Raw genomic sequence first — 57,671 nt, forward strand, 5'->3', positions numbered from 1 at the left:
ACGGCCGATAAAACTTTAACTGGTGTTCAACCGGACGTCACAATCACCCCAACTGCTGATATCAAAAATGCTGGACAATATGACATTACAATTTCTTACCAAGCTGATAGTTCGGTTAATAAGAATTACATCATTACGACTGTGCCGGGTAAGTATACGATTAATGAGGCTATTGGTTCGGTTAAAATTGCGGATGCTAGCAAAGTTTATGATGGTAATGCAGCGACCGATGCTCAAATTTATCAGGTTACACTCGATGACGATGCAAAGAATGTTAACTGGGCAACTACCGACTTCAGTGTTGACAATTCAGAAGGTCAACATGTCGGTAGCAAGCATACAATTACGCTCAGCGCTGCTGGACTGGCTAAACTTAATACTGCCAACACTAATTACACTTATGATGTTTCCAGTGTGCATGTTGGCACTTTGACAATCTCTAAAGCAAAAGTTCAGATAGTCGGTCAATCCGTCTCTAAAGTCTATGATGGTAATGCATATGATCAGTCAAAGCTTGAGCAGGCGGTACAGGTAAATGGCCAACCAGTTCTTGGTGATAAAGTTATATACACTGTGGCTGATATGAGTCAAACCGTGGATGTCGGAAAAGATTACACAATCGGGATAACTGCTACAGCTGAAGATAATCCAAATTACGACATCACTGAAATAACTAATGGTACCTTAACAATCACGCCAAAACCGATTTCAGTTAACTTGTCGAGTGGTAGTACGACGTATGGTGATGATTATTTCGATGCCACCACGATGATACCAAGTATTAGTACTGGAGATACCTTAAATGTACCATCCGATTGGACGAACGTCGATTATGCCTTACCTGATTTAACAAGCAGTAACGTTGGTGACTACATGGTTACATTATCATCGGATGGTGTAGATGCTTTGAAGGCTGCTAATTCCAATTATGAGTTTGATAACGCATCCGGTACGCTAACAATTGATAAAAAACAAATCTCAGTTACTGCCATCTCTGGTACTAAAGTTTATGACGGAACAACACTCGCTGATCCCTCAACCATTAGTGTCACACTGTCAGATGGACTGGTGACACCACCATTAACGAGTAAAGATTTTGATATCAATATTGCGCCTGGTGGAGATGTCGGAAATTACGATATCACGTTGAATGCACAGGGAATCAAGGATTTAAACGCAATCTATCCTAACTACGACTTTAGTTCTGAACGCATGGTAACGGGCAGTTACGAAATTACAAAGGCTCCAATCACCATCACAGCGCCAAATGTCACAAAACAATACGATGGAAATGGCTATGATAAACCGTTAATTCCAACGTTTATTGGTCTACCGACTAGTGGTGTGACACCCGATTATGTGATTAACGGCAAGGATGCAGTTGATGCAGGACAACATGATCTGTTGGTTTCTGTTGACGCTAATTCGCATTCAAATTACACAATCACCACTAATCCAGGTAAATTGACGATTACCCAAAAGCCGGTTACTGCTGAAATGGGCACAAATTCTGTTGTCTATGGTACTTACGTAGATCAGGAACCAATTTTTCAGTTTACCGATTCAGGTGGTAATATTGTGGCTGCCAATACTCCTTTGTTGACAAGTGATGATATTCAAGTTGATGGCGGGGCCGATTTCGCCAAAACCGTCAACGTTGGCAAGTATGTCGTTCAACTGACTACCGCTGGTATCCAAAAGCTAAGGGATGCCAACCCGAACTACGACTTGACCATTATCGACGGTGGCTATTGGGTAACGCCAGCCACCAAACATTTAACGGTAATTGGTGGTACACGCCTCTACGATGGTACTTCAGGTGTGACTTCAGCAGATCATTTTACAATTCAGGCCTCAGACGGGGTTACTATTCCGAAATTTGACAGCAACGCCTTTGATACATCGCAAGTTGGTCAAGATGCTGGTCGATATAATGTTAAATTGACTGCGGTTGGCCTAGATGAATTGAACAAGGCTAACAAAAATTACCAGTTTACGTTAAGTGATATTGATGATGGCACTTACACGATCATACCAAAATCGGTTACCGTGACTGGACCAGATTATGAAGACCAAACTTATACAGGTGAACCAATCACAAGCGTCATGAATTCTACCATCAGTGGATTGGTACCAGGTGAGCAATTGACGATTACGGAACCTGATTTAAGCCAGGTCATTAACGTTGGCACATACACGCTAACGCCAATCGTGGGCACAAACCTTAATTACAACATTACTGTCGTACCAACGACTGTAACCATCAACAAGGCCAAAGTTCACGTAAGCTTCTCTGAATATGGGCTTGGTAAGTACTATGACGGTGATACCAGCATTGTGCCACAGACGTTTGTTTTAACCGCTGATAATCCAGATTTTACAATACCAGAAATGACGTCAACCGATTTTGACACAACTGGAATCACTAGCCAAAACGTTCATGACTACCCCGTCAAGCTGAGTACTGCTGGACTTGCCAAATTGACTTCAGCAAATCCAAATTACGAGGTGGATGCAAACGAAGGTCTGTTTGCCATTGTTAAAGCACCGGTCATTATTACGATGCCAAACATTGTGAAGCAGTATGATGGCCAGCCGGTTACTGATTTGACAGACCAAATTGATATTAGCGGTGTGCCGGCCAAAGGTGTTGCACTGGACTACACACCAACCGATGTCAGTCAAGTTACCGAGGTCAATACCGGTTCGCCGTTGACTTTAACGGCAAAATTCGACGAAAACACTAACTCAAACTACGACATTCAGGTCACGCCTGGCACACTGACCATCAATCGTGCTGATGGTTCGGCCAAAATTGAGGGTGGTACCCAGACGTATAACGGTACTTTGCCAACCGTCTTCACGGTGACATTGCCAACATCGATTGCCAGCCAAGCGTCAGTTAAATGGGAAGCTTCGGACTTTGTTGTAACGAGTTCGACAGGTTTAACTAATGGACAAGTTGGTGACTACACCGTTAACTTATCTGATGCTGGACTAGCAAAGCTCAATTCAACTTTCACCAACTATCAATTCAGTTCCGGTAGTATTCAACCCGGCACGTATCACGTGACGCCGGCAACGGGGAACATCACGATTGGAACAACACAAACGGTTTACGCCAAAGATGCCGACCTAAAGGCTGGTTTAGCCAGTCTGGTAACCGTAACTGATAAAACAGCGAAAATTGATTGGACGGATGATGACTTTGTGGTCACACCAGCCGAAGGTCAGGCTGACGGCTCAGTCGGGCGTCATAGCGTGACACTCAGTGATGCTGGTTTGGCTAAGTTAGCTGCTGCATCACCGAACTACCAGTATGGCCGAGATCACGAAACTGCCGGCACTTTAAACGTTACGGCTGCTCACGGAACGATTACACTCGGCACGGCTTCGAAAGTTTACGATGGTGAAAAGTATGTTGTTGGCGCAGTTCCGAGCGTAACGCTGCCAGATGGTGTCATTTTACCGACGACGTTAGCTCAGACACCTAACGATTTTGATTTCGATGCGATTCCAAGTCAAAACGTGGGGTCCTATGATTTGTCCTTGTCTCAAGCTGGTATTGACGCAATCAACGCTGCCAATCCCAACTACTTCTTCACACTAAGTGACGTTGTGGCAGGTAAGTACATGATCACCCGAGCACCAATTACCATTAATGCACCAACCATCACCAAAGTGTACGACGGGCTTTCATATGAGGGTGACGATGCCAATGCGATGGTTTACGGCATGCCCAACTATGGTGAGCCGTTACGAATCACCTTCACCGATATTAGCAATGATGTGAATGTCGGTGAGTACGACCTGGGGGTTAGTGCGCATGAGTATTTGAACCCTAATTATTCGTTTACGGTTAATCCTGGCAAATTAACCATCACCAAAGCGCTTGGGGTTGTCACTAGTATGACCACAACTAAGGTCTATGACGGCGACGCAACTACTGATCCAACCGTCCTGCAAGTCACTCTGCCAGAAGGTGAGGTAGCGCCTGAATGGACAGCCGAGGACTTTGATTTCAGCCACGTTGATAGTCAAAACGCTGGTCGTTACGAGGTTCAATTAACACAGGCGGGCGTGGCAGCGCTCAACGCGGTTAATCCAAATTACAATTTCACAACCGAAACTATTCTGCCAGGCACATTTACCATCACACCGGCAACGATCACGTTAAGTGTGCCAACCATGACGAAGACCTTTGATGGTACGCCGTACAGTGAACCAACTAAAGTTGTTGTAACTGGTTTGCCGGCAATGGGCGTAATACCGGTGGCTGAATTGTCAGATTACAGTCAATTGACTGCTGCCGGGACCTATCCCGTATCAGTGATTGCGAATGCGGCTGACAATCCTAACTACACGTTAAACTTGGTTGCGGGGAATTTGGTAATCAAGCAGGCCAACGGAACGGCAGTCATTTCTGACAGTGGTAAGACTTACGACCATGATGCGACTAAGTTGCCAACGGATTTAACCGTTAAACTGCCAGAGCTTGCGGTAGCACCGAAGTGGACACAAGCCGATTTTGATTTTAGCGGGATTACCGACCAATCTGTTGGCACGTATCCAATCAATTTAAGTCAACAAGGGTTGGCAAAATTAAACGCAGTTAACCCGAACTATGTCTTTGATGGGGCGGCAGGTAGCTACACGATTTCGCCTGCCGAAGCCAGCGTAACTGTGTCAGATGCGACTAAGCCTTACGATGGGAATGCAGATCATTTACCAACTGGTCTTAGTGTGACATTGCCTGATGGCCTTGATACACCGGTGCTGGATAGTAGCGACTTTGATTACACTGGCATTACGTCGCAAAACGTTGGCCATTATCAGTTGACGCTGAGTGAAGCCGGAATTGACAAGTTAAATCAGGCTAATCCAAACTACCACTTTGACTTAAACAACGTTACGCCTGGTGATTACGCGATTACACCGGCTAAACTGAAGGTTGGCGATGTTAGCTTAACGGTTTCAGATAAGCAATATGACGGCCACGGCTTGACGGACTTACCAAAGGTTTACTTGTTCAAAGAACAGGTCTTAGCAGCGTGGACAACTGAAGATTTCACAACCACTGCTAATCCGGATGTTGGGACGTACACTGTCACCTTAAGTCAATCCGGCCTGGATAAGCTGAGTGCACAGTATCCAAATTACGTCTTCAACGTCAACGCTGTCACTGCCGGCCGTTATCAAATCACACCTAAACCTGTGATCGATCAGATTTTTGTGGGTGACGGTAGCAAAGCTTACGATGGTACGACCCAACTGAGCAAGCCAGTACAAGTCACATTGCCGACTGGCTGGGTATCACCCGACTGGTCGACCGAAGATTTTACAACGTTGAGCAGCAGTCATGTGGGCGATAGCGAGATTGGGTTGAGTCAAGCTGGGTTAACTCAGCTAGCACAGCTGAACCCGAACTACGATGTGACGCAAGCCAGTGTCGTCAAAGGCATTTACCACGTCACGCCGGCAATTGCGACGATTGTTGTTAATAATCAAACTCGGGCTGAAGATGCCAGTGATGGGCCACTGTCAGCTAGTGTAACGGGTGTCGTAACTGGGGATGTTTTAAATTATCAAATAACCCGTCAGGCAGGTCAGACTGTTGGTCAATATCCAATTAGTGTTGTGTTAGGTGACAATCCGGACTACCACGTTCTCGTAGTACCTGGGGTCTTAACGATTACGACCACAGCTACTTCGAATAACGAAGGCGGTAGTGGAACACAACAGCCGACTGGCAAGCAAACGACAGGTAACCAGACTGGTGGTAATGATCAGTCCAACCCAACGAAACCTGGCAATGGTCATACGACCAAACCAGGAGACATTGGCGGCACGACTCATAAACCAGCACACATTAAAGCTGAAAAGCCTCAAGCACAGTTGCATCCGGCAACTAAACAGGCCTCTGGTCAACGATCAAAGCAGGGTGCTGCTAATGGTGAACTCACATCGACTAGCAGAATGCCTAAGGGTAACAGTTGGTCAACGACCCCGGCCCAACCGTTTGTTCATCAGCACCATGACGCGATTCAACAAGCGGCTGAGGATCAAGCTACAGGTAAGCAGGCCATATTACCGCAGACCGATGAAACTAAGGACAGCCCGCTGGTCTTCATTGGTTCGTTGCTCCTCAGTCTGCTTGGACTGAGTGGGGTACGACGGAAAAAGAAACAAGATTAAAAGTACAGATACGTTAATCTAGTGATACAAAAGGCGACACCATTCATATTCGGAATGGTGTCGCCTTTTTGTATTTTGATTTGAAAGTCATGAATTGCCATGACCGAAATTAAGTGCAAAAAAAGACGACCGATTTGGTCGTCTTTTGTGTTACTTTACTTTGATGACTTAGAAGAACTGCTTGTGGTCAAGTAGTCTGCTAAGACGTTTTGTAATTGACTATCCTTGATTGAGACGTTACCCTTCTTGAGCACTTTTGAAACCACGCTCTTCAAAGTAGCACTGTCGTTCATCCGGTTGTCATAAATTTGGCTCTTAAGTTCTGATTCGTGTTGCTTGTAAGTACCCTTACCTGGGTTGTTGTCCATCTTGATGATGTGGTAACCATAAGAGGTCTTTACCGGGGTAGTGGTGTATTGACCGGTCTTTAACTTGAAGGCAGCCTTCTTAAAGGTTGAGTCAAGTGAAGTATCGGTGTTATCAAAGGCGTCTAACTTACCGCCCTTGTTCTTAGTTGCTGAATCAGTGGAGTACTTCTTAGCAAGTGAGGCGAAGCTCTTACCAGCCTTGAGTTCCTTGATAACTTTTTCAGCGGTTGACTTCTTAGAAACTAAGATGTGAGATACGGTAACCTTTGGTTGGTAACTCTTAAATTGCTTCTTAAGTTGGGCAGTTGTCACTGTGGTATCAGCTTTAACGGCTTCTTTAAGAAGTAAGTTACTGCGAATCTGTTCTTTCAATTGTGAAGCGGTCATCCCACTTTGAGAAAGGACACTGCTAAATGATGAACCGTATTGCTTCTTGTAAGCATTGTATTGCTTCGTTACTTCAGACTTCTTAACCTTGTCACCAAATTGCTTTTCTAGCACTTTGTTCAAGATCATCTGTTGTAAGACTTGCTTACCACTTGAGGTGTTCTTCAAGCTACTGTAAAATTGACTTTCAGTAATTTTACCGCCTGAAGTGGTGGCAACTGTTTTGCTACCACACGCAGCAAGTGTCAAACTTAACATGACACCAGCAAGAGCAATGAACCATTTTTTCATTCCGAAAACACATCCATTTCTTTGATTTTGGATTCATCCCATTGGGACATCTTACTTAATATAACATAAACCTTTAATAAATATCACTGGTTAAGGGAACTTAATAAAAATTGAAAAGGTTGTTCACAAATTATTCATGAGATAAATTGTTATTTTCCAGTGATGCAAGGCGGTCGTTAATGAGATCAAAATGTGGTTTGATTTTAAACTCAAATTCATTAGCCGCTATTTGCAAACTATCGATAGCTGGCTGTGCCTTATCCAGTTCCGCTTGCAACTGATTCAATCGGTCTGAAACGACCTGTTCTTGACGAACAACTTCTGAAAGTTGTTCTTTCTTGGCTTTGGCAGTCTGCCAAGTTTCGGTCGCAAAATCAACGGGTGATTGTCGCTTGTTGATTAGGTGCATGGTCAGCATGGCACCACCAGTTAGTAATATACTCGTAAGGAATCGTTTCATAATAAGTCACTCCAAGTTTCAGAATTGGGCCTTAATGTCATTTTGAATCTTAGTGTAACTGGCCTCGTCATAGTTGCCACTGTTGTCTTTGAAAATCATGGCGAAATCATCGTGGTCAGTGTAACGTGGCACTAAGTGAATGTGTGAGTGGAACACTGACTGATAAGCAACGGTACCATTATTGTTGAGGATGTTCATGCCTTTAATGGCAGGATTAGAGGCTTTGACTGCGTTGGCGATAGCTGGAATCTTACTGAACACTGTCGCAGCCAAGTCTGCATCGTAGGCAAAAATATCTGGGATGTGAGTCTTGGGAATAACCAAGGTGTGGCCCGGTGTGCCTTGAGAGATGTCCAAAAAGGCCTTTACATCGTCATCTTCGTAGACGGTGTAGCTTGGAATGTCGCCCTTAATAATTTTGCAGAAAATACAATCATCATCGTAATTATGAATCATAGTGGTTCCTCCTTTGACAGCTATAAAGTTGCCTTAAGTATACCGCAAACTGGTGCAATTTCGTACACCTTGCCGTATGATATAATGAAAACTAAAAGTCTTAAATCAAAGAGAAATGAAGGGATGTTCATGACACTTCAGGTCACGAAGGTTGTTGGTGGCTATTCGCAGATTCCGGTGTTAAAAGATGTGACGTTTGACGTTCAAAATGGTGAACTTGTCGGGCTAATTGGGCTGAACGGGGCCGGTAAATCGACGACGATTAATCATATTATCGGCTTGTTAACGCCGTTTAAGGGCGAAATCAAGATTAATGATGTCACCTTAAAGCAGGATAAGGCTGCGTACAAAAAACAAATTGCGTACATTCCTGAAACGCCAATTTTATATCAAGAACTGACGCTTAAAGAACACTTGGAAATGACCATGATGGCGTATGACTTAGATACCACACAAGCATGGCAACGAGCAGAGCACTTGTTAAAAATTTTCCGGTTAGATAATAAGTTAGATTGGTTCCCGGCTAACTTTTCTAAGGGGATGAAGCAAAAGGTCATGATTGTTTGTGCATTCATTACTGATGCGCCGCTGTTCATTATTGATGAACCTTTCTTAGGCCTAGATCCCTTAGCCGTCCACGATCTGCTTGATTTAATCGATGAACAAAAAAAGCGCGGTGCCAGTGTGCTCATGTCGACCCACGTGCTTGATACAGCCGAGAAGTACTGTGATCGATTCGTGTTACTTCACGATGGCACGGTCAAAACGGAAGGCACGCTGCCAGAATTGCGGGCAGCGTTGCCAGATGCCGGTGAATCATTGGATGACATCTACATGTCAATGACGAAGGCGGATCAACATGAATAAGTTATTTCAATCACGACTATCGAGCCATTTAAAAGAAATGTTTAAGTACCTGCGGCTGGTCTTTAACGATCACTTTGTGTTTGCGCTGTTAATTTTAATTGGTGGGTTAGGGTTAGGTTATTCAAATAGCCTCAAGCAGCTCTCAGCTGGCGTTTGGTGGAGCAAACCCGTGATTATTTTGGCACTCCTCATTTTTCTTCAACTGGGGCAACTCGCAACGTTTTTAAAGGACGCGGATGTGGTATTTTTGCTACCACGAGAGGCTAACATTGCGCGGTATCTAACGGGTGCCAGACGGTATAGCGAAGGATTAGCGATGGTTTACCAGCTGCTGGGAATGTTTGTCTTGTTACCGTTTATCCAAGTGACCAATCGTTTAAGCGTTGCTGATTTGGTCGTGGTGGCGGTGACACAACTACTATTGAAGGACGGCCTTTTCAGTGGTGCGGTTATGAATCGCTATCAAAATCATTACCTGATGTTGAAACGGCCAGTTTGGTTAAACGTGATTTATCCGCTAGTGATGTTGGTGATTTTAATTTATACGCAGCCAATCATTGGTCTTGTTTTGGCATTACTCGGTACTGTCGCACTGCGGGTGATGACGCAACGCATACAAGCCGCACCGTTTGATTGGTGGCAAGCAATTAACCTTGAAAACAATCGAATGTTGCGAATTTACCGGTTCTTTAACCTCTTCACCACGGTGCCAATGTTAAAGGGTGTCGCTAAGCGTCGCCGTTACCTGGACTGGTTATTGAACTTTGTCAAACCAACTACCGGTCACACTTATTTATACTTGTACAGTCGTGGTATCGTCCGCAGTGGTGAATTTAGTGGCTTGTACGCACGCCTCACCATATTGGGAATGCTGTTACTGTACTTTGTGCGTGGGACTTGGTTGCCAATCGTACTAGGTGTATTATTCCTGTATCTAATTGGTTTCCAGCTGATTCCGTTTTTCTGGCAGTTCGATGACATTGTCTTCACACACTTGTATCCAATTGAACGTCAGCAACAGGTGGCTAATTTCAAACAACTGATGACTTGGTTACTCACACTAACCGCCATTTTATTCTTAATTGTATTGAGCTTTGCCAATCTTTCATGGCAGATCAGCGCAATCATGCTGCTGGTCGAATTAGTGGAGATTTGGTTTATGGTTTACTATTATTTACCTCTTCGATTAAAGAAAAAACAGTAGCAGCCATCAAAATCAACTGCAACACCGTCATTAACCGGATTTTGCTTGACTAAGTTAGGCGGGTTGCATAAAATGAACAGTAACTCAAAACGACGAGCTTGTTGAAGTTCGTCGTTTTAATTTGGAACTGGAGGCTCATCATGCGGGTACGAAAAAAACCTTGGGCGGAACAATATATTAAGGATCACAGCGATTTAATCGTGACGGCGCCAGAGCAGCAATTAGGTCACTGGCAAGAACGTTTTTCCAAGCCACAACCGATTCAAGTTGAAATTGGGATTGGTAAGGGTCAATTCATTATTGAGATGGCACGTCAAAATCCTGACATCAACTTCTTAGGAATTGAAATTCAAGAATCTGTCATCGCAACTGCGCTTCGAAAGTTGGTTGAGAGTGAACTGACCAATGTTCAATTGGTTGAAACAGATGGTGCGAACGTGGATACGCTATTTGCCGCCAATGAAGTTGATAAACTTTACCTGAATTTTTCAGATCCATGGCCAAAGACGCGTCATGCTAAACGCCGCTTAACTTCACCTAACTTTTTGGTGCATTACCAACAAGTGTTAAAGTCCGAGGGCAAAATTCAATTTAAGACTGATAACCGTGGGCTCTTCGAATATTCTTTAGCAAGTTTTAACAATTTTGGTTTGATATTCGACGAAGTATGGCTAGATTTGCATCATTCAGATGGCAATGAGGGCAACGTTCAAACCGAATATGAAGAAAAGTTTAGTCAGAAGGGCCCAATTTATAAACTAGTCGCCCACTTTAAAGCTGAAGACAAAAAAAGAGGCTAGACAGGGTGACTGTCCAACCTCATTAAGCTTATAATCGGTTAATTTTCAAAATACTGCCGGTTTTCGCGTCAGCCATAAACTCATACTGCACGAGTTGGCCATCCTCATACCGTGAAAGGCCACCGGTGTAAACCATGGTGTGAATGGCAAATTGGGCATGTCTTTTGGGCCGTTGATTGATCCACGCACCTTCGATGGTGGCTTCACGGCGAAAGGCTTGCTTTACGCTGGCTAAAATGGCATCAGCAGTTAAATATTCACGATGCTGGACTGATTTACCCATTAGAAAGCCAAACAGTAGGCTGAGGCTGGATAGCAGACTAAGCTGCTGATAGTTTTTAAAGTTTAATTCCATTGCGTTTCCTCCAAGGTTGTTTCCGTCTATCGTAGCTCAATTTTTAGTGAAGTACCACATTTATGTCTATTTTCTGAAAAACGTGTATAATGAATCACTGAATAAAAGTAAGTAAGGAGTGATTGTTGTGGAAGCATTACCTCAAGTAACCCATGAACAACTCAATGATAAGATTAAAACTGGTAAGTACATGTTGTACTTTTCAGCAACTTGGTGCCCAGATTGTGCCTTTATTAAACCTGCAATGCCAGAAATCGAAGCGGAATATCCCGATTACCACTTCTTAGCCGTTGATCGTGACGAAAACACCGATTTGGCTATTGACTTAAACGTGTTAGGCATTCCCAGCTTTATTGCGTATAATAATGGGGAAGAGATCGGTCGCTTCGTCAACAAAGACCGCAAAACAAAAAAGCAGGTTGAAGATTTTATTGATGCACTTTAATCCCATCCTGTATCGAAAGGATGCACCATGTTAATTTCTAGTTATAACCAAGCAGCACTTGGCGACGTCATGATTATTTACCTCGCACCAGATACTAAGGAACAGTCAATCGAAACCAAAGGTGCCTTTACCCGTATCTTTGACCCTGAAACCGATCAAACGTTAGGGTATAACGTTGACCAAGTTTCAGCCATTTTAGGTGAACTGAACGAGAATGGTCAGGTGTTTTTAACCGAAGCCCAGGTTGCCAAGCTAAATGACGGCTTATCAGAAGCTGGCTTTGAACCTGAGTTAAAAGCTGACCTTGAGTCTAAGTTCATCGTTGGCTACGTTGAGTCAGCGGAACCTCACCCAGATTCGAATCACATGTTGGTGACAAAGACTCGGGTTCAAAATGATCAGACAGTCCAGATTGTATCAGGTTCGCCGAACATGCAAGCTGATATCAAGGTCGTCGTGGCTGAAGTTGGCGCAATGATGCCAAATGGGCAGATTATTTGGCCTGGTAAATTGCGCGGCGTTGAAAGTGATGGTATGATTTCATCAGGAAGAGAATTACAGATTCCGGGTGCACCCGATCGGCCGGGCGCGTTGATTTTACCTGATGATTACGAAGTTGGAACGCCATTTGATTTTGATAAGGCACAAACTTTATTCAGTTAGATGAACGACGTGAAAAGGGGCCTCGGCCTCTTTTTTGTTTGCCTTGGCTTCTGAACTCGACATAATTTGAAACGTACTAATTCAATGATTGAATGGATGATTAAATAATGAAACACTATGATGGACCTGCTTTTTTTAGAAAGTATCGCCAACCGAAGTCAGCGGATAACCAACCGCAATTGAATGAGTCAAAAGCAGCTGAAGTACCGTTTAATCAACGACGTGAGCAACGTCAACTCAGTCAGCCAACTCGACACACACAGTTGCCTAAGCGACCTCAATCAGCTGTTAAACCGAACTCAAAACCAAATCCACATCGGGTACTGCCGACGAAAAATGACTGGCAATCGTCAGCACCGTTTCGGCCATCTGCAGTCCCCACCCAGCTTAAGCGGCATCAACCGGCAGTGAAGATCAACTTTCAGCGTTTGATTGAGCGCTACTTTCAAAAGCCGGATCGTGATGTTTTGATTACGACCCAACAGCCAGAAGATGAGACGACGAGTGTACTATCAAATACACAGAATGATCAAGCACCAGTTTCAACAACGTTGGATACACCATCAGTGGCATCTGATGACCTGACTGATTCACAACAGAATAGTCAATTGGAATCGTTACCCTCAAAAACCGCGACTACCAACGTAATCAAACACCCTGAATCACAGGAGACGTCACAATCTGAGCAAGCATTCGCTACCAAGGAATCTGATAAAGTCGCACAAAGTGTTTCAAAGGCAACGGTAATCCCAGACGAGCCAACCTCACCAGTAGCCTCCGTAGATTCTGAATCAACGCAATTGACAGAAAATGATCAGTCTGAATCTGGCACTCAATCTGATCAACCTCAATTCGACGCAACGCAGGTTACGGATGAACAACCGGTGACTAATTCGCCAGAGCCCGCGCCAGTTATTGATGTATCAGGTGACCACCAACATTCCGAATTGGCCGGTGATAGCGAAGAACCACTTGAGGTACCTGAAGACCCTTCTGAAGTGGCTGAAACTACTGAACAAGCTGATTTTGTTCACGAAAGTAGTCAGCATTCAACCACACAATCAAATGATCAAATAGAGGGCGAATCAGTTAGTTACAGTGATGAAGTTGACTCAGACCAAATCAAAACTGACTCAGCACCAGTTGTAACAGCCAGCGATCGACTAACACCACGATTTGATAAACCAGTCAAAAACACCGTCGTACCGGATGAACGCACTGAAAAGAATCAAGAGACTGTTTCAACAGCAACAGTAACAACAACGCAACCGCAATCCGATCACGGGCTTGGACATTCGCTAGGAGATATTTTAAGTGAAGAAAACACGAGTTCACAACTCAATGAACTGGCGCTATTCCATGACAAGCCAGACGCGGTTTCAACTCAAGTCGAGCGAGGTTATCAATTCCCATCAACTGACCTATTGACGCCACCCGTTATTCCTGACGAAAATGAATTGGATGAGTGGATCGAACATCAAGGGGAAGTTTTAGATGAGACTCTGCAGGCCTTTCACGTCGACGCGCACGTTGTTGACTGGACGATTGGACCTACCGTTACGCAGTTCCAAGTCCACTTATCACTTGGCGTGAAGGTTAACAAAATTACTAATTTAACGGATGATTTGAAATTGGCATTAGCCGCAAAGGATATTCGAATTGAAGCACCGATTCCAGGTAAAACCACCGTTGGAATCGAAATTCCAAATCCTAAGACCAGACCGGTGATGTTATCGGAAGTGCTTGAATCAAAGGCCTTCACGAATAGTAAATCACCGTTAACCGTGGCTTTAGGGGTCGACTTGTTCGGTCAGCCTCAAGTGACGGACTTACGCAAAATGCCGCATGGTTTAATTGCGGGGGCAACTGGCTCCGGCAAATCAGTCTTTATCAATAGCTTATTGATTTCACTACTATATAAAGCCACGCCTGCACAATTACGACTCTTACTGATTGATCCAAAAGCGGTTGAACTAGCACCTTACGATCAGCTGCCGCATTTACTGTCACCCGTAATTTCAGATCCTAAAGCTGCGGCCGCTGCCTTAAAGTGGGCCGTGACTGAAATGGATGACCGTTACGAACGCTTAGCTGCGGCTGGTGTTCGTAATATCGAACAGTATAATGAGCGTGCCGAGTTAACGGAAGAATACGGACTTAAACTGCCTTACATTGTGATCGTCATTGATGAGTTAGCTGACTTAATGATGATGGCTTCAAGCGAAGTGCAGGATTACATCGTTCGAATTACTCAAAAGGCCCGGGCCGCCGGTATTCACTTGTTAATTGCCACTCAACGACCAAGTGTAGATATCGTCACTGGAACGATTAAAAACAATATCCCAACCCGAGTGGCCTTTATGGTGTCCTCACAAGTGGATTCACGCACGATTATTGATACCTCTGGTGCTGAACGCCTGCTAGGGAAGGGGGACATGCTCTTCCTTGGCAATGGTGCTTCCCAACCGCTACGATTGCAAGGCACCTTCGTTGATGACGAAGTTGACCGGATTACCGACTTTGTGAGAACGCAGGGCAAGCCCCATTATGCTTTTGATCCGGATGGGTTACTCGAAAAACAGCAGGTTCAAGATAACCAAGATGAATTGATGCCTGAAGTGCTGGATTACATTGTTCAAGAAAAAACGGTGTCAACTTCAAAGCTACAACGGGTATTTTCAATCGGTTATAATCGGGCAGCCAATTTAATCGATACACTTGAAAACAAACAGTATATTTCCGCTCAAAATGGTTCCAAACCACGCGACGTCTTTCTGACTGAAAAACAACTAGCCGAAATGCGCGCACCCCGGACTGACTAAAGTATGAAGCTCAGACTTGAATAGGTGAAATACCGTCATCTTATCTTGACGAATCCGCATTTAACGGAACTTGTTTCAGCTTTCATGCTCTGCTAGAATATTGATATGTACCAACCACCGTTGACTAACCGGCAATAGTCAACTTAAATTAAATCATTGAAGCGATGAAAAGAGGATTTTGATGGACAACTCAACGACGTACTATTTTGTTGGAATCAAAGGATCAGGAATGAGCTCACTTGCGCTCATTTTACATGATAAAGGGCTTAAGGTAGCGGGATCAGATATTACCCAGTATACGTTCACACAGCGTGGACTCGAACAGGCGAAGATTCCAGTATACCCATTTGACGCGGAGAACATCCATGAAGGGCTCACAGTGATTGCGGGTAACTCATTTACTGATGATCATCCAGAAATCAAAAAAGCCCGGGAACTGAATTTGCCGGTCTATCGTTATCACGAATTTTTAGGAAAACTAATTGAAGGTTATACCAGTATTGGGGTAGCCGGTGCCCATGGTAAGACCAGCACGACTGGCTTACTTTCACACGTATTGTCAGGTATTGCCCCAACCAGTTATTTAATTGGTGATGGGACGGGCAAAGGGACACCTAACGCACGTTTCTTCGTTTATGAAGCAGATGAGTATCGACGTCACTTCTTGGCTACTAAGCCTGATTACGCCATTATGACCAACATTGATTTTGATCATCCTGATTACTACCAAGACATTGACGACGTGTTCAGTGCTTTCCAGAGTTTCGCAGATCAAGTCAGCAAGGGTATTTTTGCCTGGGGTGATGATGAAAACCTGCGTCGTCTGAAGACTGATGTGCCCGTTTACTACTACGGCACGAGCGAAAAGGACGATTTTCAAGCCCGCAATATCAAACGCACGACCAAGGGGTCACAATTCGATGTTTACTATCACGATGAATTCTTAGGCAACTATCATGTGCCATTGTTTGGCGAACACAACGTCTTAAACAGTCTGGCTGTCATTGCTGTGGCTTACTTTGAAGAAGTCGACTTAGATGCCATCAAGGACGAACTCTTGAGCTTCAAGGGTGTTAAACGCCGCTTTGCCGAACGTCAAATCGCTGACATGACCATTATCGACGATTATGCGCACCATCCATCAGAGATTCGAGCTACGTTGGATGCTGCTCGTCAAAAGTATCCTGATAAAGAAGTGATTGCCGTCTTCCAACCACATACGTTCACGCGTGTAATTGCCCTGATGGATGATTTTGCTAAGGCTTTGAACAACGCCGACAAGGTTTACTTAACTGATATCTTCAGTTCTGCTCGTGAAACCAACGGGAAGGTATCAAGTGAAGATTTGGCCAAGAAGATTAATAAAGGCGGCGAAATCTTGAAGTTAGACAACATGTCACCACTTTTGGATTATCACAATGCTGTCGTCGTATTCATGGGTGCTGGCGACGTTCAGAAGTATGAACGCGCCTACGAAGATCTGTTGAGCCATTTGTCATTAAAAGACAACTAATTTCTTATGAATTGTTAAAGAGATAATCTAAAAATGATTGTTTGAATCATTTTTGATTGCAATTTTTAGTAGAATTGATACAATTGCTTGATAAGTAGGATTCTATTAAGGAGGCACCTCAATGAACAATTTTGATGAACAACCCCGGCGAGTGATTAACGCTGACGTTGGCTTAAACCGTTTCTTGACCAAAATGTATGGGTGGATGGCCTTAGCCGTTCTTATATCCGCGGTAGCAGCGATGTTTGCTAGCACTACCCCTGAATTGATGGGGCTCTTTGCTGGTCATTACGCATTTTTACCCCTGATCATCTGGTTTGCTTTTCCATTTATTGTCACGAGCCAAGCCATGAAACGGCCTAGCTTAAGTTTCGTATTACTGATGGTATACGCACTTTTGACCGGTGGCATTTTATCAATGTATGCCCTTGTTTACACGGGGACAACCATTGCGTCTGCCTTTGTTTCTAGTGCAACGGTTTTCATCGTAATGGCGGCTTATGGTGCTATTACCAAACGTGACTTAAGTCGAGTGGGTGCCCAAGCAACGGCGGCCTTGATTGCTTTAGTGGTTGCCATGGTCATCAACATCTTCTTACACAGTAGCCTCATTGCCTACGTTTTCTCATTTGTTGGTGTGATTATCTTTACGGCATTAACCGCTTCAGATAGCCAAAAGATGAAGAAAATTTACCTTCAAAGTGATGGTAGCAGTACTTCAACCACAGGATTAGCCATTATCGGCGCAATGCAGTTGTACCTTGACTTTGTTAACCTGTTCTTGTTCATGCTCCGGATCTTTGGCGGTGCAGGTAATCGTGATTAAGATTAAACTTTCAAATCGGTTTGGGTTGTTGACCCAAACCGATTTTTATTTCCCCAAAACTTTGGTAAACTAGTGATGAGATCAAGAGTGGAGGATATCCAATGACAGAATCAAAACGTTTACTATTAATTGACGGTAACAGTGTGGCCTTTCGTGCTTTCTTCGCGCTGTATACCTCGCTAAACAGCTTCACGAATGCAGATGGCCTCCATACGAACGCCATTTTTGGCTTTAACAAAATGCTTGATATTATGTTGGCGCAAGTCAAGCCAACGGATGCACTGGTTGCCTTTGACGCTGGTAAGGTGACTTTTCGGACTAAAAAATATGCCGACTATAAGGGTGGCCGTTCAAAAACACCGCCAGAGCTTTCAGAACAAATGCCGGAGATTCGCCGACTATTAACAGCACGTGGTATTAAATCATATGATTTACCTAATTTTGAGGCTGATGACATTATCGGAACCATGGCTAAACAAGCTGAACAGGCTGGCTACACGACCACTATTTTTACTGGTGACCGTGATTTAACCCAGTTAACATCAGCTACCACCTCAGTGGCGGTTTCTAAGAAAGGGGTTAGTGAAGTTGAGACCTATACCCCAGCGCACGTTGAAGAAAAACTAGGTGTTCGACCAGACCAAATTATCGAAATTAAGGGTCTCCAAGGCGATACGTCAGATAACTATCCTGGCGTTACCGGTGTTGGTCCTAAGACGGCGGTTAATCTGATTCAAAAATATGGCACGATTGATGGCGTGTATGATCACATTGATGAAATTACTGCTAAAAAAATGAAGGAACATTTAGTTGAAGATAAAGACAGTGCGTTTTCATCTCGTGACTTGGCGACCATCCGTCGAGATGCTCCCGTTGAAATCTCGCTGGCTGACTTAACCTATCTGGGCGATCAACAAGAAGAACTCGTCGCGTATTACCAACAAATGAACTTTCAATCATTTTTAAATCAGATGTCTGCCGATGCGGACGGCGATGACATTTTAGGCTTAAAACCCGTGTCGTTTACAGTCTTAACTGATCAAAATGTAGCTGAAGTTAACAAGTTGTCTGGTAGCGTGTCGTTTTACCTCGAAATGCCTGAGGCAAACTACCACACGTCACCATTTGTGGGCTTTGTGATTGGCCAAGATGATAATTGGTACGTGTCTCGGGATGTTGAATTACTTCAGACGCCGGCCTTAAAACAATTATTGTCGAGTCAAAAAATCAAAAAAGACGTTTTTGATGCTAAACGCACTTACGTTGGCTTGAACCGGTTAAACGTTTCACTCGATAACGTTGATTTTGATTTATTACTCGCTTCGTATTTATTAGATACCAACGAAAATAGTAATGATCTCGGACGTTTAGCTTTTCAACATGGCTATCATGATATTCAGTCCGATGAAGAAGTATATGGTAAAGGTGCTAAACGGGCAATTCCAGATGATGATCAGTTATTATTTGAACACCTCACCAGAAAAGGTATCGCCATTGCTGCTTTAAAACCATCGCTGTTTGATCAACTCGAAACTAATGAACAGAGTGATCTTTATCGTAATCTTGAACTACCAATGGCGTTTGTGTTAGCGCACATGGAGATTGCCGGTATTACCGTTGATACTGATCGACTCTCTGAAATGCAGAGTCAGTTCACCGAGTTACTGGCACAAACCCAACAAACGATTTTTCAAGAAGCTGGCGAAGAATTTAACATTGGCTCGCCAAAACAATTAGGCCATATTCTGTTCGAAAAACTGGGATTGACACCGTTGAAAAAAACCAAAACGGGTTATTCAACATCGGTGGATGTCCTTGAAAAGCTAGCTGCGGAAGCGCCAATTGTTGAAAATATTTTAAAGTACCGGCAAATTGCCAAAATTCAATCGACCTATGTCGAGGGGTTACTTAAAGTCGTTCACAGTATTGATCAAAAAGTGCACACCCGCTATATTCAGACCTTGACTCAGACTGGTCGGTTATCCTCAGTTGATCCTAACTTACAAAACATCCCGATTAGAACTGAAGAAGGTCGACGAATTCGTCAAGCTTTTATTCCAAGTCATGAGGATTGGCAGATTTTTTCATCTGATTACTCTCAAATTGAACTGCGCGTTTTGGCACACATTACGCACGATCAAAACTTGCAGGCTGCTTTTAAGGATAATGAAGATATTCATGCGTCGACTGCTCGCCGTATTTTCCGGTTAGCACCTGACGCGGAAGTCACACCAAACATGCGGCGTCAAGCTAAGGCCGTTAACTTTGGTATCGTGTACGGGATCAGCGATTTTGGTCTTTCTCAAAATATTGGAATTACTAGAAAACAAGCACGAACTTTTATCGATACTTACTTTGAAGAGTACCCAGGTGTCAAGCAATACATGGAAGATATCGTGGCCTCTGCCAAGGAAAAAGGATACGTTGAAACGATTGCCCATCGTCGCCGGTACTTGCCAGACATTAACGCTCGAAACTTCAATCAGCGATCATTTGCCGAACGAACTGCGATGAATACACCGATTCAAGGTAGTGCGGCTGACATTATTAAGATTGCAATGATTAAGATGGAAGACGCTATCAAGGACATGCAAGCAACCATGCTGCTGCAAGTTCATGATGAATTGATTTTTGAAGCACCCGCACAAGAGATTGCAACGCTTGAAAAGTTGGTGCCAAGTGTGATGGACTCTGCTGTAAAACTCGAAATTCCGTTGAAAGTGGAGAGTCACTATGGCAACACTTGGTACGAAGCAAAATAATCATGGAATGGGAGGCATACAATGCCTGAATTACCTGAAGTTGAAACTGTCCGTAAGGGGTTGACCAGACTAGTTGAGGGCGCCACCATTAAAACGGTGGATGTGTTATATGAAAAAATGGTATCCCCACGGTCTTCAACCTTTCAACAACAGCTTGCGGGTAAAAAAATTGAGCGAATCGATCGGCGCGGTAAGTACCTATTGTTTCGATTCAATGACAAGTTAACCATGGTGTCACACCTTCGAATGGAAGGTAAGTACGACGTGCAACCCACAGGTACGCCATTAACCAAGCACACGCACGTGGTTTTTCATTTAACTGATGGCCGTGATTTACGGTATACCGATACCCGTAAATTTGGTCGAATGCAATTACTCGAAACCGGAACTGAAACTCAACTCGTACCCGGATTGACAAAGATGGGGCCGGAACCAACCGAGGACACCTTAACGTTTGACTATATGAAACAGATTTTTGCCAAGAGTAAAAAGGCAATCAAGCCGCTGCTTTTAGATCAAAATGAAATTGCGGGGCTCGGTAATATTTACGTCGATGAGACCCTTTGGATGAGTCGGATTCATCCACTGCAACCGGCAAATAGTATCCCGGATTATCAAATTCGCCAGTTACGTAGTAATATCATTAAAGAAATTAATCGGGCAATTGAAGGGCATGGTACTACGGTACACTCATTTTCGACAGCGTTTGGTGAAGCTGGTGAATTCCAAAATCACTTGAACGTGTATGGTCGTAAAGGTGAGCCCTGTGTCAGGTGTGATACGCCAATTGAAAAAATCAAAGTTGCCCAACGTGGGACGCACTTTTGTCCAGCTTGCCAAGTGTTACGATCAAAGCCGAGTCAAACCATGGTTCTGGGCTTGACTGGTGGGATTGCCACAGGCAAATCCACTGTCAGCCAACTTTTACAGGATTATCAAATTCCGATTATTGATGCGGATAAGGTGGCCAGAGAAGTTGTTGAACCTGGCACTGATGGCTTGAAGCAGATTCAATCGACGTTCGGCTGGCAAATGATTCAACCGGATGGCACTTTGGACCGGCATGCACTTGGAACTTTAGTATTTGCACAGCATGATAAATTAGATCAGTTGAATCAAATCATGGGACCGTTGATCAAAGCGGCCGTCTCGGCAAAATTAAAGCGGCTCCGGCGACAACACCAACCGTTGATTATCTATGATGCACCAACATTGTTTGAGGCACACGGTGCTGCTGGCGTGAGTGCGATTATGGTGGTGAGCGTGCCCGAAGACGTTCAATTAAAGCGATTAATGACTCGTGATAAGTTAAGTCAATCCGAAGCTTTAAATCGAATTGCATCTCAAATGCCACTAGCTGACAAAATTGCCCGCGCTGATGTGGTGATCGATAACGCTGGTTCAGTTGATAAAACAAAAGCGCAAGTGGTAAAATGGCTCAATGAAGCAGGATTCAGTTCATTAATGAGTGAAGATTAAACAATAACGAGAGATATCAAAAAGAGGTGAGAATATGCACTGTCCACATTGTCATCATAACGGCTCACGAGTCGTCGACAGTCGACCAACGGATGAGGGACGTGTCATTCGTCGTCGCCGTGAATGCGAAAATTGCGGTTTTCGTTTTACGACGTTTGAACGAATTGAGGTCACACCTTTGCTGGTCATTAAGAAAAATGGCACGCGTGAAGAATTTAACCGCGAAAAGGTGCTACGAGGCATCATCCGTTCAGCCGAAAAGCGACCGGTGGGTATGGATGTTATGACCAACTTGGTTGACGAAGTTGAAAATGAAATCCGGGCACTAGGTGAAAACGAAGTGTCCAGTCAATTGATTGGCGAATACGTCATGAAGCGCTTGGCGGATATTGACGAGATTTCATACATTCGGTTTGCCAGCGTTTACCGTCAGTTTAAGGATATGAGCGTGTTCTTGGAAGAACTTAAAGACGTTATGAAAAAAGATAAACAAAAGGAATCTAAAGAACCTAAATGAATCGAGGCAACTTTATGGCAGCAACACAACGACCACTGACTACCCAAACGACAGCGGCAGTTTTAGCGTCCACGCCACTGAGTGAAGCGGGTCGACAGGTGCTAGATCAGTTGTACCAACCAATTTTAGGTGTGACCGCCTATAGCTTGGTGACTACACTTTGGAGTCAGGTGCGGTTGGGCTCAGACTTCAAACTAGAATTGACACATGCCGATCTTTTGAAGCGACTAAATGTTGGGTTGCAGGATCTGATTACTGCTCGTAAGCGACTTGAGGGTGCTGGCTTGCTCAAAACGTATCTCAACCAGCCTGATCATTTACCAGAATTGATGTATGAACTTCAACAACCGGTAAGTGGTGCCTTATTTTTTAAAGATGATCTGCTGAGTTTATTGTTGTTAGAAGTTGTCGGCGAGCGCCAATTTAACCAACTCAAACAGGTTTTTTTGCCGCGACAGATCAACCGAGACGGCTGGCAAGAGATTAGTCAGTCGTTTTTGGACGTTTTTTCGGTGGATAATCGCCTAATTGCCAACCCGCCTCAGATTATTGAGTCAACTAAGGCAGAATTCAACGAGTCGGCCAATACAACAATTGGGCTCACGGGAGAACCACTGGCAAATGACTTTGATTTTGAATTGCTGGTTGAGATTGCCAAGCGTTCTTACTTGAATTTAGCCGATATTCAACAGTATCGCCAACTGATCGTTAATGAGCATATGTTATATGGCATCAACGAAACTGACATGGCCCGCTTGTTGGGGCAGGCAACGAATTTGGCAACCAATCAATTGGATGAAGCGCAGTTTAAACGATTAGTCGCCAAAGATTATCAGGCTCAAACACAGGGTGCAATGTCCGTGAAACCAGTTCAACAGACTACGGCTCAGGACAAGCCTGACAATCGGCCACGGGTATCTGAGCAAGAGGCCGCAATCATTGATGCAGCTAAGTCCTATGAACCCATGAATTTTTTGGCGACCTTGCATCAACAAAAGGGCGGTTTCGTGACCAATTTTGAACGAATTCGCATTGAAAACCTCGCTAAGGCGCAAGTTTTACCCGCTGCGGTCATTAATATGCTGATCTATCACATTTTAATTGATTTGGATCGACCAACCGTGGACCAAAATCGCGTTGATGAGATTGCTAATATGTGGGCGCAAAAGGGTGTGAAAACACCGGAAGCGGCGATTGAGGAAATTCATCGTTATGCTGATACCAAGCGCAAAAAGGGCCAAACGCGAGCTGGCAATCGTCGCCAACCTGTGAAAAATGTCAAAGAAACTCTGCCAGACTGGGCTAAAGAGGACTATCAGCCGAAACCTAAGGCGGAATTAACCCAGGCCGAAAAGGATCAATTTAACGCGCAAATGGCCGAGTTAAAGAAACTACGAAATGGAGGTGAATCGAATGGACAACATTAGTGAGTCAATGAAACGGTATATGGATCAGCACCAACTGAATGCTAATTATCAAAAACTAATGGCTGCAGTATACCGTGATCCCGCTGTTTCGGCATTTTTATCAGAACATGAAGAACAGCTCAACGCTGAGCAGATCGATCGTTCTTCGGCCAATTTATACGAATTTGTGAACGTTCGTCATCAATTGGCTGAAGGAAAGCGGACCTTTGCACCTGGTTATGAACCCAAGCTGGTCTTAAACGACCACTTGATCGAAGTGACCTACGAACCGACTGCTCAGCAGCAAGCCAAATTAAAGCAACAAGCGGTCAAACGTCGAGTTAGTGCAATTATGATGCCTAAATTAATTCGCAATGCCTCATTTGAGCAATTCATTTTGGATAAGGACCGGCTTGAGGCTTCCAAATTAGCCACTGAATTTATTAAGGGGTACTCGCAAGACCGCAATCATTTCCACCAAGGGTTGTACCTCTACGGTAGTATGGGTGTGGGTAAAACGTACCTTTTAGGTGCAATTGCTAATCAATTAGCAGATATGAATGTAAAGTCCACTCTTGTTCACTTTCCAAGTTTTGCGGTTGATATGAAAAACGCGATTGGCAAAAACCAAGTTGCAGAAAAGCTCGATGTCGTAAAAAAAGCGCCCATCCTGATGATTGACGATATTGGCGCGGATGCAATGTCAGCATGGGTTCGCGATGAGATTCTTGGCGTTATCCTGGAATATCGAATGCAAAATGAACTGGCCACGTTCTTTTCCTCCAACTTTTCGATGAAACAGTTGGAGACTGAGCATTTGGCTGAGACGCAACGTGGTGACGTGGAACCGTTAAAGGCTAAACGGCTGATGGAACGCATTCGCTTTTTATCAAAAGAAGTCGAGATGATTGGCGAGAATCGCCGGCCAAAATAATAAGTTCAGGTTGACACAACTTGGGTGACGTGGTTTAATGTGGTTTGTAATCATAATTTAAGAATTTAAATGTTTGAAAGACATGACTTGTATGAACTTTCCAAGAGAGAAGCACCTATTCTGGAAGTGCTTTGTCAGTGACTATGAGTTACCACTTTCTCGAAAGTGCGGTGGATAATACCGCGCCGGTAGTTCCGTTATCACCGAATGAAGGTCTGGACCGTTTTTTGATTCAGATGAATTTCGGGTGGAACCGCGTAGAGACGTCCCGGTATGTACAGTTTGTGCATACCGGGATTTTTTTATAGGTTGCGGATTTCGGCATTTGATAGATTAAAAGGAGAAGAGTAGAATGGCAGAAATTTCATTACAGTTTCCAGATGGTAAACAAAAGCAATTTGATGAAAACGCATCAGCCAAAGATGTTGCGCAATCAATTGCAATCAGTCTTGCAAAAAAAGCCGTTGCTGGTAAGTTAGACGGCAAGTTAGTTGACTTGAACGCACCATTGAAACATGATGGCAAAATTGAAATCGTAACGGCAGATAGCGAAGATGGGTTAAACGTTTTGCGTCAATCCGTTGCATTGTTAGTTAAGGTTGCTTTGAAGGAAAGCTACCCAGAAATTCAATTTGGCGAAGAAGTTGGCGATGAAGATGGCTTTTACATCGACACCGACAAACAAGATGGCCAAGTGAGTGCTGATTCTTTGCCTGCATTATCAGACAAGGTTCAGGCTTTAATCAACCAAAAACTTGCCGTTAAGCACGTTCGTGTGAACAAAGCTGACGCATTGAAGAAGTTAGCTGGTACGACTTATGAAGCTAAGCTCGTTGAAGATAGTGATGCTGATGAATTCGCCTTTTACGAAATTGATGGCGTTTCAGTGCTTGCAAGTGGCGTAAGCTTTGACAACACCGGTGCCATTAAATTCTTCCGCTTATTATCAGTCGCTGGTGCTTACTTTGAAGGTAAGTCATCAAACCCAATGTTACAACGGATTTACGGGACTGCCTTCTTCAAGCAAGCTGACTTGGATGCTGATCTCCAAGCTCGTCAAGAAGCCCGTGAACGTGATCACCGGGTTATTGGTAACGACTTAGATTTATTCTTCGTTGATCCTAAAGTTGGCGCTGGGTTACCATATTGGATGCCAAATGGTGCCACTATTCGTCGGACGATTGAACGCTATATCATCGACAAGGAATTAGGTGATGGCTACGAACACGTCTACACACCAGTTTTGGCTAACCTAGATCTTTACAAGACTTCTGGTCACTGGCAACACTACCGTGACGACATGTTCCCACCAATGGACATGGGCGACGGCGAAATGCTTGAATTACGGCCAATGAACTGCCCAAGCCATATTCAAGTTTACAAGCACCACATCCGTTCATACCGTGAATTACCACTCCGGATCGCTGAACTTGGCATGATGCACCGTTATGAAAAATCAGGTGCCTTGAGTGGCCTCCAACGGGTTCGTGAAATGACCTTGAACGATGGTCACACATTCGTTGCTTTGGAACAAGTTCAAGATGAATTCAAGAAGATTTTGCAATTGATCATGGACGTTTACAAAGACTTTAACATCAACGATTACACGTTCCGTTTGTCATACCGTGACCCTAAGAACACTGAGAAGTACTTCGATGATGATGAAATGTGGAACCGGAGCCAAAGCATGTTGAAGGGTGCCATGGACGACCTTGGCTTAGATTATTACGAAGCTGAAGGGGAAGCCGCCTTCTACGGTCCTAAGTTGGATATTCAAACTAAGACCGCACTTGGTAATGACGAAACCATGTCAACCATTCAATTAGACTTCATGTTACCAGATCAATTTGATTTGAGCTACGTGGGTGCTGATGGTCAAGACCATCGTCCAGTTATGATCCACCGTGGGATCGTGGGTACGATGGAACGCTTCATCGCTTACTTGACTGAAATCTACAAGGGTGCCTTCCCAACTTGGCTTGCACCTAAGCAAGTAACCATCATCCCAGTTAGTGATGACAAGCATGGTGAATACGCTGAAAGCTTACGTAAGCAATTATTGAAGGCTGGCGTACGTGCCGATGTTGATCACCGTGGTGAAAAGATGAACTACTTGATCCGTGATGCACAAACCCACAAGATTCCATACACGTTAGTTGTTGGTGATCAAGAAGTTGCTGATCAAGCCGTTAGTGTTCGTAAGTACGGCGAACAAAACAGTGAATCTATGAGTGCCGCTGATTTCGAAACTGCTGTTCTTAAAGACATTGCTAACTATAGTAATAACTAATTAAAATTTGCCAATTGGATTTTTAGAAATCCCAGCGGTGGTAAATGACCGAGCCATTCTTGAAAGAGAATGACGCGGTCATTTTGTTTTGGCTGCTTTTAAATTGAAACAAGATAATTTTAAAGTTGTTCGCTAAATAGGGGTCGACAAATGTAATACTTTGAGCTATACTTTTATCTCGTGAGCTTTAAAAGTAATGACTGTTGACAGGCCATAGGATACATGGTATTCTAGTCTGGTTGATAAATGTAAGTAGAAGCACCCGCTTCTCGCCTCGTGGTATGTGCTGCCTGGCTGATACGTAAATAAACTAAGCCAGTTTGGCTTAGCTATTTAGCGGGGTGCGCATTGCGTTCCCCGCTATTTATTTGTGTAGGACTTACGTTTGATTGTTTTTTCAAACTCACTCGGAGGTGAATGACCATAGCAAACGATATGATGGTTAACGAAGGAATCCGCGCTCGTGAAGTTCGGTTGATTGCTGCAGACGGCGAACAGCTTGGCATTAAGAGTAAGCGGGATGCGCTTCAACTAGCTGAAGATGCTAACTTGGATCTTGTTTTGGTTGCCGCAAAGGCAAAACCACCGGTAGCCCGGATCATGGATTACGGGAAGTACCGGTTCGAGATGCAAAAGAAGCAACGTGAAGCCCGTAAGAAGCAAAAGGTCGTTAGCGTTAAGGAAGTTCGCTTAAGTCCATCAATTGATACGAACGATTTCAACACAAAGTTGAAGAACGCATTGAAGTTCTTGGCTAAGGGCGAAAAAGTTCGTGTCTCAATTCGATTCAAAGGTCGTGCCATTACCCATAAGGAAATTGGTCGCGAAGTGTTGAACCGGATGGCAGAGGAAACAAGTGAAGTTGCAACCGTTGAACAACGTCCTAAGATGGACGGACGGAGCATGTTTTTGATGCTAGCACCAAAAAACGAAAACTAGTTGTATAGTATTTGAGGAGGATTTTCGATTATGCCAAAGATGAAGACAAACCGCGCTGCTGCCAAGCGTTTTAAAGTTTCTGCCAAGGGCGGTATCAAGAGTGCGAATGCTTACACGAGTCACCGTTTCCACGGTAAGACCAAGAAGCAACGTCGTCAATTACGTGGGACTTCCATGATGGAATCAAACACGATTAAGAAAACATACCGTCAATTACTACAAAAGTAATTCGGATAGTTCAAAACCAGAACGATTAATCGTTTTTTAACGATGATGACCGTAAGTATTAGGAGGAATTCAATATGCCACGAGTAAAAGGTGGAACAGTTACACGCGCACGTCACAAGAAAGTTCTTAAGTTAGCTAAGGGTTACCGTGGTTCAAAGCACCGTTTGTTTAAGGTTGCTAAGGACCAAGTTATGAAGGGTTACCAATACGCCTACCGTGATCGGAAGGCTAACAAACGTAACTTCCGTCGTCTTTGGATCGCTCGGATCAACGCCGCAGCACGTTTAAACGGTTTAAGCTACAGCAAGATGATGTTTGGCTTGAAGCAAGCTAACATCGAAGTTAACCGTAAGATGCTCGCTGACTTGGCAGTTAACGATGCCGACGCATTCAAGGCATTGGCTGACGAAGCTAAAAAAGCATTATAATTTTTAAACTGTTTGAAGCGAGGCTGGAGGTCAATTTCCAACCTCGCTTTTTTGATAGCAATCATTAACGGTATTTAATGGCTTATTACTGGAAAATCTCGTATAATGAACTGTCAGAACAGGATACGGAGGACCGTAAATGTTAGCACGATTTACCCCAACATGGATGATTGATGCGACCTACGACATTGCCCCGAAGGAACTTAAACAACTGGGCATCAGAGTTGTATTAACGGATTTGGATAACACTTTAATTGCCTGGAATAATCCCTACGGCACTGAAGAATTACGCGAGTGGATGACGGCATTAGCAAGGGAAAACATTCGATTGGTCGTCGTCTCGAATAATTCGCATCAGCGGATTAAAAAGGCGGTTGCGTCCCTACAACTCCCATATATTTCAAGAGCACTCAAACCACTGTCACTTGGTATTCGCCGAGCTCTAAAGCAATATCAGGTTGAGGCTTCTGAAGCGGTTATGGTTGGTGATCAGCTATTGACCGATGTTGCAGCTGCGAACGGCAGTGGCGTTAAGAGCATCTTAGTTCGACCGATTTTGCCAAGTGATGCTTGGACCACCAAGTTTAATCGCTTTGCTGAAAAGTTCGTGATGCGCGCAATTCGACATCAACATCCTGAACTCAACTTTCGAAAGGATTTAATGAATGAACGAGATTGATAAAAATGAAGTACTAGTCGATGGCGAACCAGTTTTGTGTATCGGCTGTGGCGCTAGAATCCAGATGGCTGATAAAACGCAACCCGGGTATACGCCAAAATCAGCTCTGGAAAAAGGGCTAGAAACTGGTGAACTATACTGTCAACGTTGTTTCCGACTTCGTCACTATAATGAGATCGTGCCGGTTGGCTTAACAGATGATGATTTCTTGAGACTGTTAACTCAGATTCGTGACGCCAATGCCTTGATTGTATACGTCGTTGACATCTTTGACTTCAATGGTTCTGTCATTCCTGGCTTACATCGCTTCGTTGGTGATAATCCCATTTTACTGGTTGGTAATAAAGAAGATTTATTACCAAGCTCATTAAAACGGTCGAAGCTCAAAGACTGGTTGCGACAACGGGCAAACGAACAGGGAATTCGACCAATCGATGTTTCCCTGTTATCCGCTAAAACGAATCACTCTGTTGATCAATTTTTAACTAAGGTTGATAAATATCGTGAGGGTCGTGATGTCTACATCGTCGGGGTGACCAATGTCGGTAAGTCAACATTGATTAACCAAATCATCCGGCAAAAGACCGGTGAAAAAGAAGTTATCACGACTTCGCGATTCCCAGGGACTACCCTAGATCGAATTGAAATTCCCTTGGATGAGGATCACGTTTTAGTCGATACACCAGGGATCATTCATCAATCTCAAATGGCACACTTCTTATCTGGTAAAGATTTGAAGATCGTGTCACCACAAAAACAAATCAAGCCTAAGGTATATCAACTCAACGACCAGCAAACGATTTTTCTAGCTGGTGTCGCCAGATTTGATTATATTTCAGGTGAACGACACGGCTTTACGGTGTACGTCGAAAATAACTTACCGTTACACCGCACAAAGCTAGTCAACGCAGATGCATTTTACGACAAGCACGTCGGTGACCTACTCACACCACCAGACAGTGCTGAGAATAACTTGCCACCTTTAACTAGACATGAATTTAAAATCACCGAAAAAAGTGACTTAGTCTTTGAAGGCTTAGGTTGGATTTCAGTACCTGCAGACACAGTGGTGGCAGGCTATGCGCCGGAGGGCGTTGGCGTTGTTGTTAGAAAAGCTATGATATAAGGAGCGTTATTTTGAAGTTAAAAGGTAAACAAAAACGATTTTTACGGGCCCAAGCCCATCACTTACACCCAATATTTTCAGTTGGGAAAAACGGTTTAAATCAAACTTGGCTGGCGCAGTTAGACGGTGCATTACAAAAGCGTGAACTCATCAAAGTTAACCTCCAACAAAGTGCGGACGAGACCGTTGAACAGGTTCAAGCCTACATCGAAGACAACACTAAGATTCAAGTTGTTCAAACAATTGGGCGAGTTTTGGTCCTATTTCAACCAGCAAGTGAAGAGAAGTATCAGGATGTCTCTTTACGGGTTCAAACTTTAGCATAATTTAGTAAGGGGTAATCACAATGGTCAAGGTAGTTGAACGAACCGCCACCAAGGTTATTGAACAGTTAGCTGCGAGCGTCCACAAAAAACGCATTGGGATATTGGGTGGTACCTTTAACCCACCACACTTAGGTCATCTGATCATGGCTGATCAAGTTATGGCACAATTAGGGTTAGATCGGGTATTGTTTATGCCTGATGCTAATCCACCTCATGTTGATCGTAAGTTTGCGATTGATGCCAATGACAGAGTCAAGATGGTTTCAGCTACCATTGCTGGTAATCCTAACTTTGGCTTGGAACTAGCTGAAGTTCAACGGGGCGGTATTAGTTATACGTATGATACGATGCTGTCGCTCAAACAAAAGCACCCAGAAAATGACTATTATTTTATCATCGGTGGCGACATGGTGGCTTATTTACCAAAATGGCACCGGATTGATGATCTCGTCAAACTCGTTCAATTTGTGGGCGTTCGACGAGACGATTACCCAGTTACATCTAAATACCCCGTTTTGTGGGTGGATATACCGCGAATTGATATCAGTTCCACGATGATTCGCAGTAAAATCAAGCAGGGACAGTCAATCAAGTACTTCGTTACCGACGGCGTTGCGAAGTATATTAAGGAGCATCAATTATACCGTGAGTGAAGTCATAACTTATTCAGGTCGTTATACGACTTTAAGCCGAGACCAGTTGTTAGAAAAACTTGAGCAGCAACTTAAGCCGAGCCGATTTGAACACGTGAAACGTGTTGAACAAACGGCGATTACTTTAGCTCGCCAATATGGTGTTGACGTTGAAAAAGCGTCAATCGCTGGTTTAGTTCATGATTATGCCAAGCAGCGCCCAGACGATGATTTTAAGGCTGCTATTCAAAAGTATCAATTGGATGCAGACCTTTTGAACTGGAACAACGCCATTTGGCATGGTGTGGTTGGGGCAGAGCTGATCAAGGCTGAGCTGAAAATTTACGATGAAGAGATTCTAGACGCTGTTCGTTATCATACGACGGGGAATCGTTATATGACGACGTTGGCACAAATTATCTATATGGCCGATTATATCGAACCCGCCCGTGATTTTGACGGTGTTGCCCAAGCGCGGCTATTAACGAAACAAGATCTCAGCTTAGCTGTAGCATATCAAACACAGCACACACTAGCTTATTTATTAGCTAATAACCAACGAATTTATCCCAAAACCATTGAAACCTATAATGCATGGGTACCTGACAGTCAACTTAACAAAAATGGAGTGATTAAATGACAAGTAAAGAAATGTTAGAAATTGTAGTCAAAGCTGCTTCAGACAAGCGCGCAGAAGATACAGTTGCCTTAGACATGCAAAATGTCAGTTTAATTACGGATTATTTCGTGATTACCGACGCTACTTCTGGCCGACAAGTTCAAGCCATTACCGATAATATTCAAGAAGCCGTTGAAAAGGCGGGGATCACCGTCAAACGAATTGAAGGCCGTGACGCTGCACGTTGGGTTTTAATTGATCTAGGTGACGTTATGGTTCACGTTTTCCAAAAGGAAGAACGGAGCCATTACAATCTTGAAAAACTGTGGTCAGATGCACCACTGGTTAACCTCGGCGACTGGGTTGAGGCATGATTTACCAGACGTTTGCCAAACTATATGATGAGCTGTTTGATGCAGAACTCTATCAAGAATGGCGAGATTTCGTTGAACGCAATGTTGACGACCACAACGCGCCCTTGTTAGAGCTCGCCTGCGGTGCAGGGCAATTAGCGATTTTACTCAAGCAAGCGGGGTATGACGTTACAGGGTTTGATCTATCAGAAGAGATGTTAAGTTTAGCAGATCAGCACGCACGAGAAGCAGATGTGGCCTTACCCTTGATCCAGGGCAATATGCTGGATTTAAGTGAACTCGGTCAATACCAGACTGTGACTTGTTTTGCTGATTCACTGTGTTATTTACCCGATGAAGCGGCCTTGCTTCAAACTTTTAAGCAAGTGGCCGAGCACTTATCCAATCAGGGGCAGTTCCTGTTTGATGTGATCACGCCTTACCAAACTGATACAGTCTATCCAGGCTATATGTACAATTATCGCGATGAAGATCGCGCATTTTTGTGGTCAAGCGAATCAGATGAGTGGCCACATTCGGTTGTGCATGACTTAACTTTCTTCATCTACAATGATCGCAAAGCGGCATACGACGAAGTGGCAGAGTTACACCACGAACGGACCTATGAGTTATCAACGTACAACTCATTATTGGCAAAGGCGGGTTTTAAAACCGTCAATGTGACGGCTGACTTTGGGCAAGCTCAACCAGATTCTAAAACCACCCGTTGGTTCTTCGTATGTTCACTTTAAGGAGCGGATCGCATGTCGAATGTTTTGGGTATCGTTGCCGAGTATAATCCTTTCCATAATGGGCATCGTTATCAACTTCAAGCTGCCAAACAGCAGGCTGGTGCCGAACTCACCGTAGTTGTGATGAGCGGTAACTGGGTTCAGCGCGGTGAACCCAGTATACTGGATAAGTGGCAACGAACTAACTTGGCGCTAGCTGAGGGTGTTGATCTAGTGGTAGAATTGCCGTTCTTGTTTGCCGTACAACCGGCGCATCTTTTTGCTCAGGGCGCCATTGAGCTACTTCATCAATTAGGCGCAACGACCGTCGCTTTTGGTGCTGAGCATCCAGAACTAGATTTTGAACGCTTAGCAGCAAATCAACCAACCCATGAAAAAGCCCATTTTAAGCAGTTTGACGAAACTTACCCGACGTTATTCAATGATTATTTGCAGGCCCAAACAGGTATCAATTTACGATCTTCAAATGATATTTTGGGTTTTAGTTACGTGACGGCCAATAACGCACTTGGTCAACCAATGCGTATGATGCCCATTCAACGAAAGGGCAGTTCGCACCAATCATTGCAAGTGGCGTCAGGCAGTGTAGCAAGTGGCGCTAGTATTCGTGAAGCCTTAAATCATCAAGATTGGACTACTGTCCACCGAGTTGTGCCCGAGGCCACTTATCATACGTTAAAGCAAGCGCAGCTGGTGAACTGGTCTCAATACTGGCCATTTTTGAAGTATCAGTTGTTGACTCAACCAATCTCACAACTTCAAACCATTTACCAAATGAGCGAGGGCATTGAATATAGATTAAAAGAAGCAGCGAAAATTGCGACTGATTTTGACAGCTTTCTAAAGTATGCCAAAACGAAGCGTTTTACCTATACCAGGTTGCAGCGTCTTTGTGTTTACATTCTTTTACAGGTTGATCAATTAAGACAACCTGCCAGCGTTCGATACGGCCGTGTATTGGGCTTTAATGATAAGGGACGCGAGCATTTATCCCAAATCAAGAAAACGGCCACCGTACCATTGATTACGCGGGTTTCGCAAGATTGGATAACTGGTCCATACGAAATGGATTATCAAGCGGGCAGTTTACGCCAAATGATTTCCGGTGAAGAGCAAGACCAACTTCGACATCCTGTCATCTGGTCGGCACCAAAAACACCCCGTCAATAAATGGATTGCAAGCTGTCATGTAAATTCCCTTGACAAGCCATAACAGCATCGTTATAATAATAAAGTTGCGTTAGGAGGATATTGAATTGAAATTGTCGTTAACCGAGCTTCAAAAAGACTATCGGCACGAACCACTCAAATTCGATGACACCCTTGAGCTCGCAGAAGCTTTGAAGGAACGTTATCCTGATGAAGTTCTTGACGTAACCCCAGTTCACATCAAAGGTATGGCTAGTGTTGATCAGAATGGTGATGCATTACTTTACGCGCACATCACTGCAACGCTCACGGTACCTTCCACTCGGTCATTAGCGCCCGTTGAATTGCCAACTAACTTTGATATTAACGAGTTTTACGTTGCCACTCAGGCAGCATTGAACCGTTATGAGAAGACGGATGTAGTTCTCGTCGTTGAAGATGATACGATTGATGTTGATAAAGCAGTTGCTGACAATTTGCTGTTGCAAATTCCGATGCAAGTTTTGACGAAAGCTGAACGGGCTGATCAACCGTTACCAGAAGGTAAGGGATGGTCGGTATCATTAGAAGGTTCAGACGAGTCGTCAGATTCTAAATCAGTTGATCCACGTCTTGCGAAGTTAGCGAACTTCTTTGACCAATCCTCAGAGAAGGGCGATTCGTAGGACTTTTAAATATTTCACTAGTGGATAATTTATTTTAAAGGAGGTGTTTACCTTGGCAGTTCCAGCACGTAAAACGTCTAAGACGAAGAAGCGTATGCGTCGAGGAAACATTAAGTTGCAAGTACCTAATTTAAGTGCTTGCCCAAACTGTGGTGAATTACGTCAATCACACGTTGTTTGCCCAAATTGCGGCTTCTACGATGGCCGTCAGGTTGTTAAGACTAACAACTAATTCAATTTAAAAGAAGTAATCAAGAGAACCGCGGTCTCTGATTACTTCTTTTTTTGTGCACTTTTTAGGTCCGGCGACAATCGATTGAAGGTACAAGTGGTTTACCTGGTGTGTCACCAAAATGATCAAGGTAGGCTCACTGCCTCTGCCGGATCGATTGAAATTGTCTGAACCAAAAAAGTCCCACGGGGGATAACCTCTGCGGGACTCATCTTGATTAAATGAGTTAAACTTTTAAATCAGTGTTGAGATTAAAGGGTTTCTTTAGTAAAGTCAACAACCATCCGGCCGACGATTTTACCTTCCTTCATTTCGTCAATAATATCGTTGATTTCACTTAAACGACGAGTTTGAACGATTGGGTGGACTAAGCCTTCTGCACCAAATTGGAAGGTTTCAGCAAGGTCTTGACGAGTCCCAACCAATGAACCAGCAACTTGAATCCCATCCAGAACAGTTTTAGCAATGTTTAATTCCATGTTACCTTGTGGTAGCGCAACGGCAACCAAGCGACCATCTGGACGAAGGGCGTTGACAGATTGCGTAAAGGCAGCTTTATTAACGGCGGTAACTTGGGCATTGTTAACACCACCGACTTGTTTTTGAATTTCTTCGGCAACGTCTTGTGTGTGGCGGTTAATTAAGATGTCAGCACCGTTTTCCTTAGCGGCTTTAAGCTTATCTTCGTTACCATCAACAGCGACGACGTGGGCGCCAAAGACGTGCTTAGCATATTGAATGGCCAAGTTACCAAGACCACCAGCACCAACAACTTCAACCCATTGACCAGGCTTAGTTTCACCAACTTTTAACGCCTTGTACATCGTAACACCGGCACAAGTTAAACTAGTGGCTTCAACTGGGTCCAAACCTTCTGGCACCTTAACCGCGTAGTTAGCATCCACGATAACTTGTTGGGCCATGGCACCGTCAACAGTGAAACCAGAGTTTTGCACGTTTCGGCAAAGCGTCTCACGACCAGTTAAGCAATATTCACAATGGCCACAGCCTTTGAAGAACCATGCAATGGAAACACGATCGCCGACTTTAAGGTTTTCAACGTCATCAGCAACTTGTGAAACAATTCCGACACCTTCGTGACCAATGATCCGGCCAGGGAATTTACCAAAGTCACCTGCAGCAACGTGTAAATCAGTGTGACATAAACCACAATACTCCACGTCTACCAATGCTTCACCGTGACGAATTGGACGGAGAGTAACATCTTTAATATCGACATAACCATCTACTGAATCTCGAACAACTGCTGCTTTCATAATTAAATAACCTCTTTCGTTTATGATTTCACAATGTCATTTAACCACAGGTTTACTAAAAATACAAGTGATATTTTGAGCAATCATATTAATTTTCAAAAACTTTTAACTTTTAGAAAACGGTTACTTTCCAATTCTAATCAATTTCTTGCCACCTTTAATCAAATTTTGAAATATTAACTTCAATTTCACAAATAAATTGAATATTTTTGGTTACTTGTTCGCTAATTTTGTCGAGATATAGTATGATTAGAAGCGTAATAATGCTGATTATATGGTACACTGTAAGGCAGTGTGTCAGAAGTCATACAAACTGTTTTATACAAAAAAAGAATAAGAGGAGTTCGTTAAAGATGAGTCGAATTTTAATTATTGAAGATGAAAAAAACTTAGCTCGTTTCGTCGAGCTAGAACTAAAACACGAAGGTTACGAAACCGAAGTGCAATTTAATGGTCGAACTGGTCTCGAGGCCGCTTTGGCAAATGATTTTGATGTTATTCTGCTTGACTTAATGTTACCCGAATTAAATGGGATCGATGTTGCTCGTCGGATTCGCGAAGTTAAGAGCACCCCAATTATTATGATGACCGCTCGTGATTCAGTGATTGACCGTGTTTCCGGCTTCGATCATGGTGCCGATGATTATATCGTTAAGCCATTTGCCATTGAAGAATTACTGGCACGGGTTCGGGCGTTGCTACGTCGGATTCACATTGAAAGCGAACAAAAAGACTTTAAGCAGACCACAGTGACCTATAAAGACCTGACGATTGAAAAGGAAAACCGAGTTGTGCGTCGCGGTGACGAAGTCATCAACTTAACTAAGCGCGAGTATGAACTTCTATTAACTTTAATGGAAAACGTGAATGTTGTTTTGGCCCGTGACGTCCTTTTAAACAAGGTCTGGGGTTACGAATCAGAAGTCGAAACCAACGTGGTTGATGTTTACGTGCGTTACTTACGTAATAAGATTGATCGCCCAGGTGAAAAGAGCTACATCCAAACTGTACGTGGAACTGGGTACGTGATGCGTTCATGAGTGAAACAACGATTAATGACACAACCGTCAAAAAACGACACCGCTTGTCGGTCAAGTGGAAGTGGGCGCTGGGCAGTGCAGTCGGCGTTTTTCTTATCTTCTTAGCATTTTCAATTTTACTATTTAAAGGCATGTCAGGGGTGCTTTTGCAACAAGAACGCACCCACGTGAATAATACAGTTGACACTGTAATCAGCCGCGTTGATAATCTACAAGGCCATTTCAATAGCGATTCGGTTAGTGATGCGTTGCAACCGTCACTTAGCCAACCAAGTGGTTCAATATCGGATAACGCTAATATTTATCAAAATTCACTGATTACTGATCTTTCACGGGACAGCACTGGTGTCACCGTGTACAATGCCAAAAAAGAAATTGTTTTCAAATCGCGTAAAAATCAATTAGACGCTAAACATCTTAAAAACAAGCGTGAAGTTCGCGTGATGTCAACCAACTCGTTCGACGGCCTAGTGGGACAAGCGCCAATCTATGCAGGCCAAAGTCACAAACTATTAGGTTACGTGCAAGTTACAAATTCCATGTCTGAATATAAGTCAGCGCTTAATCGGTTCATTTTGATCTTGATTGTGCTGGTCATTTCGGCCATGTTTGTGGCATCAATCTTTAGTTACGTGCTGGCAGATATCCTATTGAAGCCCATCATTGGTCTTAATCAAACCATGCGAGCTGTCCGTGAAGACCCACAATCGGATGAACGGGTGACTGTCACAAGGCGCAATGATGAACTTTCTGATTTAAGTGAACTATTTAACGATATGCTTGATCAGATGCAGCGCTATATTGATCAACAACAGCAATTCGTTGGCGACGTTTCTCACGAATTGAGAACGCCGGTTGCAGTAATTCAAGGCCACATCGAACTGTTACAACGATGGGGCAAAGATGATCCAGAGGTTCTCGACGAATCTCTGACAGCTGCAATGCAAGAAACCAAGCGCATGCAAAGCTTGGTCACTGAAATGCTGGATTTGACCCGTGCTGAACAAATTGAAATCACAATGAATCACGAAACGTCCGATGTAAAAGAAGTGGTCAATCAAGTCTTTAATGACTTCAAAATGATCCATCCTGATTTTACGTTCATTTTGGATGACGATGTCCGTGGTCATGCTTACTCACAGATTTACCGTAATCATCTGGAACAAGTTTTGATTATTTTGCTGGACAACGCCGTCAAGTACTCCGTGAAGCGTAAGGAAATTCACCTCTCGCTGTCATCTAGCGGGCATGTTGCTCAAATTGCTGTCCAAGATTTTGGTGAAGGGATTTCACAAGAAAACATGGACCGGGTCTTTAACCGCTTCTATCGAGTGGATAAGGCACGTAGCCGCAACAAAGGTGGCAACGGCCTGGGCCTTTCCATCGCTAAGCGGTTAGTAGAAGCCTACCACGGTAAGATTGGCATCGAAAGTGCACTTGGGCATGGTTCGATTTTCCAAATTGAACTGCCATTGATTTCAGAGGCGCTCAAGATCCAACTTGATCATGCCAAAGAAGAAGACGAGGAAGAACGCACTGTCACCGAGCCTTTATCCACCAACTTAGGTGCAAACCCAACTTCATCATCAACCAGTATTCCGGGTGTGTATCGTGCTACGGATGACCCGTCAGCAACACCGACTGAGTCAACCCATGATGATGATAAACCACTGGAATAATGCAATCGATTCAAAAAGCTCGCCAAACTGTGGCCAATCACGTTTGACGGGTTTTTTTATTACTTAATTCTTTATTTTATTAACAATTCTCTTAATTTTCACTAGAATCACAGCACAGAATCGATTTAGTGCGTATAGTAGTATCAGTTTCATAGACCTATTCGTAGATCGGAGTGACAAACATGGACAGTATGATTTGCCCAAACTGTGGCCATACAATTCCAAATAATGTAACATTTTGCCCAGACTGTGGGGTAGATTTAACACAGTCAATGACCGATACCCTGGGTGATTTTACTTCCCGAGATCAACAGCGCGAGAATCAAGATAGCCAACCCGGTCGTACTCAAAGTCGGCAACAACGGTTAAGCGATAGCTGGCAACATCGTTTAATACCCAATTTAGCCCATCTCAAACAGGTTTGGCAATTCATCTTGAATAATACCATCGTTCTTTTAGCGGTGTATCTCGTTTCGTTAATTTTTAGCAATTGGCGCTGGGCGATTTTGGTCTTATTCTTGATTACCAGTTATCTATTTCCACTGTTAACCGGCCGAACGGCTTTTTTCGGCCACGGTCCGATAGCGCAACCGTCAAGGACACCACTAGTCGGACCTCAAGAAGAGAGGCAACCCGCTAACTTCCAATCAGAAGCGCATCCAGCAGGACAGCCAATCCCAACACCTAAGCAGCATCGAAGTCGTCGAATATTTTCTAACAGCGAGTTTAAGATTGGTAGTGTCATCCTGATTCCAAGCCTGATTGGTTATCTTGTGGCTAAACAGGTGATTGGGACAACCACTCAGTCAATTTTTAACCGAAGTGGCCTTGGGATGACTGCCAACGTGTATATTATCTGCTTAGGCGGTTTAGGTATCGCGGTTGCGATGGTTCTCGGTGGCTTTTTAAAGGGTCTGATTGGGCATCCGCGTGGTGGCCAACGTTTCAAACGCTGGGGATTAGGTGTTGCAATTTTGACTATTCTGTTAGGGCTTGCGCTCTATCAAAATGCCAATACAGGCAACTTATCCACTTCTGCCTCACTGGTTGACACGATTGGTAAACCATTAGTGACCTGGTTACCATGGGGCGCAGGTATCGCATACGTTGTGGGGATTTTTAAAAACTTGATCACACCCCAGAGTATCGCAAGGTAATGATATCTTTTCAATTCAAAAAAGGCGTCTCACATTCAAGTGAGTCGCCTTTTAATATATTCGATAGAAAATCGATTAATGGTGTCTTTGTTTACCAGCATTTCGATTCCGGTTATGGTTTGAACTTGGTTGATCAGTTGCTGGCGTGTCAGCAGGTGTCACAGTGGCTGCGACTGGTTTAGGTGCAGCTGGAATCTTGGGTGGGTTCTTTTTCATTTCGGCCTCAATTTCGCGACGAATTCGTGGACGATACATGTTAATAATCAGTGTTTGGATACATGCAAAAATACCACCGATAAAGAAGTAAAGCCCAAGCCCAGCAGGTGTCGAGATCGTGAAGAATAAGATCATGACCGGGCTAATGACCATTGTGATCCGCATTTGCTTACGTTGTTCGGCTGGCATACCAATCATTGATAGGTAGCCTTGGAGTAAGTAAGACAAGAACGACAAGATTGCCAGTAAGATTGATGACTTACCAAGCGGAATGCCCATGAATGAAGATGAGGCCAATTCTGGTGAGTATTGAATGGCGGCATAGAGGGCAGCAAAGATTGGCATTTGAATCAGTAATGGTAAACAACCAATCCCGCCAGTCATACTAATACCATTCTCACGGTATAATTGCATCATTTGCTGACCGGCAGCAGCTTGTTCTTCCTGAGTAGTCGCCGCTTTTTGCCGTTTTTGGATTTCAGTTAAATGAGGCTTAATAGCCGCCATTTTTTCTTGTTGGACCGTTGAGTTACGTAGTTGCTTGACCATCACTGGCAGCAAGACCATCCGCACGACCACGGTGACCACAATAATTGCCCAACCATATGAATGCCCTAATAAATTAGCTAGCCATTCCATAACGTGTTGGCCGGGAACAGCCAAATAGTCATAGACAAGGCCGTACGGTTTGCCACTCTTAGTTCGTTGGACACACCCACTTAAAAGTAGTAACAGGGCGCTGAGTGCTAGGCCCAATTGAATCGGTTTCTTGGATTTCATTACGCTTTATTCAATTCCCTTCTAAAATCGTCTACATATTATAGTAACAATTCTTTTAAAGATAACAACAGGATAAATACTACTTGATATGGCGGGGGTTTTCAATCGGTAATCTGAAATTTTTTGAAGTTGGCCTCTGGTTCTTTTGAAATGGTGACGTTTGAAACGGTGGCGTATGGACTAGGGGATGCTTTAATTGCCTGCAAGAATTCATCTAGTTGCGCTTGTGGGGCTTGGGCGCGAATCGTTACGGAACCATCGGCTTCGTTTTTGACCCAACCGACGATGTGTAATTGACGCGCTAGTCTTAAAGTTGTCCATCTAAACCCAACACCTTGAACGTGTCCTTGAACCGAAATAATGACGGATTCCATCAAAATCACTCCTTATCGTGATATTATGTACCATGGTAACAAAAATCGGAAAGAAGAGGCAGCACATGATTGAAAAGATATCATCTACTCAAAACGCAAAGGTAAAAAAATGGCAACATTTAACCACTAAAAAAGGACATCAAAAATACCATCAATATCTTGTTGAAGGTTGGCACATCGTCGGTGACGCAATAACTGCCGGCCAACCAATTGTTCAAATTGCTGCAACACCTGCTCAATTAGCACAACATCAGGCCCAATTACCGGCTAACGTCGAGGTGTTTGAGATTAATGACGACATCGCCAAAAAATTGTCAGATACGGTGACGCCACAAGGCATTTTTGCGGTGGTTGAAATTTTAGCGCAACAGCACGTTAACGCGACTGAGGCGACTGGCGGCTGGTTGTTACTGGATCGAATTCAAGATCCCGGTAATATTGGTACCATGGTTCGAACAGCAGATGCGGCTGGTTTTACAGGAGTTGTGTTTGGTCAAGGTACTTCAAGTCGATACACGCCGAAGGTTATCCGCGCGATGCAAGGTAGTCAATTTCATATTCAGCTCACTGAAGGTGATTTGTCAGAATGGGTCACGGACTTAAAGCAACGAGGTATCGCGGTTTACGGGTCTGCACTAGATGAACACGCACAAGATTATAGTGCTGTTGAGCCAACCGCTGATTTAGGATTGATCATGGGTAACGAAGGCCAAGGCATGTCAGCTGAGTTGATGGCCGCCACCACTCAAAATCTCTACATTCCAATTAAGGGGAATGCCGAGTCCTTAAACGTAGCAGTGGCAGCTGGTGTATTGATGTTTCAGTTAAACGCTAACTTAAGGTAACTTTTAAGATTAAAAGGGTGTTTTTCTTGCATTCTTGTGGTATGTTGAGTATAGTTACTAAAATGAACTTACTTAAAGTAAAGGAAGCGTTGTATGACACGAAATGATTGGCGTCAAGATTCAGAGTACGTTGCCTTAGTCAGTGATTTGTTGGCCAAGCCAGAGGTTCAAAAACTGGCGAACTATACCCAACATCACCACTCAAACCGATTAGATCATTCAATTTCGGTTTCTTATGACAGTTATCTCATTGCCAAAAAACATCATCTAAACGTTCGTGTGACAGCACGCGCTGGCTTGCTTCATGATTTGTTCTATTACGACTGGCGGACAACTAAGTTTAACTTAGGGTCACACGCATTTATTCACCCACGTGTCGCGCTTCGCAATGCTGAGAAGCTGACGGAGCTTACACCGATGGAAAAAGACATCATCTTAAAACACATGTGGGGTGCTACTGCAGCACTACCCAAGTATCGCGAGAGTGTGATTGTTAGTTTGGTTGATGATAAAGAAGCCGTGACCGAATTTTTCTCACCATTGGAAAAACGATTTACCGTTTGGCGTAAGCAACACTTAAGTCGAGTATTAAATTTATTAGATAAGTAATCAAGTCGTTAGGGGGTGTCAGAATGGATCAAGTTGTTGATAAGACAATCGATGCAGCTCAATTTGAACTCTGTCCTAAATTTGAATGGACGTTCTCGATTTTAGGTAAAAAGTGGAATGGTTTGATCATTGACGTTTTACTGAACTTAGGACCACAACGTTTTAAAGACATTGCTAGTAAAGTCACCAAGTGTTCGGATCGAGTACTGGTCGAACGGCTTAAGGAACTTGAAACTGAGGGAATTGTTATGCGTCGAACTTACAGTAATTCCTCATTAATTGAGTACGCCTTAACTGAAAAAGGGCAAGATTTAGCTGATGTGATGTGTTCAGTGCACAGCTGGTCAGAGAAATGGTGTCAACCAGAAAACACTTCTGAGGTTGACCAATGCCACCAACCGCTGTAAACTAGTGATTGTGCAAATTATAAATGCAATGATAAAAGAGTAGTAGAGCGGTCGTAATCTCAGAGACGAGCACATTTAGTGGAAGTGTTCGGGTTACTTAGTTTGAATTCACTTTTTGAGCAGAGATCGGGCGTTAGTTGCTAACAAATGGTCTTCCGGTTAATGACCGTTAAACAATTACCAAGTGTACTTTTAATAAAGTAAACAAGGGTGGTACCGCGAAAGCTTCGTCCCTTTTATGGGGACGGGGCTTTTTTATTTGATTAAGGAGGTCAGTTATGACACTAAAGGATCAATTAGAAAAAATTCGTCAAGAACGACGAGAAAGTATTAAAGAAGTAGGCGACTTAAAGGGCCTAGATGCCTTGCGGGTTGAACTACTTGGTAAAAAAGGTCCAATCACGCAGGCTTTACGTGGGATGAAAGATTTACCTGCGGAAGAACGGCCACAATTTGGCCAGTTTGCCAACCACGTCAGAGATGAATTGCAATCGGCAATCGAAGCTAAGCGTGATGAACTCAAGCAAGCAGTCTTAAACAAGCGACTACAGGAAGAAAAAATTGACGTGACGCTACCTGGCAAACCGGTAGCACAAGGTCAACCACACGTTATTCAACAAATTGTTGATCAAATCGAAGACCTTTTCATCGGCATGGGTTACCAAGTTTTGTCTGGTCCTGAAGTCGAAGAAGACAAGTATAACTTCGAAATGATGAACTTGCCAAAGGATCATCCAGCCCGTGATATGCAAGATACTTTTTACATCACAAAAGAGATTTTGATGCGGACACAGACTTCACCAATGCAAGCCCGGACGCTTGAAAAACACGACTTTAGTCAAGGGCCACTTAAGATGATCTCACCAGGCGTTGTTTATCGTCGTGATACCGATGATCCAACTCACTCACATCAGTTCCACCAAGTGGAAGGAATTGTGATCGATAAGCACATCACCATGGCTGACCTAAAGGGCACTTTACAATTAGTTGCTCACGAGTTATTTGGTGACCGTTTTGATATTCGTCTGCGTCCAAGTTATTTCCCATTTACGGAACCATCTGTCGAAGCTGATATTACTTGCTTCAACTGTGGTGGCAAGGGTTGTGCGGTATGTAAGTATACTGGCTGGATCGAAGTACTTGGTGCCGGTATGGTGCACCCAAACGTGTTAAAGATAGCTGGTGTTGACCCAGAAGTCTACGGTGGCTTTGCCTTTGGCTTAGGTCCTGATCGATTCGCAATGCTGAAATACGGGGTGGACGACATTCGGAATTTCTACTTGAATGATGTTCGTTTCTTGACCCAATTTTCAAAGAAAGGATAATTAGCCGAAATGAAAATCTCTTACAGTTGGTTAAATGAGTATTTAGACCTTAAAGTTGCACCCCAAGACTTGGCAGAAAAGATTGAACGTTCTTCCGTTGAAGTTGATGAAGTCGTTCAACCAAGTGCCGGCTTGAAAAAAATCGTGGTTGGTAAAATTATGTCAATGGCGCCACATCCCGATTCAGATCACCTAAACGTTTGCCAAGTTGATATTGGCGAGGATGAATTATCGCAAATTGTCTGTGGTGCACCAAACGTTGAAACGGGCAAAAAAGTGATTGTGGCTCTACCTGGATCACGCATCGCAAATAACGTTAAGATTAAGCGTTCTAAAATGCGTGGTGTCGTTTCAAACGGCATGATTTGTGCACTGGACGAAATTGGGTTTGAAAAGGATGTCGTGCCAAAGGAATGGTCAGAAGGCATTTACTTCTTGCCTGAAGACGCAGAAATTGGTGCACCGGTCTACTCATACATTGGTATGGACGATTACTTGATTGATGTCGATGTGACACCTAACCGTGGTGATATGCTGAGTGTCTACGGTGTTGCCAACGATCTTGGTGCCATTTACAACCAAACACCAAACTTAAATCACCCAAGTGTTGAAGAAATTGACACTGCTACCAGCGATAAAGTTCAATTAGACGTTGATGATCAAGTAGCACCAATTTATAAGATGCGCATTGTTGAAAACGTTAAGATTCAAGCCAGTCCACTTTGGTTACAAATCAAGCTGTGGAATGCGGGGGTTCGGCCCATCAATAATGTGGTCGATGTCACAAACTACATTTTGATTAAGTACGGGCAACCGTTGCATGCTTTTGATTACAACAAGTTTGACGGTAACGTGGTCACAGCTCGTTATGCAAAGGCCGGCGAAACCTTAACCACTTTGGATGAAGAAGAACGAGAACTAGATCCTCACGATATCGTGATTGCTGATAGCCAAAAGCCAATCGCTTTGGCCGGTGTCATGGGAGGACTAAACTCCGAAATCGATGATCAAACGACAACTGTTGCCATTGAATCAGCCGTCTTCACACCAACTTTGATTCGGAAAACAGCGCAACGTCATAATTTGCATACCAGCGCCGCACAACATTTTGAACGTGGTGTGAACCGCGGCGGTGTTGAAGAAGCCTTGGACGCTGCAGCTCAAATGATGCACGAATTAGCAAATGGTGAAGTCTTGTCTGGCATTGAAACTGGTGCCAGCTATGATGTTAAAGATGAAGTGATCGACATTACGTTGACCAGAATCAACCATGTTTTGGGCACAACGCTAACTGCCGATCAAGTTACTCAGATTTTCAAGCAACTTGGGTTTGGTGTATCACTATCTGATGAAACCTTTAAGGTTACGGTGCCACCACGCCGTTGGGATATTCACATTCCAGCCGACTTGCTCGAAGAAGTTGCCAGAATCTACGGCTATGATGAAATTCCAGCCACGTTACCAAGTGGTCCAACCACCCTTGGTAAGCTGACAGAAAAGCAGGTCTTGATTCGGTCTTCTCGTCAATTATTAGAAGCATTGGGCTTAAATCAGGCCATCTCATACTCGCTTACAACGGCTGATAAAGCTGGCCATTTCATGATGCGTGATAGTCATGAAACTGAACTCAGTTGGCCAATGACGGCTGATCATACCACACTGCGGATGAACTTGATCAGTGGTTTGCTCGATGATATTGCCTATAACAACGCGCGTCATGTCAAAGATGTTGCCCTCTATGAACAAGGTCGGGTCTTCTATAAGGATAGTGCCGATCAAGTTCGCCCGAGTGAAGTCGAACACATCGCTGGTGCTGTGAGTGGTCAATTAGTCGTTGACCCATTACGAAACGCCAAGGCTAACGCCGTTGATTTCTACCAATTAAAGGGCATCGTTGAACAGTATTTGACCAACCTTGCAATTAAAGGTGACGTTGAATTCGTTGCAACTGACCGGTATCCAGAAATGCACCCAGGTCGTACGGCTGACATTTTGATCCACGGTCACAACGTTGGCTTCATCGGCCAGATTCACCCATTGACCGCTGAAAGTTATAAGATCAACGAAACTTATGTTTTTGAGTTGAACTTAGATGCTTTACTTGAAATGCCGAAGGAAATGAATCAATATCAGGCGATTTCTAAGTATCCGGCAGTGACTCGTGACGTCGCTTTACTGGTTGATAAAACCGTTACGAATGCTGAAATTTTGGCTCAAATCAACAAGCGGGGTGGTGCTTACCTGAAGTCAGTTCACTTGTTTGACGTTTATGCAGGTAAGAACGTTCCGAATGGCAAACAATCGCTCGCCTATACCTTAACTTACCAGAACCCGCAAGACACGTTAACCGATGATGAAGTTAACCAAGCGTTTGAAAAGGTTCAGGCAACACTTGTGAAGGAACTTGGCGCAGAAATTCGCTAATCACAACCAAGTCTTAATCCACGAATCCGGATATCTGATTGATTTCCGGATTTTTGTGTGAAAACAATTCAACTTGGTATGGCTGTACACTTATCGAAATTCTTAAGTTGCTGAATTCTTACTGCATTACCAATTAAAATCTTGTATAATGGTGCAGATATTGAAATATGGAACGGAGGAACTACTTTGGATAACGATAAGCAATCCACACCCAACTCATCAAAAAAGAAGCTCTCAATTGGTCAAAAAATCATTGCGGGGGTTGTTTCAATTTTGGTGGTGTTGTTGGTCGTGACTGGGATTGGCTTTTACAATTACTTCCAGTCAGCCCTTAAACCACTCAATCCAAAGAGTCAACAGGTGGTACAAGTAGACATTCCGATGGGGGCGTCTAACAATAAAATTGGCTCAATTTTACAACAAAAGGGCATCGTTAAAAGTGGGATGGTCTTCAACTACTTTGTTAAATCCCATAATTACGCCAATTTTAGAGCCGGCTACTACCAATTAAAGTCCTCGATGACTTTGACCCAAGTTGCTAAACGTTTGCAACAGGGAGGCAGCAGTGAACCAATCCAAAGTACGAAGGGTAAAGTGTTAATTCAAGAAGGCGTTGGCATCACCGATATCGCCAAACGAATTGCTGCAACTACGGACTTCAGCAAGGAAGAGTTCTTGAGTTTGATGAAGGATCAAACCTATATGAAACAACTGGCTAAAAAATATCCAGCATTGCTTTCATCAACCATGGCTTCAAAACAAGTCCGTTATCGTCTCGAAGGGTATCTCTTCCCAGCGACTTACGTTGTCAGCAAGCACATGTCACTGAAGCAGTTGGTAAACCAAATGGTTGCCCATACTAACGAAGAGTTAACGCCATACTACAAGTCAATCAAAAAACAAAAATTGACGGTTCAAGAAGTTTTGACATTAGCCTCACTAGTTGAACGAGAAGGGGTTACCCAACCGTCTCGTCGAATCATTGCCGGTGTCTTCTTTAACAGAATCAAGCAATCGATGCCACTCCAATCTGATATTTCGGTTGAGTATGCATTAGGTCGCCACAAAACCCATTTATCAACCAAGGATCTTCAAACGGATTCACCATATAACCTCTATAAATACGCCGGTTTTGGCCCTGGTCCATTTAACAATCCAAGTTTATCGGCCATCAAAGCGGTCTTAAAACCAGCGGATGAAGATAAGGGTTATCTCTATTTTGTTGCCAATACAAAAACCGGCAAAATTTACTTCTCAAAAACACTTGCAGAACATAACCAAAAAGCCAATAAGCTTTCAAAAGTGAACGGTAATTAATTGACGCGAAGGGAATAATGTTTAAAATGTCAGCACAATCAAAACCAGTGATCATCGGTGTTACAGGTGGTTCAAGTAGTGGTAAGACCACTGTTAGTCGAGCAATTTATGATGAATTAGCCAACGAATCGATCATGATTCTGCAGCAAGATGCTTATTACAACGATCAGGCCGAGATGTCGATGGCCGAACGCAAGGCCGTTAACTATGATCACCCGTTAGCCTTTGACACGGACTTACTTGTCCAACAATTGCAACAGCTTCGACAGAACCAGTCCATTGAAGTGCCAGTCTATGATTACACGAAGTATACTCGAAGCCCAGAAACCGTGCATCAAGACCCTAAAGACGTGATCATTGTTGAAGGCATCCTGATTTTAGACGATGAGCGCTTACGTGATTTAATGGACATCAAAGTTTTCGTTGATACCGATGATGATATTCGCATTATTCGGCGAATTGAACGAGACATTAAGGAACGTCAACGTGACTTAGACGGCATCATCGATCAATATCTAACTACGGTGAAACCAATGTACCATCAGTTTGTGGAACCAACTAAACGGTACGCCGACTTGATCGTACCTGAGGGTGGCGAGAATCAAGTGGCGATTGATTTATTAACCACTAAAATTCGCTCAATCTTATTACAAAAAAAGAATGGGCGTCACGAATAAATTGTAATTTATGTTAAATGTGCTTGCATGAATGGGTTTGCCATGATATTGTAGGCGACAGACAAATAATTAAGTGTAACGAGGTGCTATTTTGGCTGAACAAAAAACGTATCCAATGACCGCCGATGGTAAGGTCAAATTGGAAGCAGAACTTGAAGATTTAAAATTAAACAAACGTCCAGAAGTCATCAATCGGATTCAAATCGCCAGAAGTTATGGTGATCTTTCCGAAAACTCAGAATATGAGTCAGCTAAGGACGAACAAAGTATGCTTGAAAGTCGAGTTAAGACGATTGAGCACATGTTGCAATATGCAGAAGTGATCGACAACAACAAGACTGATAAAGATGAAGTCACTGTTGGCAAAAAGGTCACCTTCAAAGAACTTCCTGATGAAGAACCAGAATCATATACGATTGTTGGCGCTGCTGAAGCAGATCCAATGTCAGGTAAGATTTCCAACGACTCACCAATCGCCAAGGCCTTATTGGGCCACCGCATTGATGAAGAAGTCACAATCGCAATTCCAGCGGGTGACATGAAAGTGAAAATTTTAGACGTTCAATCAGCCTAAGAAATTTCACAAACTTATAAAGCTTAATTCATAAAAAGTCGCTCGATGAGGAGCGACTTTTATTGTATGTACACTCGTTCCGCAGGTAAGACCAAAATAGTTTGGCATGGATCAGCTAAAAAAGGTAATGTTGATATTTATTTAAGTGCCCATTGGCTAAATTGGCTAAAAAATCTACCAGCAAACACTGCTGTCTCAGTAGCTATGTATGCTTTATTGTCTCTTGCTGGTGGACCAGCTGGCGGTGTTGCGGCCACCACCCTTAATTTTTTATTAGGTAAGGTTGTAAAATTAGTCCTTGATGAAAATATTAAGCATTTTAAAACCGGGAGAGTTGTCAAATTTCGGGGCTGGAAATATAAAGGGATGATCCACCAATAGATTAGGAGTTAATCATGATTAATATGAAGTCAATAAAAGAAAGATTTGCTACACAGTTTACCCATAAATCGTCTCGTATTATGCAAATAATAGCCGGTACTGCGTTAGTTTTAGCAATCGGGTTAAACTTTTTTAGGCCAACTCATCATTTTACAATTGGACTAATCTCGTTTTCTTATTTTATGTGTGTTGACTTACTTATTTATCGCCTCTGCAAAACAAACCTAAATCTAATTCTATGTCTTATTTTAGGCATGCTACTTCCTATTTTTTTATTTCTGCCAATATTGATAGCATTAGCCTTTGCTGCAGGTTATTAAATTAACGGTAAGTTAACCTTAACTTGCAATTATGATTGGTTATAAAGGAACTGGGACAAAAACTTCACGCCAGCAAAAAATGAACCGTAAAATCCGAAACTATAGGATTCTACGGTTTATTTTATTGTTAGGCGAGACTTTTGTCCCAGCACTTATCCAATGTGTTGCAAAGATCTGTTACTTTTTAAAATGTCCGAAAAATTGGTTATCAAGGATGAAACCAATAATCAGACACGCACTCCCGGCCACTTTAAAAGGCCAAGTCGTTGAATTGATTAAAATAATCAGTCCTGCAAAGAAGATTAAAGATGAAATTGATTGAAGTTTCATAATTTTTTGCCTCACTTAGTATTTAATGCCAACGTTACACATCCTATATTTTGCTGGCTTTTGAATTTATCAACTGTAACTTATATCGTAGTGTTACAGCTACTCGCGTTTACCTGCAGTAACTTTTTAATTATAATTTTTTAAATTTATTTTGTACAGTTATTTAGTCTATTGCTTGATAAGTTGATTACGCATTTCTTTTGCAAGCAAAGAAAAAAAGTAAACTTGATTGCTGGAAGTGATGTTCATGAAAAAATCTAGTATAGGTTTAATTGTCTTATGCTCATTTTCAACAGTCGCTCAGACTGCAACTTATCATATTTTGAAAAGTAAATATCCGTCGTGGAAATTTAGCTGTGCTGTTGTCATATTGTTGCTTTAAAGCCTTTATCAGTCTCTAAGTGAAATGAATGGCGTTGATTTCTTGCCTTTTTGTGAAATTCAATGTATAAATGAAGATAATGAAAGCGCAACCATGCAGAAGGAGAATGTATTCATGAAAATTACTGTAACGGATCAAGCAAGTAAGTGGTTCCAAGACGAGATGGGCCTTTCTAATGGTCGAGGCGTTCGCTTCTATGGTAAAGTTTACGGCAAAACACCCGTTCATGATGGCTTTTCACTGGCGTTAACACCTGATGACCATCCAGATAAACCATATGCCATTGCCCAAAAGGATGGCGTTAATTACTTTGTTCAAGAAGATGATCGTTGGTTCTTTAAAGGCTATGATTTAGTGATTGACTACGATGCAAGTGCGGATAGTCCTCAGTATAATTACGTTGAAAATGACGAGCTTTGATTCTGATGGCGTTCAAAAATAACTCGTGGAATTCTCTGTGAAAATAATAGCGCATCATAGGGGCGTATAAGACCCTTATGATGCGCTATTTATCATTCTAGAAATGATATTTTTAAAATCAAATGTCAGTGGCTACGTAAAACTTAAAATCGAGAGGTCAACGAAGTTTTCCGCTTCCACCAGTAGATGGTGATGCACAGACCAACACTAACTAACGAAACAAGTAAACCGAGGTTAAAAAGGGGTGGCCAGTAATGCATCTGAATCTGATGCTGTCCTTTAGTTAACTTCAGGGCCATGAAGGTGCCAGCAACTTGAATCGGTTTGGCACGTTTTCCGTCAACGGTGACGTACCAGCCTTTACTGTACGGAACAGTTGTCATCAGTGTGGCATGAGCAGACTTAATCGTGACGTTACCCGTGAGACTACTTTCGTTATAACTTGTGATTTTAAGTGGTGATTGATTGAGCTGCTTCACGCCTGTTTGGAACTGTTGGTTATTGAACTGATAGAGTGTGAAATTTTGTAACCATAATGAGCCCTTTTTCATCGTTAATTGCAGTTTGATTTGTTTACCTTTTTGGTGATTGGCAACGTTGACCACAACCGTGTTGCGGTAGGTTGGGTACTGACTTAACGTATGGTTGTTCATCGTGATGGTGACGTTATCATCGTTCATATTCGCACCTAGCGTCAAGTAGTAGGCGTCATTGCTTTGTGGCGTGAAGTAAAACGTGATGACACCAGGTTTAACCAAATTTGATTTTTGAAGAATTGCGCCAGTTAACTTAGTTTGTTGCTTGACGTTTTGGAAGACGACCCGGTTAAAGTTCGACGCGGTAAATAAGTGTCGATCCTTTGAACGGCCGGTAAGCGCCGCCCACAAGTTAGACTGGTACTGAGTTGGGTCCTTAGTGGTATTTTTCAACGTTGTAATTTGATTGCTAGCAACAAATCCTAGTGGTAAGGCATTTTGGTTCTTGTAGGTGGCAATCAAGCCATCCTGACGTATTTTTTGGTAACTGGCTAAATCAGCCCGGGTTGAAACGGTGTTAACAATGCTTGACGATAGCGGTGATGACGCTGAGCTCGATGCAGATTGCTGGTTTAAGAAATACCGCATATTCAACAGTGAATCGCTCAGGAGCGTGCCATTCGTATAGGTGACAAACCCATCGCCATCTGGTTCGCCAATGTTACCCATAAAAGTCGGCATACTCTTCTCAAGTGTAGAAGAGAACACCGAACCGCCATTGAATTGGCCGGACAGTGGGTCGTTTTTAGTCCGCATGAACGTTGGTGTCATTCGATACCAACTTTGATCAGAGGAAGTGACCGCTTTGGCTTGTTTAGCCAGAACCTGTTGGTAATTTTGATATTCCGGTTCAGTTACGTAGCTAATGTGGTTTAAACTGGTTGCTGCATTACTGGTCAATTCAATCATTGCAAAACTCACAAAGGCCAACTGATAAACCCAGGTTCTTTTATTCGGTAGGGCAATCAGGCAACCCGCGGCAACGAATAACAGACCACCAATCACGATTTGGTTACGGCTCAAAAAACTAAATTGTTTGAGATCTAACCAAACGTAGGCGATGACCATACCAACAATCAAGGTAATGATGCCAATTTGCCAGAGTTTTGGTGAAAAATCTGGTTGAAGTGTGTTGGCCGCCAACCAAATCAACCAAAAACTTACGACAAAAGAGAATCGGTAGGGGTACCAAATTGGAAATTGCATGCCGTGCCAAAGTAAGTCCAACGGTTCAAAACATAGCGATAGTGCCAAAATTAACGTGACGCCACCCGCCAACCAGCGCGTCCGACGGGGTTGCTTTTTTTGCATAAAAAAGAGTAGTGCGCCTAAAATCGCAATACTACCAATGAATAGGTTTGGCGTTCCCTTAGGCATTTGGTTGAAATTGAAACTGCCGAGGAAAAACTTGGCAACCATTTTGGTTGGAAAATATTCAAACTTGGCTGACCAGTCAGTTTGAGTATACTTGGTTTTACTTAAACTCAATGCATACCATGTTGGCAGTAAGGTCACCGCAGCGATGCCACCAGCCAGCAATGAACTGACAATAAAGCGTCTAAGTTGAATTAAACCTTGACGTAATGTCGTCCAGTTAGCCAACCAACGCCACAAGAAGAACAAACCGGTAAACAAGCAGACCATATAAGCCATATAGTAGTTAATAATTAGTAGGGCAGCCAGCCAACCGACATAAAAGCGCATGCGCCCAATGGTCATCAACTGCATGAGTCCCCAAATAACCAGTGGTAAAATAACAATGGCATCCAACCACATTAAATTGAGTTGGTTGGCAATCATCCAGCCCATCAACGCATAACTGGTTGAAAAAGCTAAAACTGGCAAATGGGGCTGCACCTTGGTTTTAATCAAAAGCCAAGCAAAACTTAGCCCAGCAGCGCCGTACTTTAATACCGTTAGCCAAAAAATGGCCGTTGGTAAGTTATGATCGCTAAAAACCAATAAAATCAGGTTGAATGGACTTAATAAGTAGTAAGTCCAGACACCAAACATTTCACCCCCCAAAGCTTTTTGAAAGGTATAAAACAGCCCACTTGGGTCGTTCAGCAAGGTGTGGCGGAAATAGGCAAAAAAATCGACGTATTGCTGACCTAAGTCAACCGTTAATAACGTTGAGTTGCCAAAGGGGGCCATGTGACGATATGCAAAATAACTACCCATTATAAGTGCTGGTATCAAAAAACTTAACGACAGCAACGTTAGTTTTTCGTGTTGTCGAATGGTGCGAATAAGTGCTTTCAAAAACAAACCTCCGATAATCTAGTATCATTGTTGATCAATCGTTCACCCTTGAGTGCTGACGAACCGATTTCACACAGGTGAGACTACTCGCTAATTATTTCATTATAGCAAGAATCATTTCAATCGTTTTGAATAATCGCCAGGTTTGACTGAATTTTAAACGTCAATATGTAAAATACGACTAATTAGGTGCCATTTTTCTGAGGTTCAATCCAAATTTACGGGTGCATCCAGTATCAGAAGTACCCACCAGCACGCCAGTTGCACAGGTGTTAAACAATTTCATTCCTAAAAAAGCATAAAAAGTTTTAAAACCGCTCAAGGTGAATGGTTTCGTTAGGTGAATTCTGTTAGAATAATGAAGTTAGATAAGGAGCGTTCAGGACATTGAAAAATTTCTTTAGTCGATTTACTCAACACCAAACGCAGCGCAATAAATCATCCACAACAGCTCAAATTCCATTTCGGATGAATTTTTTATTCATTATTGTGGGTCTTTTATTTGCCGCGTTAATTGCACAATTAGCTTATTTACAGATTCTCCACGGCACACAGTTAAAAGCCGAAGTTAATCGAACAGATAGTACAGTCGAAACCAACAACGTCCAACGTGGGATGATTTTCGACTCAACTGGTCGGGTTTTGGTTGGTAATAAAACCCACCAAGCTATTAGCTATACCAAAGGCGTTAACGTACTTTCGGGTGATATGTACAAAATTGCCAATCGACTTGGTCAATATTTGACGGTGCCAACGGGGAGTTTGACCAAACGTAACCGGGCTGATTATTACTTAGCCTCATCAGCTCGACTAAATAAGGTCAAGTCCCATATTTCCGGTATCGATAACATGACCAGTTCGGCTGCAACGGATAAGGAACTTCAATATATCTACGCACATCCATCCGAATTTAAGTTAACTAAACAACAAACCAATAATGCGATGATTTATGCCAAGATGAGTGGTGCTTATTCACTTTCAACGACTTACATCAAAGAAACCGGTGTAACGAGTAAGGAACTGGCTGAAGTTGGTGAACACTTAGGCGAAATGCCGGGGGTCAAGGTTGGTACCAGTTGGACACGTGATTATCCGTACGGCAGTTCATTGAAGAGTATCTTGGGTACCGTTTCATCGGAAAAGGTTGGGTTACCAGATAGTAAAGTTAACCAATACCTTGCCCAAGGCTACTCACGTAATGATTCTGTTGGTCAAAGTTACCTTGAGGAACAGTATGAATCCGTTCTACGAGGAACTAAGTCGCAGACGGATGTGGAAGTTTCAGGGACCAAGATCATGAAGGAAGTCAAAAAGTACGGTGGTAAGAAGGGTGATAACCTACAATTAACCATCAACGCTGGCTTCCAAAAGAAACTTCAAAGTTTGGTTCGCTCAGCTGAAGCTGGTGCTGGTGGCGATTCTACTGGGGTTTATGCTGTTGTGATGAATCCTAACACCGGTGCAGTTATCGGTATGGCAGGGGTCGATCGCAATCCTTCAACTGGAAAAGTGACGACCAATGCATTAGGTACGATCAATAGTTCAATCACCATGGGGTCAGTCGTTAAAGGTGCCATGATTTCTGGTGCCTTGATGGACGGTGTCATCACACCATCCAACAACACCTTGACCGATATGCCAATTACCGTTGGTGGCACTAAAAAGGCATCATGGTTTAATAAGAATGGTGGCGCCAATATGGCAGTGAACGCTTCAACAGCGCTGGAAGTTTCTTCTAACTCATACATGATGCAACTGGCCATGAAGGAAGGTAACTTCAATTACACTTCAGGTGCGGCATTGACGATGAGCACAAGTATTTTTAGTAAGTTGCGTGGTTACTTCAACCAATTTGGGTTGGGCGTCAAAACTGGCATTGACTTACCAGGTGAAACAACTGGGATTGCCGGTTCAAGTTCTAAAGCCCACATTGGGAACGCCTTAGACGAATCATTTGGTAACTACGATGCTTATACGACCATGCAAGTTGCACAATATATGTCAACCATTGCCAACGGTGGTTATCGAATCCAGCCACATTTGCTATCATCAATTCGTGGTACGAGTAAAAGCGGTGGTCTGGGTGCAGTTAAAGCATCTGTGACACCAACCGTGTTAAACGAAATTGACATGACGGCAGCTCAACGTAGATTGGTTACTGAAGGGTTGTACGATGTGGTGCACGGTACCAACACTTATAAGACTGGTGGCGAGTTGTCCTCAATCAAGCCTGAAATTTCGGCTAAAACTGGGACTGCCCAAACCTACTATAAGGGGACTGAGACCGTCACCTTGAGTTTGGCGTCATACGCACCATCGACGCATCCACAAGTCGTCGTTGCACTTGCAATGCCAAACCTGAACTACAACGCCGAAGATAATAACATGAAGTTGGCCAAACAAATTTACTCTGCATATTGGAGTATGGTTCAGTCAACCTCAACCATTAATTCGACAAGTTCTTCAAGCTCTAGTTACTAATTTGCGGTTTAAATAAACGACAAGCTACACAAAACTGTTCGTCTGTTGACGGGCAGTTTTTTTGCTGATGATCACCTTTGAGTGCGATACTAAACCATTTTTTAGAGCTGTAAAGTAAATTTACTTAACAAATATGATAATTAGGCTGGTAATTATTCTGAATAAATGATAAAATACTACGAGTTAAGGCTTTATGCCAAATCTTAAATACGTAGGGAGGTCAGAAGCCATGCGCGTACACATTACGTTAGAATGTACCGAATGTCACGAACAAAACTACTTATCAAGTAAAAACCGTCGTAACAACCCTGACCGGGTAGAACTTAACAAGTATTGCCCACGTCAACACAAGGTGACATTACACAAGGAAACAAAATAAAGGCATAGGCGATGAGCCTGCGCCTTTTTTATTTTAAACATGAAGGAGCGAGAGGATGGCAACCAAAAAAGCAGTCCGCGAACAAATCATTGCGTCATTATCAAATATGCCCGATGACGTTCGACAATTCCAAGCAGGAACCTTATATGAGCGTTTATTTGCCTCTAAAGAGTGGGAACGCAGTCAAACGATTGCCGTGACCTTATCAACTGGTTTTGAGCTTGATACGGCACCAATTATTGAGGCCGCAAAACAGGCCCGCAAACAAATTGTGATTCCAAAAACTTTTCCGGATCGACAAATGGTGTTTG

Annotated in this window: 52 protein-coding genes, 1 pseudogene and 2 other annotated features (2 of these 55 only partly in view); of the genes and pseudogenes, 45 read left to right on the forward strand and 8 right to left on the reverse strand. The window is 43.3% G+C overall.

The genetic code is table 11. From position 1 onward, the window contains the following. On the forward strand, positions 1-6,195 hold the 3' portion of the coding sequence (locus FD04_RS06040) for an MBG domain-containing protein (RefSeq protein ID WP_268873327.1). 2,724 nt of this gene lie to the left of the window's left edge; the window shows 6,195 of its 8,919 coding nt (coding positions 2,725-8,919); the start codon falls outside the window, past its left edge; its stop codon occupies positions 6,193-6,195. A gap of 155 nt (positions 6,196-6,350) precedes the next feature. Here FD04_RS06040 and FD04_RS06045 read toward each other — a convergent pair whose 3' ends face one another. The 3 genes from FD04_RS06045 to FD04_RS06055 all read right to left on the reverse strand — a co-directional run bounded on the left by FD04_RS06045 (position 6,351) and on the right by FD04_RS06055 (position 8,157). Beyond that, entirely contained in the window at positions 6,351-7,241 is an 891-nt protein-coding gene (locus tag FD04_RS06045) for a peptidylprolyl isomerase PrsA (RefSeq protein WP_054699937.1), read from the reverse strand. Positions 7,242-7,371: 130 nt separating this feature from the next. Further along, positions 7,372-7,701, reverse strand: coding sequence for a hypothetical protein (locus FD04_RS06050; RefSeq protein WP_054699939.1), 330 nt, complete (start codon positions 7,699-7,701; stop codon positions 7,372-7,374). 18 nt (positions 7,702-7,719) lie between these two features. After that, entirely contained in the window at positions 7,720-8,157 is a 438-nt protein-coding gene (locus tag FD04_RS06055; protein WP_054699941.1) for an HIT family protein, read from the reverse strand. 129 nt (positions 8,158-8,286) lie between these two features. Between FD04_RS06055 and FD04_RS06060 the strand changes: the two genes are divergently transcribed. The 3 genes from FD04_RS06060 (at position 8,287) to trmB (ending at position 11,028) form a co-directional block, all read left to right on the forward strand. Next, the gene (locus FD04_RS06060) at positions 8,287-9,024 is read left to right on the forward strand and encodes an ABC transporter ATP-binding protein (protein ID WP_056947716.1); all 738 of its coding nucleotides are present in this window, start codon (positions 8,287-8,289) and stop codon (positions 9,022-9,024) included. Further along, a complete protein-coding gene (locus FD04_RS06065; protein WP_054699943.1) occupies positions 9,017-10,228 on the forward strand; it encodes an ABC transporter permease in 1,212 nt (403 codons plus the stop codon). Before FD04_RS06060 ends, FD04_RS06065 begins: the two co-directional genes overlap by 8 nt. A 140-nt stretch (positions 10,229-10,368) precedes the next feature. Continuing rightward, positions 10,369-11,028 (forward strand): tRNA (guanosine(46)-N7)-methyltransferase TrmB, encoded by a 660-nt coding sequence (trmB, locus tag FD04_RS06070; RefSeq protein ID WP_054699945.1) that lies wholly within the window; start codon positions 10,369-10,371, stop codon positions 11,026-11,028. A 28-nt stretch (positions 11,029-11,056) separates the two neighbouring features. Here the strand turns inward: trmB and FD04_RS06075 are convergent, their stop codons facing one another. Continuing rightward, entirely contained in the window at positions 11,057-11,383 is a 327-nt protein-coding gene (locus FD04_RS06075) for a hypothetical protein (RefSeq protein ID WP_054699948.1), read from the reverse strand. A 127-nt stretch (positions 11,384-11,510) separates the two neighbouring features. On the opposite strand from FD04_RS06075, the gene FD04_RS06080 reads away from it, so the two are divergent. From FD04_RS06080 to rpmF, 25 genes and pseudogenes are all read left to right on the forward strand, one after another. Further along, positions 11,511-11,828 (forward strand): thioredoxin family protein, encoded by a 318-nt coding sequence (locus FD04_RS06080; RefSeq protein ID WP_056947718.1) that lies wholly within the window; start codon positions 11,511-11,513, stop codon positions 11,826-11,828. A gap of 27 nt (positions 11,829-11,855) precedes the next feature. Next, positions 11,856-12,491 (forward strand): YtpR family tRNA-binding protein, encoded by a 636-nt coding sequence (ytpR, locus tag FD04_RS06085; RefSeq protein ID WP_056947720.1) that lies wholly within the window; start codon positions 11,856-11,858, stop codon positions 12,489-12,491. A gap of 107 nt (positions 12,492-12,598) precedes the next feature. Next, on the forward strand, positions 12,599-15,313 hold the full coding sequence (locus tag FD04_RS06090; RefSeq protein WP_056947723.1) for a DNA translocase FtsK: 2,715 nt from the start codon (positions 12,599-12,601) through the stop codon (positions 15,311-15,313). Positions 15,314-15,494: 181 nt separating this feature from the next. Then, complete coding sequence (gene murC, locus FD04_RS06095) at positions 15,495-16,826, forward strand: UDP-N-acetylmuramate--L-alanine ligase (RefSeq protein ID WP_056947725.1); 1,332 nt, start codon at positions 15,495-15,497, stop codon at positions 16,824-16,826. 121 nt (positions 16,827-16,947) lie between these two features. Further along, positions 16,948-17,652, forward strand: coding sequence for a Bax inhibitor-1/YccA family protein (locus FD04_RS06100; protein WP_054699957.1), 705 nt, complete (start codon positions 16,948-16,950; stop codon positions 17,650-17,652). A 101-nt stretch (positions 17,653-17,753) separates the two neighbouring features. Then, positions 17,754-20,414 carry a DNA polymerase I gene (gene polA, locus FD04_RS06105; RefSeq protein WP_056947727.1) on the forward strand — a complete coding sequence of 887 codons (2,661 nt, stop codon included), beginning with the start codon at positions 17,754-17,756 and terminating at the stop codon, positions 20,412-20,414. A gap of 21 nt (positions 20,415-20,435) precedes the next feature. After that, a pseudogene (gene mutM / locus FD04_RS12800) lies at positions 20,436-21,260 on the forward strand (DNA-formamidopyrimidine glycosylase); the annotation flags it as partial. A gap of 21 nt (positions 21,261-21,281) precedes the next feature. Further along, positions 21,282-21,893, forward strand: a complete 612-nt coding sequence (gene coaE, locus FD04_RS12805) for a dephospho-CoA kinase (protein WP_169790171.1) — start codon at positions 21,282-21,284, stop codon at positions 21,891-21,893. A 34-nt stretch (positions 21,894-21,927) separates the two neighbouring features. Beyond that, a complete protein-coding gene (gene nrdR, locus FD04_RS06115) occupies positions 21,928-22,410 on the forward strand; it encodes a transcriptional regulator NrdR (RefSeq protein WP_056947731.1) in 483 nt (160 codons plus the stop codon). A 14-nt stretch (positions 22,411-22,424) separates the two neighbouring features. Beyond that, on the forward strand, positions 22,425-23,837 hold the full coding sequence (locus FD04_RS06120; RefSeq protein WP_056947733.1) for a replication initiation and membrane attachment family protein: 1,413 nt from the start codon (positions 22,425-22,427) through the stop codon (positions 23,835-23,837). Continuing rightward, positions 23,824-24,750, forward strand: coding sequence for a primosomal protein DnaI (dnaI, locus tag FD04_RS06125; RefSeq protein WP_054699966.1), 927 nt, complete (start codon positions 23,824-23,826; stop codon positions 24,748-24,750). The genes FD04_RS06120 and dnaI overlap by 14 nt, the downstream gene beginning before the upstream one ends. Before the next feature lie 352 nt (positions 24,751-25,102). After that, a complete protein-coding gene (thrS, locus tag FD04_RS06130; protein ID WP_056947735.1) occupies positions 25,103-27,040 on the forward strand; it encodes a threonine--tRNA ligase in 1,938 nt (645 codons plus the stop codon). A 244-nt stretch (positions 27,041-27,284) separates the two neighbouring features. Continuing rightward, positions 27,285-27,413 (forward strand) — a sequence feature (ribosomal protein L20 leader region). Between the two features lie 44 nt (positions 27,414-27,457). Next, on the forward strand, positions 27,458-27,979 hold the full coding sequence (gene infC / locus FD04_RS06135; protein ID WP_056947737.1) for a translation initiation factor IF-3: 522 nt from the start codon (positions 27,458-27,460) through the stop codon (positions 27,977-27,979). Between the two features lie 30 nt (positions 27,980-28,009). Continuing rightward, complete coding sequence (gene rpmI, locus FD04_RS06140) at positions 28,010-28,207, forward strand: 50S ribosomal protein L35 (protein WP_054699968.1); 198 nt, start codon at positions 28,010-28,012, stop codon at positions 28,205-28,207. A 74-nt stretch (positions 28,208-28,281) separates the two neighbouring features. Continuing rightward, positions 28,282-28,635, forward strand: coding sequence for a 50S ribosomal protein L20 (gene rplT, locus FD04_RS06145; RefSeq protein WP_056947739.1), 354 nt, complete (start codon positions 28,282-28,284; stop codon positions 28,633-28,635). Positions 28,636-28,774: 139 nt separating this feature from the next. Further along, positions 28,775-29,314: a YqeG family HAD IIIA-type phosphatase gene (locus tag FD04_RS06150; protein WP_054699970.1), complete on the forward strand. Its 540-nt coding sequence runs from the start codon at positions 28,775-28,777 to the stop codon at positions 29,312-29,314. Beyond that, the gene (gene yqeH, locus FD04_RS06155; RefSeq protein ID WP_056947741.1) at positions 29,301-30,440 is read left to right on the forward strand and encodes a ribosome biogenesis GTPase YqeH; all 1,140 of its coding nucleotides are present in this window, start codon (positions 29,301-29,303) and stop codon (positions 30,438-30,440) included. The genes FD04_RS06150 and yqeH overlap by 14 nt, the downstream gene beginning before the upstream one ends. An 11-nt stretch (positions 30,441-30,451) precedes the next feature. Continuing rightward, positions 30,452-30,766 carry a ribosome assembly RNA-binding protein YhbY gene (gene yhbY, locus FD04_RS06160; RefSeq protein WP_054699972.1) on the forward strand — a complete coding sequence of 105 codons (315 nt, stop codon included), beginning with the start codon at positions 30,452-30,454 and terminating at the stop codon, positions 30,764-30,766. A 20-nt stretch (positions 30,767-30,786) separates the two neighbouring features. After that, positions 30,787-31,419: a nicotinate-nucleotide adenylyltransferase gene (locus FD04_RS06165; RefSeq protein WP_056947742.1), complete on the forward strand. Its 633-nt coding sequence runs from the start codon at positions 30,787-30,789 to the stop codon at positions 31,417-31,419. Next, on the forward strand, positions 31,412-32,038 hold the full coding sequence (yqeK, locus tag FD04_RS06170) for a bis(5'-nucleosyl)-tetraphosphatase (symmetrical) YqeK (protein WP_054699974.1): 627 nt from the start codon (positions 31,412-31,414) through the stop codon (positions 32,036-32,038). The genes FD04_RS06165 and yqeK overlap by 8 nt, the downstream gene beginning before the upstream one ends. Further along, complete coding sequence (gene rsfS, locus FD04_RS06175) at positions 32,035-32,391, forward strand: ribosome silencing factor (protein WP_054699976.1); 357 nt, start codon at positions 32,035-32,037, stop codon at positions 32,389-32,391. Before yqeK ends, rsfS begins: the two co-directional genes overlap by 4 nt. Continuing rightward, the gene (locus tag FD04_RS06180) at positions 32,388-33,122 is read left to right on the forward strand and encodes a class I SAM-dependent methyltransferase (protein ID WP_054699978.1); all 735 of its coding nucleotides are present in this window, start codon (positions 32,388-32,390) and stop codon (positions 33,120-33,122) included. The genes rsfS and FD04_RS06180 overlap by 4 nt, the downstream gene beginning before the upstream one ends. A gap of 12 nt (positions 33,123-33,134) precedes the next feature. Continuing rightward, a complete protein-coding gene (locus FD04_RS06185; protein ID WP_054699980.1) occupies positions 33,135-34,292 on the forward strand; it encodes a nucleotidyltransferase in 1,158 nt (385 codons plus the stop codon). Between the two features lie 86 nt (positions 34,293-34,378). Continuing rightward, positions 34,379-34,936, forward strand: coding sequence for a DUF177 domain-containing protein (locus FD04_RS06190; protein ID WP_054699982.1), 558 nt, complete (start codon positions 34,379-34,381; stop codon positions 34,934-34,936). 52 nt (positions 34,937-34,988) lie between these two features. Continuing rightward, on the forward strand, positions 34,989-35,168 hold the full coding sequence (gene rpmF, locus FD04_RS06195) for a 50S ribosomal protein L32 (protein WP_054699984.1): 180 nt from the start codon (positions 34,989-34,991) through the stop codon (positions 35,166-35,168). Positions 35,169-35,419: 251 nt separating this feature from the next. On the opposite strand, the gene adhP is transcribed toward rpmF, so the two are convergent. Next, on the reverse strand, positions 35,420-36,445 hold the full coding sequence (adhP, locus tag FD04_RS06200) for an alcohol dehydrogenase AdhP (protein WP_054699987.1): 1,026 nt from the start codon (positions 36,443-36,445) through the stop codon (positions 35,420-35,422). 353 nt (positions 36,446-36,798) lie between these two features. Here adhP and FD04_RS06205 point away from each other — a divergent pair, with 353 nt between their 5' ends. From FD04_RS06205 to FD04_RS06215, 3 genes are all read left to right on the forward strand, one after another. Continuing rightward, positions 36,799-37,485 carry a response regulator transcription factor gene (locus FD04_RS06205; protein ID WP_054699989.1) on the forward strand — a complete coding sequence of 229 codons (687 nt, stop codon included), beginning with the start codon at positions 36,799-36,801 and terminating at the stop codon, positions 37,483-37,485. Then, a complete protein-coding gene (locus FD04_RS06210; protein WP_082603154.1) occupies positions 37,482-39,164 on the forward strand; it encodes a HAMP domain-containing sensor histidine kinase in 1,683 nt (560 codons plus the stop codon). Before FD04_RS06205 ends, FD04_RS06210 begins: the two co-directional genes overlap by 4 nt. A 182-nt stretch (positions 39,165-39,346) precedes the next feature. Continuing rightward, positions 39,347-40,321, forward strand: a complete 975-nt coding sequence (locus tag FD04_RS06215; protein ID WP_082603155.1) for a zinc ribbon domain-containing protein — start codon at positions 39,347-39,349, stop codon at positions 40,319-40,321. A 75-nt stretch (positions 40,322-40,396) separates the two neighbouring features. On the opposite strand, the gene yidC is transcribed toward FD04_RS06215, so the two are convergent. Both yidC and FD04_RS06225 read right to left on the reverse strand, forming a co-directional pair. Continuing rightward, the gene (gene yidC / locus FD04_RS06220) at positions 40,397-41,317 is read right to left on the reverse strand and encodes a membrane protein insertase YidC (RefSeq protein ID WP_056947744.1); all 921 of its coding nucleotides are present in this window, start codon (positions 41,315-41,317) and stop codon (positions 40,397-40,399) included. Between the two features lie 101 nt (positions 41,318-41,418). Further along, complete coding sequence (locus FD04_RS06225) at positions 41,419-41,691, reverse strand: acylphosphatase (RefSeq protein WP_056947746.1); 273 nt, start codon at positions 41,689-41,691, stop codon at positions 41,419-41,421. A gap of 68 nt (positions 41,692-41,759) precedes the next feature. Here FD04_RS06225 and FD04_RS06230 point away from each other — a divergent pair, with 68 nt between their 5' ends. The 10 genes from FD04_RS06230 (at position 41,760) to FD04_RS06280 (ending at position 51,702) form a co-directional block, all read left to right on the forward strand. Continuing rightward, positions 41,760-42,536, forward strand: coding sequence for a TrmH family RNA methyltransferase (locus FD04_RS06230; protein WP_056948203.1), 777 nt, complete (start codon positions 41,760-41,762; stop codon positions 42,534-42,536). 93 nt (positions 42,537-42,629) lie between these two features. Beyond that, the gene (locus FD04_RS06235; protein ID WP_056947749.1) at positions 42,630-43,145 is read left to right on the forward strand and encodes an HD domain-containing protein; all 516 of its coding nucleotides are present in this window, start codon (positions 42,630-42,632) and stop codon (positions 43,143-43,145) included. 23 nt (positions 43,146-43,168) lie between these two features. Beyond that, positions 43,169-43,552, forward strand: a complete 384-nt coding sequence (locus FD04_RS06240) for a winged helix-turn-helix transcriptional regulator (RefSeq protein WP_054699993.1) — start codon at positions 43,169-43,171, stop codon at positions 43,550-43,552. 19 nt (positions 43,553-43,571) lie between these two features. Continuing rightward, positions 43,572-43,790: a binding site (T-box leader), on the forward strand. Between the two features lie 40 nt (positions 43,791-43,830). Beyond that, positions 43,831-44,877, forward strand: a complete 1,047-nt coding sequence (gene pheS, locus FD04_RS06245; RefSeq protein ID WP_056947751.1) for a phenylalanine--tRNA ligase subunit alpha — start codon at positions 43,831-43,833, stop codon at positions 44,875-44,877. A 9-nt stretch (positions 44,878-44,886) separates the two neighbouring features. After that, positions 44,887-47,301, forward strand: a complete 2,415-nt coding sequence (gene pheT / locus FD04_RS06250; protein WP_056947753.1) for a phenylalanine--tRNA ligase subunit beta — start codon at positions 44,887-44,889, stop codon at positions 47,299-47,301. Between the two features lie 186 nt (positions 47,302-47,487). Then, complete coding sequence (gene mltG / locus FD04_RS06255; protein WP_056947755.1) at positions 47,488-48,618, forward strand: endolytic transglycosylase MltG; 1,131 nt, start codon at positions 47,488-47,490, stop codon at positions 48,616-48,618. Positions 48,619-48,644: 26 nt separating this feature from the next. Then, complete coding sequence (udk, locus tag FD04_RS06260) at positions 48,645-49,295, forward strand: uridine kinase (RefSeq protein ID WP_056948206.1); 651 nt, start codon at positions 48,645-48,647, stop codon at positions 49,293-49,295. Positions 49,296-49,386: 91 nt separating this feature from the next. Further along, on the forward strand, positions 49,387-49,869 hold the full coding sequence (greA, locus tag FD04_RS06265; protein WP_056947756.1) for a transcription elongation factor GreA: 483 nt from the start codon (positions 49,387-49,389) through the stop codon (positions 49,867-49,869). Between the two features lie 66 nt (positions 49,870-49,935). Then, positions 49,936-50,250 (forward strand): hypothetical protein, encoded by a 315-nt coding sequence (locus tag FD04_RS06270; protein ID WP_056947757.1) that lies wholly within the window; start codon positions 49,936-49,938, stop codon positions 50,248-50,250. A gap of 1,146 nt (positions 50,251-51,396) precedes the next feature. Continuing rightward, complete coding sequence (locus tag FD04_RS06280) at positions 51,397-51,702, forward strand: HesB/YadR/YfhF family protein (RefSeq protein ID WP_054699998.1); 306 nt, start codon at positions 51,397-51,399, stop codon at positions 51,700-51,702. A gap of 143 nt (positions 51,703-51,845) precedes the next feature. Here FD04_RS06280 and FD04_RS06285 read toward each other — a convergent pair whose 3' ends face one another. Further along, positions 51,846-54,500 carry a YfhO family protein gene (locus FD04_RS06285; RefSeq protein WP_235805662.1) on the reverse strand — a complete coding sequence of 885 codons (2,655 nt, stop codon included), beginning with the start codon at positions 54,498-54,500 and terminating at the stop codon, positions 51,846-51,848. A 468-nt stretch (positions 54,501-54,968) separates the two neighbouring features. On the opposite strand from FD04_RS06285, the gene FD04_RS06290 reads away from it, so the two are divergent. The 3 genes from FD04_RS06290 to FD04_RS06295 form a co-directional block, all read left to right on the forward strand. Then, positions 54,969-56,981 carry a peptidoglycan D,D-transpeptidase FtsI family protein gene (locus FD04_RS06290; RefSeq protein ID WP_082603180.1) on the forward strand — a complete coding sequence of 671 codons (2,013 nt, stop codon included), beginning with the start codon at positions 54,969-54,971 and terminating at the stop codon, positions 56,979-56,981. A 229-nt stretch (positions 56,982-57,210) separates the two neighbouring features. Continuing rightward, positions 57,211-57,360: a 50S ribosomal protein L33 gene (gene rpmG, locus FD04_RS12330; protein ID WP_082603156.1), complete on the forward strand. Its 150-nt coding sequence runs from the start codon at positions 57,211-57,213 to the stop codon at positions 57,358-57,360. A 55-nt stretch (positions 57,361-57,415) separates the two neighbouring features. Continuing rightward, positions 57,416-57,671, forward strand: the 5' portion of a protein-coding gene (locus FD04_RS06295; protein WP_056947761.1) for a 5-formyltetrahydrofolate cyclo-ligase. It continues 290 nt past the right edge of the window; the window shows 256 of its 546 coding nt (coding positions 1-256); the start codon lies at positions 57,416-57,418; its stop codon lies off the right edge, out of view.

Source organism: Secundilactobacillus odoratitofui DSM 19909 = JCM 15043 (assembly GCF_001434895.1).
GTDB lineage: Bacteria > Bacillota > Bacilli > Lactobacillales > Lactobacillaceae > Secundilactobacillus > Secundilactobacillus odoratitofui.

What these genes read in the sequence shown, in the direction of transcription:
- murC (WP_056947725.1), top strand. Translation starts at nt 15,495, where the DNA reads ATGGACAACTCAACGACGTACTATTTTGTTGGAATCAAAGGATCAGGA.
- FD04_RS06165 (WP_056947742.1), top strand. Translation starts at nt 30,787, where the DNA reads ATGGTCAAGGTAGTTGAACGAACCGCCACCAAGGTTATTGAACAGTTA.
- FD04_RS06150 (WP_054699970.1), top strand. Translation starts at nt 28,775, where the DNA reads ATGTTAGCACGATTTACCCCAACATGGATGATTGATGCGACCTACGAC.
- coaE (WP_169790171.1), top strand. Translation starts at nt 21,282, where the DNA reads ATGGTTCTGGGCTTGACTGGTGGGATTGCCACAGGCAAATCCACTGTC.
- pheS (WP_056947751.1), top strand. Translation starts at nt 43,831, where the DNA reads ATGACACTAAAGGATCAATTAGAAAAAATTCGTCAAGAACGACGAGAA.
- polA (WP_056947727.1), top strand. Translation starts at nt 17,754, where the DNA reads ATGACAGAATCAAAACGTTTACTATTAATTGACGGTAACAGTGTGGCC.
- rsfS (WP_054699976.1), top strand. Translation starts at nt 32,035, where the DNA reads ATGACAAGTAAAGAAATGTTAGAAATTGTAGTCAAAGCTGCTTCAGAC.
- FD04_RS06290 (WP_082603180.1), top strand. Translation starts at nt 54,969, where the DNA reads ATGAATTTTTTATTCATTATTGTGGGTCTTTTATTTGCCGCGTTAATT.
- FD04_RS06235 (WP_056947749.1), top strand. Translation starts at nt 42,630, where the DNA reads ATGACACGAAATGATTGGCGTCAAGATTCAGAGTACGTTGCCTTAGTC.
- FD04_RS06065 (WP_054699943.1), top strand. Translation starts at nt 9,017, where the DNA reads ATGAATAAGTTATTTCAATCACGACTATCGAGCCATTTAAAAGAAATG.
- udk (WP_056948206.1), top strand. Translation starts at nt 48,645, where the DNA reads ATGTCAGCACAATCAAAACCAGTGATCATCGGTGTTACAGGTGGTTCA.
- FD04_RS06280 (WP_054699998.1), top strand. Translation starts at nt 51,397, where the DNA reads ATGAAAATTACTGTAACGGATCAAGCAAGTAAGTGGTTCCAAGACGAG.
- rpmG (WP_082603156.1), top strand. Translation starts at nt 57,211, where the DNA reads ATGCGCGTACACATTACGTTAGAATGTACCGAATGTCACGAACAAAAC.
- trmB (WP_054699945.1), top strand. Translation starts at nt 10,369, where the DNA reads ATGCGGGTACGAAAAAAACCTTGGGCGGAACAATATATTAAGGATCAC.
- FD04_RS06075 (WP_054699948.1), bottom strand. Translation starts at nt 11,383, where the DNA reads ATGGAATTAAACTTTAAAAACTATCAGCAGCTTAGTCTGCTATCCAGC.
- infC (WP_056947737.1), top strand. Translation starts at nt 27,458, where the DNA reads ATGACCATAGCAAACGATATGATGGTTAACGAAGGAATCCGCGCTCGT.
- FD04_RS06090 (WP_056947723.1), top strand. Translation starts at nt 12,599, where the DNA reads ATGAAACACTATGATGGACCTGCTTTTTTTAGAAAGTATCGCCAACCG.
- FD04_RS06180 (WP_054699978.1), top strand. Translation starts at nt 32,388, where the DNA reads ATGATTTACCAGACGTTTGCCAAACTATATGATGAGCTGTTTGATGCA.
- FD04_RS06270 (WP_056947757.1), top strand. Translation starts at nt 49,936, where the DNA reads ATGTACACTCGTTCCGCAGGTAAGACCAAAATAGTTTGGCATGGATCA.
- FD04_RS06100 (WP_054699957.1), top strand. Translation starts at nt 16,948, where the DNA reads ATGAACAATTTTGATGAACAACCCCGGCGAGTGATTAACGCTGACGTT.
- ytpR (WP_056947720.1), top strand. Translation starts at nt 11,856, where the DNA reads ATGTTAATTTCTAGTTATAACCAAGCAGCACTTGGCGACGTCATGATT.
- FD04_RS06205 (WP_054699989.1), top strand. Translation starts at nt 36,799, where the DNA reads ATGAGTCGAATTTTAATTATTGAAGATGAAAAAAACTTAGCTCGTTTC.
- FD04_RS06210 (WP_082603154.1), top strand. Translation starts at nt 37,482, where the DNA reads ATGAGTGAAACAACGATTAATGACACAACCGTCAAAAAACGACACCGC.
- adhP (WP_054699987.1), bottom strand. Translation starts at nt 36,445, where the DNA reads ATGAAAGCAGCAGTTGTTCGAGATTCAGTAGATGGTTATGTCGATATT.
- FD04_RS06045 (WP_054699937.1), bottom strand. Translation starts at nt 7,241, where the DNA reads ATGAAAAAATGGTTCATTGCTCTTGCTGGTGTCATGTTAAGTTTGACA.
- dnaI (WP_054699966.1), top strand. Translation starts at nt 23,824, where the DNA reads ATGGACAACATTAGTGAGTCAATGAAACGGTATATGGATCAGCACCAA.
- FD04_RS06060 (WP_056947716.1), top strand. Translation starts at nt 8,287, where the DNA reads ATGACACTTCAGGTCACGAAGGTTGTTGGTGGCTATTCGCAGATTCCG.
- yqeH (WP_056947741.1), top strand. Translation starts at nt 29,301, where the DNA reads ATGAACGAGATTGATAAAAATGAAGTACTAGTCGATGGCGAACCAGTT.
- FD04_RS06050 (WP_054699939.1), bottom strand. Translation starts at nt 7,701, where the DNA reads ATGAAACGATTCCTTACGAGTATATTACTAACTGGTGGTGCCATGCTG.
- nrdR (WP_056947731.1), top strand. Translation starts at nt 21,928, where the DNA reads ATGCACTGTCCACATTGTCATCATAACGGCTCACGAGTCGTCGACAGT.
- pheT (WP_056947753.1), top strand. Translation starts at nt 44,887, where the DNA reads ATGAAAATCTCTTACAGTTGGTTAAATGAGTATTTAGACCTTAAAGTT.
- FD04_RS06225 (WP_056947746.1), bottom strand. Translation starts at nt 41,691, where the DNA reads ATGGAATCCGTCATTATTTCGGTTCAAGGACACGTTCAAGGTGTTGGG.
- FD04_RS06120 (WP_056947733.1), top strand. Translation starts at nt 22,425, where the DNA reads ATGGCAGCAACACAACGACCACTGACTACCCAAACGACAGCGGCAGTT.
- FD04_RS06215 (WP_082603155.1), top strand. Translation starts at nt 39,347, where the DNA reads ATGGACAGTATGATTTGCCCAAACTGTGGCCATACAATTCCAAATAAT.
- FD04_RS06055 (WP_054699941.1), bottom strand. Translation starts at nt 8,157, where the DNA reads ATGATTCATAATTACGATGATGATTGTATTTTCTGCAAAATTATTAAG.
- rplT (WP_056947739.1), top strand. Translation starts at nt 28,282, where the DNA reads ATGCCACGAGTAAAAGGTGGAACAGTTACACGCGCACGTCACAAGAAA.
- FD04_RS06240 (WP_054699993.1), top strand. Translation starts at nt 43,169, where the DNA reads ATGGATCAAGTTGTTGATAAGACAATCGATGCAGCTCAATTTGAACTC.
- rpmI (WP_054699968.1), top strand. Translation starts at nt 28,010, where the DNA reads ATGCCAAAGATGAAGACAAACCGCGCTGCTGCCAAGCGTTTTAAAGTT.
- FD04_RS06185 (WP_054699980.1), top strand. Translation starts at nt 33,135, where the DNA reads ATGTCGAATGTTTTGGGTATCGTTGCCGAGTATAATCCTTTCCATAAT.
- thrS (WP_056947735.1), top strand. Translation starts at nt 25,103, where the DNA reads ATGGCAGAAATTTCATTACAGTTTCCAGATGGTAAACAAAAGCAATTT.
- yidC (WP_056947744.1), bottom strand. Translation starts at nt 41,317, where the DNA reads ATGAAATCCAAGAAACCGATTCAATTGGGCCTAGCACTCAGCGCCCTG.